The organism is Streptomyces sp. NPDC033229, assembly GCF_055576875.1.
In genome coordinates, this window is sequence record NZ_JBVIQR010000018.1 from 57672 (window position 1) to 113777 (window position 56106).

54 protein-coding genes and 3 pseudogenes (2 of these 57 running past the window's edge) are annotated in these 56106 nt (G+C 72.2%); 33 read left to right on the plus strand and 24 right to left on the minus strand.

The features are described from left to right. Together ACZ53N_RS17935 and ACZ53N_RS17940 are read right to left on the minus strand one after the other, a co-directional pair. A protein-coding gene (locus ACZ53N_RS17935) for a PEP/pyruvate-binding domain-containing protein (protein ID WP_469141783.1) crosses the window boundary here: on the minus strand, positions 1–1870 show its 5' portion. Its footprint begins 140 nt before the window's first position; 1870 of the gene's 2010 nt are visible here — the first part of the coding sequence; the start codon lies at positions 1868–1870; its stop codon lies off the left edge, out of view. Then, positions 1867–3231, minus strand: a complete 1365-nt coding sequence (locus ACZ53N_RS17940; RefSeq protein WP_469141784.1) for an ATP-grasp domain-containing protein — start codon at positions 3229–3231, stop codon at positions 1867–1869. The genes ACZ53N_RS17935 and ACZ53N_RS17940 overlap by 4 nt, the downstream gene beginning before the upstream one ends. Before the next feature lie 328 nt (positions 3232–3559). On the opposite strand from ACZ53N_RS17940, the gene ACZ53N_RS17945 reads away from it, so the two are divergent. The 4 genes from ACZ53N_RS17945 to ACZ53N_RS17960 all read left to right on the plus strand — a co-directional run bounded on the left by ACZ53N_RS17945 (position 3560) and on the right by ACZ53N_RS17960 (position 7461). Next, positions 3560–4855 carry a PAS domain-containing protein gene (locus ACZ53N_RS17945; RefSeq protein WP_469141785.1) on the plus strand — a complete coding sequence of 432 codons (1296 nt, stop codon included), beginning with the start codon at positions 3560–3562 and terminating at the stop codon, positions 4853–4855. A gap of 28 nt (positions 4856–4883) precedes the next feature. Further along, on the plus strand, positions 4884–5315 hold the full coding sequence (locus ACZ53N_RS17950; protein ID WP_469141786.1) for an aldehyde dehydrogenase family protein: 432 nt from the start codon (positions 4884–4886) through the stop codon (positions 5313–5315). A 171-nt stretch (positions 5316–5486) separates the two neighbouring features. Then, on the plus strand, positions 5487–6773 hold the full coding sequence (locus ACZ53N_RS17955) for a low temperature requirement protein A (protein ID WP_469141787.1): 1287 nt from the start codon (positions 5487–5489) through the stop codon (positions 6771–6773). Positions 6774–6930: 157 nt separating this feature from the next. Next, complete coding sequence (locus ACZ53N_RS17960) at positions 6931–7461, plus strand: ferredoxin (RefSeq protein ID WP_469141788.1); 531 nt, start codon at positions 6931–6933, stop codon at positions 7459–7461. Between the two features lie 287 nt (positions 7462–7748). Here the strand turns inward: ACZ53N_RS17960 and ACZ53N_RS17965 are convergent, their stop codons facing one another. After that, positions 7749–8837, minus strand: a complete 1089-nt coding sequence (locus ACZ53N_RS17965) for a polyprenyl synthetase family protein (protein ID WP_469141789.1) — start codon at positions 8835–8837, stop codon at positions 7749–7751. 216 nt (positions 8838–9053) lie between these two features. Between ACZ53N_RS17965 and ACZ53N_RS17970 the strand changes: the two genes are divergently transcribed. From ACZ53N_RS17970 to ACZ53N_RS17980, 3 genes are all read left to right on the plus strand, one after another. Further along, positions 9054–9332, plus strand: a complete 279-nt coding sequence (locus ACZ53N_RS17970) for a polyprenyl synthetase (RefSeq protein WP_469141790.1) — start codon at positions 9054–9056, stop codon at positions 9330–9332. After that, positions 9322–10377 carry a polyprenyl synthetase family protein gene (locus ACZ53N_RS17975; RefSeq protein ID WP_469141791.1) on the plus strand — a complete coding sequence of 352 codons (1056 nt, stop codon included), beginning with the start codon at positions 9322–9324 and terminating at the stop codon, positions 10375–10377. Before ACZ53N_RS17970 ends, ACZ53N_RS17975 begins: the two co-directional genes overlap by 11 nt. Before the next feature lie 93 nt (positions 10378–10470). Next, a complete protein-coding gene (locus ACZ53N_RS17980; protein ID WP_469141792.1) occupies positions 10471–11628 on the plus strand; it encodes an oxygenase MpaB family protein in 1158 nt (385 codons plus the stop codon). Positions 11629–11676: 48 nt separating this feature from the next. Here the strand turns inward: ACZ53N_RS17980 and ACZ53N_RS17985 are convergent, their stop codons facing one another. From ACZ53N_RS17985 to ACZ53N_RS17995, 3 genes are all read right to left on the minus strand, one after another. Then, positions 11677–11805, minus strand: coding sequence for a hypothetical protein (locus ACZ53N_RS17985; RefSeq protein ID WP_469141793.1), 129 nt, complete (start codon positions 11803–11805; stop codon positions 11677–11679). 137 nt (positions 11806–11942) lie between these two features. Further along, on the minus strand, positions 11943–13466 hold the full coding sequence (gene exaC, locus ACZ53N_RS17990; RefSeq protein ID WP_469141794.1) for an acetaldehyde dehydrogenase ExaC: 1524 nt from the start codon (positions 13464–13466) through the stop codon (positions 11943–11945). Positions 13467–13525: 59 nt separating this feature from the next. Further along, a complete protein-coding gene (locus ACZ53N_RS17995) occupies positions 13526–14809 on the minus strand; it encodes a GAF domain-containing protein (RefSeq protein WP_469141795.1) in 1284 nt (427 codons plus the stop codon). A 228-nt stretch (positions 14810–15037) separates the two neighbouring features. Here ACZ53N_RS17995 and ACZ53N_RS18000 point away from each other — a divergent pair, with 228 nt between their 5' ends. Both ACZ53N_RS18000 and ACZ53N_RS18005 read left to right on the plus strand, forming a co-directional pair. Then, positions 15038–15277 (plus strand): holin, encoded by a 240-nt coding sequence (locus ACZ53N_RS18000; protein ID WP_130876787.1) that lies wholly within the window; start codon positions 15038–15040, stop codon positions 15275–15277. 363 nt (positions 15278–15640) lie between these two features. Beyond that, complete coding sequence (locus ACZ53N_RS18005) at positions 15641–16366, plus strand: hypothetical protein (protein WP_469141796.1); 726 nt, start codon at positions 15641–15643, stop codon at positions 16364–16366. A gap of 174 nt (positions 16367–16540) precedes the next feature. Here ACZ53N_RS18005 and ACZ53N_RS18010 read toward each other — a convergent pair whose 3' ends face one another. Further along, positions 16541–16717 (minus strand): zf-HC2 domain-containing protein, encoded by a 177-nt coding sequence (locus tag ACZ53N_RS18010; RefSeq protein WP_365208018.1) that lies wholly within the window; start codon positions 16715–16717, stop codon positions 16541–16543. Between the two features lie 61 nt (positions 16718–16778). On the opposite strand from ACZ53N_RS18010, the gene ACZ53N_RS18015 reads away from it, so the two are divergent. Then, entirely contained in the window at positions 16779–17372 is a 594-nt protein-coding gene (locus tag ACZ53N_RS18015; RefSeq protein ID WP_469141797.1) for a sigma-70 family RNA polymerase sigma factor, read from the plus strand. 100 nt (positions 17373–17472) lie between these two features. Here ACZ53N_RS18015 and ACZ53N_RS18020 read toward each other — a convergent pair whose 3' ends face one another. From ACZ53N_RS18020 to ACZ53N_RS18030, 3 genes are all read right to left on the minus strand, one after another. Continuing rightward, entirely contained in the window at positions 17473–17979 is a 507-nt protein-coding gene (locus tag ACZ53N_RS18020; RefSeq protein WP_469141798.1) for a copper chaperone PCu(A)C, read from the minus strand. Next, positions 17979–20573 (minus strand): heavy metal translocating P-type ATPase, encoded by a 2595-nt coding sequence (locus ACZ53N_RS18025; RefSeq protein WP_469141863.1) that lies wholly within the window; start codon positions 20571–20573, stop codon positions 17979–17981. Before ACZ53N_RS18025 ends, ACZ53N_RS18020 begins: the two co-directional genes overlap by 1 nt. 89 nt (positions 20574–20662) lie before the next feature. Further along, positions 20663–20923: a hypothetical protein gene (locus ACZ53N_RS18030; protein ID WP_469141799.1), complete on the minus strand. Its 261-nt coding sequence runs from the start codon at positions 20921–20923 to the stop codon at positions 20663–20665. A gap of 239 nt (positions 20924–21162) precedes the next feature. On the opposite strand from ACZ53N_RS18030, the gene ACZ53N_RS18035 reads away from it, so the two are divergent. Then, complete coding sequence (locus ACZ53N_RS18035; RefSeq protein ID WP_469141800.1) at positions 21163–22416, plus strand: cytochrome P450 family protein; 1254 nt, start codon at positions 21163–21165, stop codon at positions 22414–22416. An 8-nt stretch (positions 22417–22424) separates the two neighbouring features. Next, a complete protein-coding gene (locus ACZ53N_RS18040) occupies positions 22425–23351 on the plus strand; it encodes an L-tyrosine/L-tryptophan isonitrile synthase family protein (RefSeq protein ID WP_469141801.1) in 927 nt (308 codons plus the stop codon). Positions 23352–23417: 66 nt separating this feature from the next. On the opposite strand, the gene ACZ53N_RS18045 is transcribed toward ACZ53N_RS18040, so the two are convergent. The 3 genes from ACZ53N_RS18045 to ACZ53N_RS18055 are packed head-to-tail and all read right to left on the minus strand — an operon-like array spanning position 23418 to position 26427. Beyond that, on the minus strand, positions 23418–24257 hold the full coding sequence (locus ACZ53N_RS18045; protein ID WP_469141802.1) for an ABC transporter ATP-binding protein: 840 nt from the start codon (positions 24255–24257) through the stop codon (positions 23418–23420). A 28-nt stretch (positions 24258–24285) separates the two neighbouring features. Then, the gene (locus tag ACZ53N_RS18050) at positions 24286–25368 is read right to left on the minus strand and encodes a FecCD family ABC transporter permease (protein WP_469141803.1); all 1083 of its coding nucleotides are present in this window, start codon (positions 25366–25368) and stop codon (positions 24286–24288) included. Continuing rightward, the gene (locus ACZ53N_RS18055; RefSeq protein ID WP_469141804.1) at positions 25369–26427 is read right to left on the minus strand and encodes an ABC transporter substrate-binding protein; all 1059 of its coding nucleotides are present in this window, start codon (positions 26425–26427) and stop codon (positions 25369–25371) included. It lies immediately after the preceding gene. A gap of 234 nt (positions 26428–26661) precedes the next feature. Between ACZ53N_RS18055 and ACZ53N_RS18060 the strand changes: the two genes are divergently transcribed. Then, a complete protein-coding gene (locus ACZ53N_RS18060) occupies positions 26662–27396 on the plus strand; it encodes a PIG-L deacetylase family protein (RefSeq protein ID WP_469141805.1) in 735 nt (244 codons plus the stop codon). Positions 27397–27413: 17 nt separating this feature from the next. Here ACZ53N_RS18060 and ACZ53N_RS18065 read toward each other — a convergent pair whose 3' ends face one another. From ACZ53N_RS18065 to ACZ53N_RS18075, 3 genes and pseudogenes are all read right to left on the minus strand, one after another. Further along, positions 27414–27809: a PTS-dependent dihydroxyacetone kinase phosphotransferase subunit DhaM gene (locus ACZ53N_RS18065; RefSeq protein ID WP_469141864.1), complete on the minus strand. Its 396-nt coding sequence runs from the start codon at positions 27807–27809 to the stop codon at positions 27414–27416. Between the two features lie 81 nt (positions 27810–27890). Beyond that, a pseudogene (dhaL, locus tag ACZ53N_RS18070) lies at positions 27891–28529 on the minus strand (dihydroxyacetone kinase subunit DhaL); the annotation flags it as partial. A gap of 244 nt (positions 28530–28773) precedes the next feature. Then, entirely contained in the window at positions 28774–30066 is a 1293-nt protein-coding gene (locus tag ACZ53N_RS18075) for a glycoside hydrolase family 18 protein (protein ID WP_469141806.1), read from the minus strand. A 318-nt stretch (positions 30067–30384) separates the two neighbouring features. Here ACZ53N_RS18075 and ACZ53N_RS18080 point away from each other — a divergent pair, with 318 nt between their 5' ends. Next, positions 30385–31557, plus strand: coding sequence for an acyl-CoA dehydrogenase family protein (locus tag ACZ53N_RS18080; RefSeq protein ID WP_469141807.1), 1173 nt, complete (start codon positions 30385–30387; stop codon positions 31555–31557). A gap of 19 nt (positions 31558–31576) precedes the next feature. Here the strand turns inward: ACZ53N_RS18080 and ACZ53N_RS18085 are convergent, their stop codons facing one another. Together ACZ53N_RS18085 and ACZ53N_RS18090 are read right to left on the minus strand one after the other, a co-directional pair. Then, entirely contained in the window at positions 31577–32758 is a 1182-nt protein-coding gene (locus ACZ53N_RS18085; protein ID WP_469141808.1) for a threonine synthase, read from the minus strand. Between the two features lie 157 nt (positions 32759–32915). Then, complete coding sequence (locus ACZ53N_RS18090) at positions 32916–33278, minus strand: hypothetical protein (RefSeq protein WP_365374958.1); 363 nt, start codon at positions 33276–33278, stop codon at positions 32916–32918. A 197-nt stretch (positions 33279–33475) separates the two neighbouring features. Here ACZ53N_RS18090 and ACZ53N_RS18095 point away from each other — a divergent pair, with 197 nt between their 5' ends. From ACZ53N_RS18095 to fxsA, 5 genes are all read left to right on the plus strand, one after another. Continuing rightward, positions 33476–33919 (plus strand): Lrp/AsnC family transcriptional regulator, encoded by a 444-nt coding sequence (locus ACZ53N_RS18095; protein WP_469141809.1) that lies wholly within the window; start codon positions 33476–33478, stop codon positions 33917–33919. A gap of 70 nt (positions 33920–33989) precedes the next feature. Then, the gene (locus ACZ53N_RS18100; protein WP_469141810.1) at positions 33990–35639 is read left to right on the plus strand and encodes an amidohydrolase; all 1650 of its coding nucleotides are present in this window, start codon (positions 33990–33992) and stop codon (positions 35637–35639) included. A gap of 681 nt (positions 35640–36320) precedes the next feature. Further along, the gene (gene lnt / locus ACZ53N_RS18105) at positions 36321–37973 is read left to right on the plus strand and encodes an apolipoprotein N-acyltransferase (RefSeq protein ID WP_469141865.1); all 1653 of its coding nucleotides are present in this window, start codon (positions 36321–36323) and stop codon (positions 37971–37973) included. After that, complete coding sequence (locus tag ACZ53N_RS18110) at positions 37970–38740, plus strand: polyprenol monophosphomannose synthase (RefSeq protein WP_469141811.1); 771 nt, start codon at positions 37970–37972, stop codon at positions 38738–38740. The genes lnt and ACZ53N_RS18110 overlap by 4 nt, the downstream gene beginning before the upstream one ends. Positions 38741–38807: 67 nt before the next feature. Continuing rightward, on the plus strand, positions 38808–39410 hold the full coding sequence (gene fxsA, locus ACZ53N_RS18115; protein WP_469141812.1) for an FxsA family membrane protein: 603 nt from the start codon (positions 38808–38810) through the stop codon (positions 39408–39410). A 259-nt stretch (positions 39411–39669) separates the two neighbouring features. Here the strand turns inward: fxsA and ACZ53N_RS18120 are convergent, their stop codons facing one another. Next, positions 39670–40044: an RNA polymerase-binding protein RbpA gene (locus tag ACZ53N_RS18120; protein WP_087929069.1), complete on the minus strand. Its 375-nt coding sequence runs from the start codon at positions 40042–40044 to the stop codon at positions 39670–39672. 257 nt (positions 40045–40301) lie between these two features. Beyond that, positions 40302–41012, minus strand: coding sequence for a membrane protein YczE (gene yczE / locus ACZ53N_RS18125; protein ID WP_469141813.1), 711 nt, complete (start codon positions 41010–41012; stop codon positions 40302–40304). Between the two features lie 189 nt (positions 41013–41201). Between yczE and ACZ53N_RS18130 the strand changes: the two genes are divergently transcribed. Further along, a complete protein-coding gene (locus ACZ53N_RS18130; RefSeq protein WP_469141814.1) occupies positions 41202–42707 on the plus strand; it encodes an SCO1417 family PLP biosynthesis transcription factor in 1506 nt (501 codons plus the stop codon). Here the strand turns inward: ACZ53N_RS18130 and ACZ53N_RS18135 are convergent. Further along, positions 42695–44596, minus strand: coding sequence for a hypothetical protein (locus ACZ53N_RS18135; RefSeq protein ID WP_469141815.1), 1902 nt, complete (start codon positions 44594–44596; stop codon positions 42695–42697). The genes ACZ53N_RS18130 and ACZ53N_RS18135 overlap by 13 nt on opposite strands. Positions 44597–44637: 41 nt before the next feature. After that, complete coding sequence (locus ACZ53N_RS18140; protein WP_366685189.1) at positions 44638–44832, minus strand: hypothetical protein; 195 nt, start codon at positions 44830–44832, stop codon at positions 44638–44640. A gap of 431 nt (positions 44833–45263) precedes the next feature. Here ACZ53N_RS18140 and ACZ53N_RS18145 point away from each other — a divergent pair, with 431 nt between their 5' ends. The 3 genes from ACZ53N_RS18145 (at position 45264) to ACZ53N_RS18155 (ending at position 46469) form a co-directional block, all read left to right on the plus strand. Continuing rightward, positions 45264–45677 carry an ankyrin repeat domain-containing protein gene (locus ACZ53N_RS18145; protein ID WP_469141816.1) on the plus strand — a complete coding sequence of 138 codons (414 nt, stop codon included), beginning with the start codon at positions 45264–45266 and terminating at the stop codon, positions 45675–45677. Positions 45678–45795: 118 nt separating this feature from the next. Continuing rightward, the gene (locus tag ACZ53N_RS18150) at positions 45796–46059 is read left to right on the plus strand and encodes a CopG family transcriptional regulator (RefSeq protein ID WP_399934187.1); all 264 of its coding nucleotides are present in this window, start codon (positions 45796–45798) and stop codon (positions 46057–46059) included. Further along, complete coding sequence (locus ACZ53N_RS18155; protein ID WP_469141817.1) at positions 46056–46469, plus strand: DNA-binding protein; 414 nt, start codon at positions 46056–46058, stop codon at positions 46467–46469. The genes ACZ53N_RS18150 and ACZ53N_RS18155 overlap by 4 nt, the downstream gene beginning before the upstream one ends. Positions 46470–46485: 16 nt before the next feature. Here ACZ53N_RS18155 and ACZ53N_RS18160 read toward each other — a convergent pair whose 3' ends face one another. Further along, complete coding sequence (locus tag ACZ53N_RS18160; RefSeq protein WP_469141818.1) at positions 46486–47673, minus strand: cytochrome P450; 1188 nt, start codon at positions 47671–47673, stop codon at positions 46486–46488. A gap of 304 nt (positions 47674–47977) precedes the next feature. Between ACZ53N_RS18160 and ACZ53N_RS18165 the strand changes: the two are divergent. The 3 genes and pseudogenes from ACZ53N_RS18165 to ACZ53N_RS18175 form a co-directional block, all read left to right on the plus strand. Next, a pseudogene (locus ACZ53N_RS18165) lies at positions 47978–48085 on the plus strand (ankyrin repeat domain-containing protein); the annotation flags it as partial. 355 nt (positions 48086–48440) lie between these two features. Next, positions 48441–49040 carry a hypothetical protein gene (locus ACZ53N_RS18170; RefSeq protein ID WP_469141819.1) on the plus strand — a complete coding sequence of 200 codons (600 nt, stop codon included), beginning with the start codon at positions 48441–48443 and terminating at the stop codon, positions 49038–49040. A 38-nt stretch (positions 49041–49078) separates the two neighbouring features. Next, positions 49079–49195: pseudogene (locus tag ACZ53N_RS18175) on the plus strand (IS5/IS1182 family transposase); the annotation flags it as partial. A gap of 188 nt (positions 49196–49383) precedes the next feature. Here ACZ53N_RS18175 and ACZ53N_RS18180 read toward each other — a convergent pair. After that, a complete protein-coding gene (locus ACZ53N_RS18180) occupies positions 49384–49944 on the minus strand; it encodes a GNAT family N-acetyltransferase (RefSeq protein WP_469141820.1) in 561 nt (186 codons plus the stop codon). A gap of 434 nt (positions 49945–50378) precedes the next feature. Between ACZ53N_RS18180 and ACZ53N_RS18185 the strand changes: the two genes are divergently transcribed. The 7 genes from ACZ53N_RS18185 to ACZ53N_RS18215 all read left to right on the plus strand — a co-directional run. Next, entirely contained in the window at positions 50379–51614 is a 1236-nt protein-coding gene (locus ACZ53N_RS18185) for a helix-turn-helix domain-containing protein (protein WP_469141821.1), read from the plus strand. Between the two features lie 74 nt (positions 51615–51688). Next, complete coding sequence (locus ACZ53N_RS18190) at positions 51689–51958, plus strand: hypothetical protein (protein WP_469141822.1); 270 nt, start codon at positions 51689–51691, stop codon at positions 51956–51958. 579 nt (positions 51959–52537) lie between these two features. Then, on the plus strand, positions 52538–53083 hold the full coding sequence (locus tag ACZ53N_RS18195) for a hypothetical protein (protein WP_469141823.1): 546 nt from the start codon (positions 52538–52540) through the stop codon (positions 53081–53083). 290 nt (positions 53084–53373) lie between these two features. Further along, complete coding sequence (locus ACZ53N_RS18200; RefSeq protein ID WP_469141824.1) at positions 53374–53688, plus strand: DUF6255 family natural product biosynthesis protein; 315 nt, start codon at positions 53374–53376, stop codon at positions 53686–53688. Between the two features lie 136 nt (positions 53689–53824). After that, positions 53825–54718, plus strand: a complete 894-nt coding sequence (locus ACZ53N_RS18205) for a radical SAM/SPASM domain-containing protein (RefSeq protein ID WP_469141825.1) — start codon at positions 53825–53827, stop codon at positions 54716–54718. Positions 54719–54729: 11 nt separating this feature from the next. Beyond that, positions 54730–55863 (plus strand): methyltransferase domain-containing protein, encoded by a 1134-nt coding sequence (locus tag ACZ53N_RS18210; protein ID WP_469141826.1) that lies wholly within the window; start codon positions 54730–54732, stop codon positions 55861–55863. A gap of 223 nt (positions 55864–56086) precedes the next feature. Further along, positions 56087–56106, plus strand: partial view of a glycoside hydrolase gene (locus tag ACZ53N_RS18215; protein ID WP_469141827.1) — the start only. 1999 nt of this gene lie beyond the right edge of the window; the window shows 20 of its 2019 coding nt (coding positions 1–20); its start codon is at positions 56087–56089; its stop codon lies off the right edge, out of view.

The window sequence follows — 56106 nt, forward strand, 5'->3', positions numbered from 1 at the left end:
GCCGGGAGCGGGTGGCGGCGGAGAGCCCGTCGCCCGAGGAACCCAGGGCGACGGTACGGCCTCCGCCCTCCACGGTGTTGTACAGGTACTGCTGCGGCAGGACCGAGCCCTCGACCACCTGCTCCGGGGAGCCGGGGGAACAGTTGAGGTAGACGTTGCGGAAGTCCTCGCGGCGGGTCGGGTCGCAGGTCACCAGAACGCCGCCGAGCGAGGCGGGGACGTACTCCTGGACGATGACGCCCATGTAGGTGTCGTCCAGGGAAATGCCGACCTGGTGGCGAAGGCGCACGCTGCGTGGCGAGAGCAGCGAGGCCCACACCTGGCGTACGGCGTCCAGGAGTTCGTCGGCTCCGTGGGCGGTGGTGACGGAGTCGTAGACGCCCGCCGCGGAGAACCCCGGAAGGTCCTCTGCGTTGGACGAGGAGCGCACCACCAGGCGGCCGCGCGGGTCGGCGGGGGCGGGAAAGGCCTGGCTGATCTGCCGGGTGACCGACTCGGGGACGGGTGTGTGCCGGATCAGGTGCTGGAGCTGCAGGCAGAGTGAGTCCAGGACGTCGGTGGCGTCGAGTTCGAGAGCCATCTTGAGCTTGCCGATGCCCTGTTGGAGGGCGGGGGAGGAGGCCAGGAAGTGCTGCTGGAGCGCGAAGGGCAGCGCGACGCCTTCGGGGGCGCCGACCGTCGTGGCCACGAAGGCGGCAGCAGCGGCGCGTAATTCGGCAAGGGAGGGCGCGTTCAGGCCGAGGCGGGCCGCGAGATGCCCGTAGAGGTCCTCGCGCGGCGGGCGGGGCCGCCCGTAGAAGGCGGTCAGGTCGGCTGTGCGGCTGTCGAGTACGTGGTGCAGCTCGCCGAGGTTGGCCGCCTTGGTGCCGTAGCGGTCGCGGTCGGCGCTGCGCAGCCGGTGCAGGGCCAGCACGGGAACGTCTTCGAGCAGCGGCGGTTCGAGGCGTATGCGCTGCTGGTGCCAGGCCGGAGCCCGCAGGTCGGGTTCGTGGTCGAGCCGCTCGAGGGATATCTCGTCCTCGCGGACCCGATAGCGGACCCACGCGCCGTCCAGGCCGTCCTTGTCGACGAGCTGTTCCAGGTCGCGCACGATCGCGTTGGGTATGCCCCAGCCGGAGGCGAGGACGTTGGTGTGCGAGAGCGGGGTGATCGGCGCGGTGTTGAGGAATCCGGCGACCCGGGGGACGTCGTCCGGCAGGCACGGCATGGCCACGATGTCCGCCCAGCCGAGCCCGGCCTCCGCCGCCGCGTACTCCTCGCGCGTACGGAAGAAGCGCAGCCGCCCGGTGGCCTCGCCGGGATTGAGCGGGGCGCGGGTCCGGGAACCGAAGAGCTCGTGGCTGAGGATGCGCGGCACGCACAGTTCGCTGATCGCCGCCAGCTCCTCCTCCTGCCCGTGGTTGGCGGGCTTGAGGAACAGCGGCAGCCTGCCGTCGACCCGTGCTCGTACGAACTCGTAGAAGAACGCAAGAAGTTCGCCGTGCATGGTGTCGGCCTCGGTCGTCTCCAGGACGAGGAACGTGCGTTCGCGGCCGTCCGTGTCCTGCTCGGTGTGCAGGGACAGCACACCGAGCAGGAAGCGACGCCCGGGGTCCATGTAGACGGAGGCGTTGAAGGCGTCGAGGTCCGCGTCGAGCGCGGCCAGGTCCATGCCCAGAACGCGGGTGGCGATGTAGTTGACGTGGAAGGGGTGCGCGGCGGTGTCGAGCAGGTGCCAGGTGTTCTCGGCACGGTCGACGACGACCTTGAGGTACGGGTGTCCCGCCAGGACCCCGGAGAGGGTGCGGAAGAGCGGCAGGGAGAGGTTCTCGCCGACGACCGTGCGGTCCGTGACCGGTTCGGCGGCGTCGGTGAGCAGCTGGGCGGTCATGCCGAAACCTCCTCGGGCTGAGCGGCGGGCAGCACCCGGGGCAGGGCGTCCACCAGGGTCTCGAAGTCGCGGAGTACGGTCCGCGCGTCGGCGGCGGAGAGCAGGCACAGGGCCGCCATGGTGTTGGCGCCGGCGGCCGGGTCGTACACGGGCACGACACTGCCGTCGGCGAGCGAACTCTCCCCGACCACCGACAGGCGGCTGCCCCGGCTGAGGGGGATGTCCGCCGAGACGGCGCGGAAGTCCCAGACCTTGCGGTCCGGCCAGGCCCGGCCGCGGCCGTCGACCGCGAGGACGACGAGGGAGCCCGCCGCCCCGCGCGCCTGTGCCGGGGTGAGGACCTGCTCGGGCCACCCGACCGGGCGTCCGAGGAGGTGGTCGACGAGCATGCCCACGAGGTCGAGCCCGAAGACCTCCTCGATCTGCGGCACGGTCATCGCGCCGCCGAACCGGGCGGCCGTCTCGATCAGCCACATGCTGCCGTCGGCGCCGAGCTTGATCTCGGTGTGGGTCCCGCAGTCGCGCAGGCCGAGGGCGTCGACCGCGCGGCGGGCCAGGTCCACGATCCGGTCCTGGGCGTCCCGGGCCAGCAGGGCGGGGGTGATGCTCGCGCGTTCGGTGAACGGCTCGACCGTGGGCATCCGCCCGCTGAGGCACACCGGGTGGAAGGTGCCGTTCGCCACGACGCCCTCGACACTGACGTAGTCGCCCCAGCCGGGCTCGTCGAACCAGTCCGACGCGGTGCCGGTGACGATCTGCTCGACCACGTAGTCCGCGTCGGCCTCGGCCACATGCAGCTCCGCGTAGCCCAGCCGGGCCGATTCGGCCATCACGTCACAGGAGCGCGCCCAGGCGGCCGACACCTCGTGCGGGGAGCGGATGATCTGGTGCGCGGTGGAGCCGGCGCTCCAGGCCGCCTTGAGGAGCAGCGGGCCGGGCAGGGAGCGAGCCGCCGTGTGCAGGTCGGCCTCGGTGCCCACGGGGCGGAACTCGGGCTGCGGCAGCCCGTGTCGCTGCCAGGTGCGGCGCATCAGCCGCTTGTCGCGGGCGAGCGCGGAGGCACTGCCCGCCCCCGCGAGACCGAGTGCCTCGCACGCCTCGGCGACGGCCACGACCGCGTACTCGGAGAAGGTGAGCACCGCGTCCGCGCCCACGGCCTCGGCTCGCGCGACGATCAGGGACACCAGGTCGGAGCGGTGTGCGTCGGCAGGCGTCACGACCGAGGCGCACAGTCTGCGGGCGGAGCCTGCCACGGCGGGAGGAAGAGCGCTGAGCGCCAGCAGGTGCACTTCCGCCTTCGCGGCCGTCCGGGACAGGAGGTGACCGAGCGGCGGACCACCCTTGGCATGCACTAACAGCACCTTGCTCACTGAAGTTCGTCTCCAATCATTCGGGTTTTCGACGGATCGCCGTATGCGGGGGAACGTGCGGTGAGTCCGGTGGCTCTCCGGCCCGCGCGGCGGGGCGTGTTCACCCGCTCACTCCAGGGGACCAGGCCACAACCGCCCGTGACGCCTCCGTGGGCCCCCGGGACTCAGGCATTTGCCTGAGTCCCGGGGAACCTCCGCCTCCGCAGCGGCTTCCGGTGCGACGGCACCCGGCCGGGATCCAGGCATGTGCGGAGCGGGGGCGGGATATCCAACGCCTTATGACTGAGCGTCAGCCAGTCGTATACGGACGGAGAGCGCTGTGGACGATTCCAGTCTCAAGGCACTGCTCGAGCACCTTCCCGTGTTCTGGTGGGAAGCCGACGAGACGTGGCAGGTGCTGGAACAGGGAGGCGGCGCCTTCACCGACACCGGCACGGCGCGGCGCTTTCTGGACCGGCTGCGCCGGGAACTCCCCGACCCGGGGCACTCGCCGCGGGAGGGCCGCCGACGGATCCGGTTCGACGGCCGCGCCTTCGACGTCAGCCGACTCCCGAGCGAAGGCCGGGCCCACGGCCGTGCGCGCGGCCTCGCGGTGGAGGCCGACACCCGCACCGAGGCCCCGCGCGGACACGCGGCCTTCGCGGACCTGGTGGACCTCGCCCCGGCCGCCGCCTTCATCCGCGACAAGGACGGACGCTACCTGTGGGCCAACCACGCCTACGGGCACCTCTACGGCACGGTCCCGGAACAGATCGTCGGCAAGTACATAGAGGACCTCGACGAGCCCGCCGAGGCCGACCGGTTCCGCACCCTCGACCAGGAGGTCCTCAGCCGGGGTACGCCGGTACGACACACTCTCGGCTACCGGCGCCAGGACGGCAGCGCGGGCCGGGCGGTGGGCCACCGCTTCCCCGTACGGGAGAACGCGCAGACCTGCGTCGCCGGAATCTACGTGGACGTCACGGACCACCTGCGCGCAACGGTCCAGTGGCAGGAGGCCGAGGAGAACCTGGAGGCCCTGCGCGACCACAGCGGCCTGCCCTGCGCGCTGCTCTCGGCGAACGGGCGCGTGGTCGAGGCGAGCGCGGCGGCGGCCGAACTGTTCCGGCTCAGCCCGCACGATCTGGTCGGCCGCCGCGCGCACACCCTGCTCGCCCCGGAACCCGATCTCGACCGGCTGCACCGGCGCTGGAACGGCCTGATAGCGCGCCGCACCAGAAGGGTCGAGACATCCGCGGTGCTCGTGGACGCCCAGGGGCTGCAGCGCCGCGCGCGGCTCCACCTGACGACGACCGGCCACCCCGCCGCCCGGGCCCGGCACGTCTGGGCCGTCGTCACCCACCAGAGCCTCGCCCACGAGGCGCATGCGCCGCTCACCGCCGCGCAGGTCCGCATCCTCTCCCTCCTGGCGGAGGGCAGCAGCAACGGCGACATCGCCACTTCGCTGCAGTTGTCCCGGCAGACGGTCGACTACCACCTCAGCCGCCTGCGGCATCTCCTGGGGGCGGCGACCCGCCCGGCCCTCGTCGCCCGCGCCTACGTCCTCGGCATCCTGGCCCCGTGCGCCTGGCCTCCGCGCTCCGCGACGGCGGCCCATCCACTCAGCGCTGTCTGAGGGGCAGGGCAGCGGCGAGCTTTCCGCGGTGCGAGGTCGCGGGAGGGAGCCGATCGGCGTGTGCGCGATGATCACGCCGTGGAGCTATCCCGCCCTCCGGCCCGCCGGAAAGGTGGCCTCCGCCCTCGCCGCCGGGTGCACCACCGTCCTCGAACCAGCCCAGCTGACCCCGTATTCGGCCGTGCTGCTGGCGGAGCTCCTGGAGGCGGCCGGGGTCCCCGCGGGGGTGTTCAACCTCGTCCTGGCCCGCGGCTCGGTCATTGGGGACACGCTGAACGCGCACCCGCAGATCGACATGATCTCCTTCACCGGCTCCGGACCGGTCGCTGTCGGCGTGGTGGCCGCAGCGGCCACCACGGCCAAAAGAGTCGTCACGGAACTCGGCGGCAAATCGCCGCAGATCGTGCTGCCCGACGCAGACCTGGACACCGCCGTGCACCCACGGCAGTCGCGGGACTGAAAGTCGGCGACCCCCGGGCCGACTTCGGCATCGGCGAATACCTGGAGACCAAGTCCATCGTCGGAGTGGATACCTGACATGCCCCCGTTCCGCCCCAGTCCCGCCTACGCCCCTGCCGGCGCCGCGCGGCGCCGGACCGTCAGCGCTTCCGCTTCGGGCATCATGCGGCGCATGAGTGACTCCGAAGCAACCAGCGCCGCCGGCGGGAGCGGTCTTTCGCACCGTCTGGTACCGATGACCGGCCGTGACCCGGAGGAACACGGCCGGGTCTCCTCACCCCTTGAGCTGCTGTTCGACCTGACGTTCGTGGTCGCCGTCGGCACCGCGGCATCCCAGTTCGCCGAGATGCTCGCCGAAGGTCACGCCACCCACGCGATCACCGCGTTCGTACTGGCGATGTTCGCCATCAGCGTCGCCTGGATCAGCTTCAGCTGGTTCGCCTCCGCCTTCGCCACCGACGACTGGCTCTACCGCGCCCTGACGATGCTCCAGATGATCGGCGTCGTCGTCTTCTCCCTCGGCCTCCCGGCGATGTTCCACTCCCTCGAAGAGGGCGACCACCTCGAACTGCGGGCCATGGTCATCGGCTACGTCGTGATGCGGATCGCGATGGTGGCTCAGTGGTGGCGCGCGGCCCGGGAGTCTCCCCCCTTCCGCAAGGTCGGGATGGCCAACATCCGCTGGACCATGATCGCCCAGGCCGGATGGATCGTCGTCGCTTTCACCGAGCTGCCGCTCGCCGCCGTGCTGGCCGCGTTCGTCGTGCTCGGGGCGCTGGAACTGGTGCTGCCACTCCTCACCCAGGGCCGCGCGGGCGGGACCCCCTGGCACCCCCACCATGTCGCCGAACGCTACGGCCTGTTCGCCATCATCACCCTCGGCGAAGGAGTCGTCGGCACCATCGCCTCGTCGGGCGAACTCCTGGGCGGCGCGGACGGGACGGAGTGGGGCGCGAACGCCGTCGCCGTCGTCGTCGCCGGAGTCGGTCTGACCTTCGGCATGTGGTGGGTGTACTTCACCACGCCCTTCGGCGACATCCTCACCCACCGCCGCAACCGCGGATACCTCTTCGGCTACGGACACATCCCCCTCTACATCGGCATCGCCGGAGCGGGGGCGGGGCTCCACGTGGCGGGGCTGCACCTGGAACACCACGCGAAGATCGGCGACGCCGCCGTCGTCCTGTCCCTGGCCCTCCCCGTCGGCCTCTACCTGCTGATGGTCTACCTCCTGCACACCCTGCTGCTCTCCTCCGCGGACCGCTTCCACCTGCTGCTCATCGGCCTCACGCTCGCCGTGCTCGCCGTGGCGGTACTGCTCTCCGCGGCCGGTGTCGCCATCGCGGTGTGCCTGCTCATCGTCATGCTCGCCCCCTTCGTCACCGTGATCGGCTACGAGACAATCGGACACCGTCACCAGCAGCACATGCTGAACGGCATCGCCGCGCAACACCACTGACTCACCGTCGGAACACCGGGCACCAGCTGCTTCACAGTCGAAATCCGGTTCGTCCCCCACACCCCCTACACCGACGCGGTCGACCAACAGGGCCCCACCAAAGGGCTGTCTTTGTCGCGCGGGCGTTCAGCTCGAACGGATGCCCTAGTCTCGGCGGGTGACGCTCTACTTCGACCCGATGACTACCGTCCGCAGCAGGGACCACGATGCGTTTCGGGGCCGCTGGGAGGACCGGCTGTGGCTCAACGTCCCCGGGCCTTTCTACGGCGGGGAGACCGACACCTGCTGGACCGGACGGCTTGCAGCGCCCGCCCACGTCCTCTACGGGGGTGAATACCTTACCGAGTATGTCTATCGCCAGCCCAGAACGCCTGCGGAGACCGCCGTGCTGGTCGACGCGGCAGGCGACGACCCGTTCGGGGGGTACGGCTGTGACGGCGACTCCCGGTGGACACCGGAAGCCGTCCGGGAGTGGTGGCGTAACCGCGGACAGGTCCTGCAATACCTGTCCGACCAGCGGAGCACATGGGATGAGAGCGATGCCGCACAGGGCCAGGACATCGCTGCTGCCGTCCGCGACTTCGAGTCCTACATCGGCGGCGGCCTGGCATCCGACCTGCGGATCTACCTCTACTGGCTGGAGAAGCGACGATCTCCCGATCCCGGTGACCGGCTGCCCGAGCTGTAGCCGAAGGCATTTCGCGGCAACAAGGCCGCCGATCCGCGAGGAACGCAGCGATCCCAGGGGCTGAGGTGTCACGCGGCGAGTGCGTGGAAATGGTCCGGATCCCGGTCGGTACGCCCGCTACAGGAATGCCGAGCATCCCAGGATCCGGTCATGTTCCGATGCGGTGAGCTCTCCGAGCGGCCGGGAAATGCGGTGGGCTCCCTTGTCCGGCCTCGGGCCGGCCGTGGTACCGCCCCGGCGGGAGAGCCAGGCGGTGGGCGGCGGCGGGTGGGATGGACCGCGGGTGCTCAGAGGGCTCGTTCCGCCGCCCACAGCGGCAGGTGCTCGAAGAACTCCACGGCCTCCGCCCGCCACCACGGCCGCCAGCCGGCGGCCTCGGCGGAGGCCGTCTCGGCGAGTCGGCACAGGTCCGCGCGGACGCGGTCGTCGACGCCGTGGCGGTGGGCGATGTCGCGGACGCGGTCGACGGTCGCGGGCGGGCAGTCCGGGTCGCCCAGGGCCTGTTCGACGACCTCCCGTTCCGGCCCGGTGGCCGCCGCCAGCGTCGCGTTCAGCACGTAACTGCGGCGTCCCGCGCGGAGGTCGGAGCCGGAGGGCTTGCCGACTACCTCCTCGTCTCCGAAGAGGTCCAGGTAGTCGTCGCGGAGCTGTCCGAGGACGCCGACGGGGGCCGCGTAGCGGCGCAGCCGTTCGTCGTGTGCCGGGAGGTTCTCGCCCGCGACGAGCAGGCCCATCCGCAGGGGCGCGAGGATCGAGTAACGCGTGCTCTTGTAGTCGGTGACGGTGTCCAGGAGAGCGCCGGCGCCGGGCCGGGGGAGGAAGTCGCGTTCGAGGTCCATGACCTGGCCGACGACCGTGTCCGCCGCCGCGCGCGTCTGCACGTCCAGCAGTGCCTGCCGCAGTTCCGCCGGAACCGGCGCGTCCAGGAGCACCCGGACGGACAGGAAGGCAGCCAGATCCCCGGCGAGCAGGGCCAGGCCCAGGGCGGTCCGCTCGTGCTCCGGGAAGTCGCGGCGGTAGGCGTAGTACGTGGACGGTCCGCCGCGGCGCGTCGCCGCGTCGTCGATGATGTCGTCGTGGACGAGTCCGTGCGTCTGGAGCAGTTCGATGCTCAACGCCGCCTCCGCCAGTCCCGGAACGTCGTCGTCCGGGGTCACCAGCCGCGCTCCTTCGTGCAACAGTGCCACCCGCAGCCGTTTTCCGCCGCGCAGGGAGAGGTCGCGGAGGAGTTCGAGGGCCCGTGGGGTGAACTGGCTCACCGGCGGCGCCCCGACGTCCGCCGCCAGCGTGTCGAAGTACGCCGCGAAACGGCCGTCGAACCGCTGCTGGTGTGCTGCGAGGCGGGTGAGGGCCGCGGTGGTGAGCTTGTTGTTCATGGCGGTCATTCTTCCTGGTCAGGGGAGCGGTGCCGTCGGCCGATGAGCGGAAGCTCGGCAGGAGCGGCGGCACGGGGTTCGGCATCCGAACCGTATGTCCGGGCGAGGTGGTCATCCGATCGTGCATTGTCCCCTTTCGCGTCCGGTGTGCCGGGATGATGGGAGGAACGGCGTTCAACCGGTGCCGACCGGGTCGGCTTGGGGGCGGGCCATGACATGACGAGAGAATCCGGACGACGCGGGGGCCTGGAGGAGCAGGCGGTCTTACTGGTGGCCGGGCTGGCCGATCTGGCGGTGAGCTCGGTGTGTACGGCTCTGGGGACGGTGCGGGGGCTGCTGCGCCGCTCGGACACGGCGGAGCTGGCGGCGGCTGCCGAACACGATCTGATAGCGCGAGGGCGTCTGGTGCTGGACCGGTACGCGGCCGTGCCTCCGGCGCATCTGGAGATCCTCGCCCGGCACGCGATGGCTCGGCGGGCTGCCCATGACGTCTGACCGGTGGGAGCCGGCCGCGTTCAAGAGCCGCGTCGACGAGGTGCTCCACGCCTTCGTCGCCGAGGAGGCAGAGCGGTTCGCCGCGATCGATCCGGCGCTGGGCCCGGTGGCCGAGCAGCTTCTGGCGGCGGTCCGGGACGGTAAGCGGCTGCGGGCGGCGCTTTGTTACTGGGGCTGGCGCGCGGTGGGCCAGCCGGACAGTGACGCGCTGGTGCGGGCGGCGGCCTCCATGGAGCTCGTGCATGCCGCCGCGGTTGTGCACGACGATCTCATCGACGACAGCGCGCTCCGGCACGGCCGGCCTACCGCGCACATCGCCCTGCGCGGTGCCGTACGCCGTCGTCCGCGGTCCGTCACCGCCGCCAGGTCGCTGGCGATGCTGGTGGGCGACCTGCTGATGGGGCTGGCCGGGCAGCTGTTCACCACCAGCGGCCTGCCCGCCGCCTACCTGGCCCGGGCCCGTCCCTTGTGGGCGGTACTGGCGCGCGAGCTGATCGCGGGTGAGTGCCTGGAGATCCTGCACACCGGATCCGAACCGGATACCGCGGCGTCGCTGAAAGTGATCCGGTACAAGACCGCCAAGTACACCGTCGAGCATCCCCTGCTGATCGGCGGCGCCCTGGCCGGTGCCGGCAAGCGGCTGCGCGAGGGCTATTCCGCTTATGGACTGCCGCTGGGCGAGGCATTCCAGCTACGGGACGACCTGCTCGGCCTGTTCGGGGACCCACACCGTACCGGCAAGGCGAGTGCCGACGACGTACGCGGCCACCGGCCCACGGCACTGCTGGCCGAGACCTGGCGCATCGCCGGAGCAGAGGACCGCGAGCGACTCCGCGCCCTGCTCGGACGACGCGACCCGGAGGGAAACGCCCTGCCCGCGGTGCGCGAAGTGATGCGCAGGCTCAAGACCCCCGACCGCATCGAGGACATGATCACCGTACGGGTCGAGGAAGCCCTCGACGCGCTGCACGAGCTGGACGTACCCGCACACGCCGCCGCTGCCCTGGCCTCGCTGGCCCGCTCGGCGACGGTCCGCACCTCCTGACCGTCACCACCGTCGCACCCAGTCCGCCGTCCCGTACCGTCCTCGGCCCTTCCGGTGCCGTGGACCACCCTGTGAAGGACAAGGACCCAGGCCATGACCTACACCGAGACAGCGATGGACGCACTGCGGCAGTCAGGCGACGAACTCGCCGACGCCACGGTAGCCGCCCTGTTCGAACGTGGCGAGGTGGGCAAGTTCAACACGCTGATGCGCTACGTCTCCACCGCCGGCACTCCTCTGCCCGAGGGGCTGCCCGCCGTCGCCCGGGATTACCTCCAGGCCACGAGTGCCCCGCCGGCCTGGATCGACTGGGGAGAGATGGAGAAGGCGCGGCTGTTCTTCATCGACAACAACGTGCACATCTCCACCGCGCTGTCCTTCGCCTCCATGCCCGCCTGCTACGTCGTCCCGCATGTGGCGAAGCTGCTGTCGGCCGCCCACGGGCTGAAGTACCCCTCCAAACGGATGGCGGAGACCGGCCAGTTCACCGTCTACCTGATGCGGCCCGACGCCTTCGAGGCCGGCAGCCGCTTCATCCCGGCGGCCCAGAAGGTCCGCCTGCTGCACGCCTCCATCCGCCACCACCTTACGCGTGAGAACCGCTGGGACACCGACTCGTACGGGACGCCGATCTGTCAGGAGGACATGATCGGCGGGCAGATGTTCTTCTCCCTGCTCGTCCTGGACAGCCTGCACCGCCTCGGCGTCCACATGTCGCAGGAAGGCGCGGAGGCCTACTACTACGCCTGGCGCGTCGTCGGCGCCATGCTCGGCGTCGACCAGGACGCCGTCCCCAAGTCCCTCGGCGAAGCCCGCTGCTTCCTCGACCTGTACATGATCCGGCACATGGGACCGTCCGAGGAGGGCGAGCACCTGACCCGGCAACTGATCGCTCTCTACGAGGAGGTCGTGCCCGGCACCTTCTTCGACCCGATCGTGTCCGCCCTCATCCGCCACCTCGTCGGCGGCACGTGCGCCGACTGGCTCCGAGTCCCCCGTACGTCCTGGGACACCGTCGTCAAGGCCGTACCCCACCTCCTCGGCGTCCTGGAGACCATCGAGGACCGCTCCCCGCTCGGCGCCTGGGCCCTGGACCGCCTGGGCCACCTCACCACCGTCTTCGAGCTGTCCTCCCTCACTCGCGGACGCGTCATGCACTACGCCATCCCCGAAGAGCTCAGGAAGGACTACGGCGTCTCCAGCGCGGTTCCCCACGCCCGGCGGTGGACTCCGCCTGCCGCGACCGTGTGACGAAGCAGCCGGAACGGCGCGAGGCGGTCAGGCGTGCCGTCGGCCCGTTCAGTGCCGATCGGTGTCCCGCGAGCGCCTCACGCCCACGGCGGCCAGGATCGCGCCGAGTGCGCAGAGCATGCCGGCAACGACCACGGAGGTGTGGACGTGATCCACGACGGTGAATTCTGATGTCATTCGGCGGTTGTTGTGGTGCCGGGTGGGTGCAGCGTGGTGCGCAGGGTGGTGTGCCGGCAATCCCGGCCCTGCTGGATTGACGCTTCAATGGGCGCCTGACGGGTGAAAGCCTAGGTCAGGCGCCCTTTTTGGTGCGTCTAGAAGAATCCGAGCTTCTTCGGCGAGTACGAGACCAGGAGATTCTTAGTCTGCTGGTAGTGGTCCAGCATCATCCGGTGGTTCTCCCGCCCGATGCCCGACTGTTTGTAGCCGCCGAAGGCGGCGTGGGCCGGGTAGGCGTGGTAGCAGTTGGTCCAGACGCGGCCGGCCTGGATGGCTCGGCCCGCTCGGTAGGCCGTGGTGCCGTTGCGGGTCCAGACGCCGGCGCCCAGGCCGTAGAGGGTGTCGTTGGCCGTGGCGATCGCGTCGTCGAAGTCGGTGAAGGGGGCCACCGCCACCACCGGGCCGAAGATCTCTTCCTGGAAGACCCGCATGCGGTTGTCGCCCTCGAAGATGGTGGGCTGGACGTAGTAGCCGCCCTCGAGTTCGCCGCCCAGCTCGGCTCGGGCGCCGCCCGTGAGGGTGCGGGCGCCTTCCTGGCGGCCTGTGTCGAGGTAGGACAGGATCTTCTCCAACTGGTCGTTGGAGGCCTGGGCGCCGATCATCGTGTCGGTGTCCAGGGGGTGGCCCGGGAGGATCTGCTCGGTGCGGGCCGTGGCCGCTTCCAGGAAGGCGGCGTAGTGGCCTCGCTGGATCAGGGCGCGGGAGGGGCAGGTGCAGACCTCGCCCTGGTTGAGGGCGAACATCGTGAAGCCCTCGAGGGCCTTGTCGAGGAAGTCGTCGTCGGCGGCCGAGACGTCGTCGAAGAAGATGTTAGGGCTCTTGCCGCCCAGTTCGAGGGTCACCGGAATGATGTTCTCCGACGCGTACTGCATGATCAGGCGGCCCGTCGTCGTCTCGCCGGTGAAGGAGATCTTCGCGACGCGGGGGCTGGAGGCGAGTGGTTTGCCGGCCTCGACGCCGAAGCCGTTGACGATGTTCACCACGCCCGGCGGCAGCAGGTCGGCCACCAGGTCCAGCCAGACGTGGATCGACGCCGGGGTCTGCTCCGCGGGCTTCAGGACGACGGCGTTGCCCGTGGCCAGGGCCGGGGCCAGCTTCCACGCGGCCATCAGGATGGGGAAGTTCCAGGGGATGATCTGGGCAACCACGCCGAGCGGCTCGTGGAAGTGGTAGGCGACCGTGTCCTCGTCGATCTCGGAGAGGCCGCCCTCCTGGGCGCGGATCGCGCCCGCGAAGTAGCGGAAGTGGTCGATGGCGAGCGGGATGTCGGCGGCGAGGGTCTCGCGGACCGGTTTGCCGTTCTCCCAGGACTCCGCGACCGCGAGGAGTTCGAGGTTGCTCTCCATACGGTCGGCTATGCGGTTCAGGAGGAGGGCGCGTTCGGCGGGGGAGGTGCGGCCCCAGGCGGGGGCGGCCGCGTGGGCCGCGTCCAGGGCCCGCTCGACGTCCTCGGCCGTACCGCGCGCGATCTCGGTGAACGGCTGTCCGTTGACCGGGGTCGGGTTCTCGAAGTACCGGCCCTGCTTGGGCGGTACGTACTCGCCGCCGATCCAGTGGTCGTACCGGGGGCGGTAGGAGACGATCGCCTCGGGGGATCCGGGGTTGGCGTAGCGGGTCATGGGGCGGCCTTCCGGTTCGCTGCCGCCCGCTCCCGACGCGGGCGGCGACCGGCAGGAAGCTAGTGCCGGGGAGGTTGCCCGAACGTTGCCTCCGCGCCGGGGGTGTACGCCTCGCGCAGCCGGCGTGCCCGCGTCGCCACCGCACCCCGCTGCGGCGCGCTCACCGGCAGCGCGGCCAACAGCCGCTCCCACACCTCCAGGTCCTCCTCGCCCCACGGGCTGTCGGCCCACAACTGGAGCGCGGCCGCGTCCCCGCCGCCCAGGACCGCGCGCCGCAGCCGGTCCTCCAACAGGCGTCGCATCCGACGGATCCCCGGAGCCTCCGACGCCGGCAGCAGAGGGCCGTCGTACGCGCGGACGGCCGCGCGGAGGTCACCCGCCGCCAGCTCGCGCTCGACCCGCGCGGCATCCGTCTCCACCGGCCCGTACAGACGGTACGGGCGGGAGGCGAGCAGCGGGCCCACCAGCCGCCGCAACCGCGACAGCTCCGCCCGCAGGGTCACCGTCGGCACCGGGCGCTCGCCGTACAGCGCGACCGACAGCTGGTCGCCCGTCAGACCGTCGGGGTGGCCGGCCAGCAGGACCAGGATCTCGCTGTGCCGTCGGCCCAGCCGTGACCGGCGCCCGTCCGCCACCAGCAGGGCCTCGTCCCGGCCCAGTGCCGACAGGGCGAGCCCGGGCGCGGGGGTCGGCGCCGCCAGCTGCGCCTCGGCGGCCCGTGCCGTCGCCTGGACCAGCGCCAGGCTGTGCGGGGCCGCCAGGTGGTCGCCGCCGGTGATGTCGATCGCCCCGAGCAGCCGTCCGGTGCGCGGGTCGTGCACCGGGGCGGCGGCGCAGGTCCACGGCTGGACGAGCCGGTTGTAGTGCTCGGTGGCGAAGATCTGCACCGCGTGGTCCAGGGCGAGGGCCGTGCCCGGCGCGTTCGTGCCCGCGTGCCGCTCGTCCCAGCGGGCCCCGGGGACGAAGTTCATGGCCTCGGCCCGGTCCCGGACGCCCCGGTGACCCTCCACCCACAGCATCCGGCCCGACGCGTCGCAGACCGCGAGCAGATGCCGCCCGTCATCGGCGATCGAACCGAGCAGCTCGCGGACGAGCGGCATCGCGAGCGCCAGCGGATGCGCCCCGCGGTATCCCGCCAGCTCGGCGTCCGTCATCTCCACCGGTGTGACGAACTCCGGTCCGGGCAGCACCGCGGCGGAGCGCCGCCAGGAGTCGGCGACCACCCGGCGGACCCGGTCGTTCAGCGAACCCCCGGCCGTGAAGTCCTCGTGCGCGCTCCTGACCAGCGCGCACCGCTCGACGGGATCCGCACCCGACGCCAACGCCAGCCATGGGTTGACCACGTGGACCCTCCTGCCCCGGCCGCCCACCCGGAGGTCGGCGCCGACCATACCGCCGTAAGCCGCCTTCCCCGGTTTCCCGGCGGCCCGGAACGGCGAGAACAAGCCCAGGAGGTGTTTCGCACCTCACCCCCCGAAGAATCTCCTCCGGAAACGCCGGAGGCGCCGAAAACTCCGGCCACTCCGGCCACTCCGGCCCCCAGAACCCCCACCAGAAACGGGAGCACGCCCATGCGCAAATTAATCGCCGACATCGCCGAACGCACCCTCGCGGCCTACGTGACCACCTTCCTCGGCCTCCTCCTGGCCGACGGGTTCGACCTCACGGACATATCGGCCCTCAAGGCCGCCGCCATCGCCTCGATACCCGCCGCCCTCTCCGTGATCAAGGGAGCCATCGGGGGCCGCTTCGGTGACAGGTCCAGCGCCGCCTGGCTGCCGGCCGGCGACGGCGCGCCCGGCAGACGCTGACCCCCGGCAGACGTGACGCCCGACAGGCGCTGACCGCCTGGTAGACCATGACGCCTGGCAGACGCTGACGCCGAAAGTCGAGCGGAACGCGGCCGTTCACACGGGGTGTGCGTGACGCACCCACGCCCACCCCCCACACACGCTCCCGCGCCCGGCCCGGACACGGTTGACTCATTGCTGCGAGTCCCAATGGAGCGACGGGACGGGGCTGCCGGTCGTCCCCCCGAGCCGGCGGCCCACCGCCCCGTACCGCCGGGCGGACGGTACGGGGCGGAGCCGTGCGCCCGAGCGGGCGGCTCTCCGGGGCGTCATGACGCACCCCGCCGTCGCGCCGCGCGCGACGGGTGCAACGATGTGCACGTCATGAGTGCAGGGCAGTCCGGTCAGGTACCGCGGACGCTGCGAGCCGCCGTGTTCGCAGCGGTCTGTGTGCTGCTCGCTGCCCTGGGGCACGCGGTCATGTCCGGGACGCACGTCCCTTGGTGGGCCGTGGCCGTCGCGCTGTGCGGTACGGGCAGCGGGGCGTGGTTCCTGGCGGGGCGCGAGCGGGGTCCGGTGCTGATCACCCTCGCCACCGTGGGCGCGCAGACGGGGCTGCACTCGTTCTTCACGCTCGCCCAGAACGTCGCGCGCAATGTCGCCCTCGACGCGGCCGCCCGCGCGGGCGGTGACGGCATGCCCGGCATGTCGGGGCCCGGCACGTCCATGTCCATGGGCGGTCATGCGATGCCCATGCCCGCCGGCCACTCGATGGATTCCATGGGCGGGTCCATGGGCGGGATGCCGATGGACGGGATGGCCATGCACGCCGGCCACGGCGCCCTCGGCATGTGGTCCGCGCACGTCCTCGTCGCCATCGTCTGCGGCATCTGGCTGTCCGGCGGTGAGCAGGCCGCGTTCCGGCTCGGCCGTACCCTCGGCGCCCGGCTCTTCGCGCCGCTCCTCGTCCTCTTCCGAGACGTACCGCCGTGCTCCCGGCCGCCGCGCATCCGCGCCGATCGTACGCGCGCGGCGCAGCGCCTGCGGCAACTGCTGTACGCCCATGTCCTGGCCACACGTGGTCCACCGGCCGGTGTCGCCGTCAGCTGACGGCGACAACCCGAGGCCGAACCACGTCACCGGGCGCCCCGCCGACGCGTAGCCGTCGCGCGCCCGGATTCCCAGGAAGGACCCAGGGCGATGACCCCTGCCCGCACACCGGACGTGCCACGACGGCACATCCCCCCTTCGCTCCCCTCAGTACACGCAGGACACGCCGTTTCCTCAGCCGAGGTCGAAAGCCGCCGTCAGCAGCTTGAGCCGGCGCGCCCGCTCCTCCCAGTGGCAGCACTCGGCACACCCCCGCAGATGCGAGTCGAGCGTGGCGTCGCAGATGCCCGCAGGCAGCTCCTCGCCGTCCACCCGGGCGGATACAGCGGTACGAAACTCAACGCAATGCACCCCGCCATCGTCCCCGGCGGCGCCGGCGCCCGGCGCACCACCCCCCGTGCGGGGGGCCGCTGTGCGTGACGACGAGACGGTGACCGCGTGGGCGCTGGCCGCGCGCGGTGGTGACGCCGACGCGGTGGAGCGCTTCATCCGCGCCACCCAGAGCGATGTCCGGCGGTACGTGGCCCGGCTGAGCAACGACCCGCAGGGCGCGGACGACCTCGTCCAGGAGACGTATCTGCGGGCCCTGCGCGGACTGCCGCGTTTTGAAGGCCGCTCCTCGGCCCGCACCTGGCTGCTGTCCATCGCCCGCCGCACGGTCGCGGACCGGCTCCGCTTCAACGCGGCCCGCCCCCGGCTGTCGGACACCGACGACTGGCAGAGCGCCGCCGAGCGCACCCAGTCCGCGGAGCTGCCCGGCTTCGACGAGGGGGTGGCGCTCTCGCAGCTCCTCGACCGGCTGCCGTACGAGCGTCGCGAGGCGTTCGTCCTGACCCAGTTGCTGGGGCTGCCGTACGCCGAGGCCGCGGCCGTGGCCGGCTGCCCGGTCGGTACGGTGCGCTCGCGCGTGGCGCGGGCGCGCGAGGCGCTGATCGGCCAGTTGGAGACGGCCGAGCGGGACGCGGCGCGCATACCTGCGGCGCGCGTCCCGGCACTGGCCGGGTAGCGGCACTCGGCGCGCACCGCGCCGTACCACCGACACCGCGCGGGCCGCGGGTCGCCGGGGTAATGCCCCCGCGACCTGCGGCCCGCGCGGTCCGTCCGGCTCAGTTTCCCGTCCCCGGGCGGACGACCACGGCCTCCGCCCGTACGGTGCCGCTCTGGCGGAACCGCAGGACGAACGGGACGCGGTCGCCGACGCGCAAGCCCCGCGGCGGGGCGCTCACCATGACGTCCAGATCGTGCGGGGACATCTCCAGCGTGCCCCGCGCCGGAACGGTCGCGGCCTCGACCATCCCCATCGAGCCCGCGCCGTTCCTGACCACGGTCCGGCTCAGCATCGCGCGACCGCCCGCCGTCGGCGCCTCGACGCCGATCAGTTCGTCGTCCAGGTCACCGTCGTTGCGCACCCGGAAGAACGCGGCGGTGTCGTCCGTGCCGAAGGGGAGCAGCACGCGCCCCTCCTCGACGGTCACGCCCGCCGGCCGGCCCGCCTCGCCGGACGCGGTCCACGCGACCAGCCCGCCGAGGGTCACCGCGCAGGCGACCACGGGGACGAGCGCGGTGAACGCGGTCTCGACGAGCCGGGGGAGGAGAGGGGAAGGGGTCTTCATCACGCGTCACCTCGTGGGCTCGTAGCGGTGGCGGATCCGTCCGTACGGTCCGAGCCGTCGGACGGGGACGGCAGGTCCGCGCCCGTGCGGCGGGCGTCGTCCGGGGTGGTGGCACGGCTCGCGCCGTCCGCGTCGTGACGACCACCCTCCGGTGCACGACCTTCGCCCCGGATACCGTTCGGATCGCTGGTCCGGGGGCGTCCGGCACCGTCCGGCCCGACGCGTCGCTGCGTCGGCGCACCCGCCCGTGCCCCCGCCCGGCCACCCGGCCGTACGGGCCCCCGCCCCCGGCCCGCCGACGTCCGCCCCGCCGACGTCCGTCCGGGCGCCGGCTGCCAGCCGCGCAGCCGCAGGCTGTTGCCCACGACCAGGAGCGAGCTGACGGACATCGCCGCCGCCGCGACCATGGGGCTCAGCAGCCCGACGACCGCGAGCGGCACGGTGACGAGGTTGTAGCCGAAGGCCCAGACGAGATTGGCCCGTACGGTCACCGAGGTGCGCCGGGCCAGCCGGACCGCGTCCGCCAGCGCGCCCATGTCCTCGCGCACCAGCGTCACATCGGCCGCGCCGATGGCCGCGTCCGTGCCGCTGCCCATCGCGATGCCCAGGTCCGCGCCGGCCAGCGCGGCGGTGTCGTTGACACCGTCACCGATGACCGCGACACGGTGGCCCCGGGCGCGCAGCGTCCGGACGAGCTCGGCCTTGTCCTCGGGGGTGGCCCGGGCGTGGACCTCGGTGATGCCGAGCTCGCCCGCGACGGCGTGCGCGGCGGCCGCGCTGTCGCCCGTGGCCAGCACGGGCCGCAGCCCCAGCCGCCTCAGGTGATCGACCGCGCGATAGCTGCCGGGCCGCACGGTGTCGCCGAGGGCGATCACCGCTTCGGGTGTGCCGTCCACCCGCACCAGCACGACGGTCCGGCCGTCCTTCTCGGCGGCGCGCACGGCCGCGGCGAGGGCGTCCGGCAGGTCCGCTTCCGACGGTTGGGCGGGCCGTTTCGCCCCCCGCTTCCCCGGCCGCGCCGAGTCCGGCCGGACCACCTCCACCCGGTGTCCCTCGACGCGACCCGCCACACCCACTCCGGCCGTGGCGCTGAAGTCCGCCACGGGCGGCAGCGGTACGGCCCGTTCACCGGCCGGAGTCCGCAGCGCGTACGCGTGGATCGCGCGGCCCACCGGGTGCTCCGAGCCGCTCTCGGCCGCCGCAGCGAGCCGGAGAGCCGCCTCGGCACCGATGCCGTCGGCGCGGGCCGTCACCTCGGTCACCGCCATCGAACCGGTCGTGAGCGTGCCCGTCTTGTCCAGGACGACGGTGTCCACGCGGCGCAGCCCCTCCAGCGCCTGCGGTCCGCTGACGAGAATGCCGAGGCCCGCGCCGCGGCCCGTGGCGGCGAGCAGGGCGGTCGGGGTCGCGAGCCCCAGCGCGCAGGGGCAGGCCACCACGAGCACAGCCACCGCGGACGTGATCGCCGCCTGCGGGTCCGCGCCCGCGCCGAGCCAGAAGCCGAGGACGGTGACGGCGACAGCCAGGACCGCCGGGACGAACACGCCCGCGACCGCGTCGGCGAGTCGCTGCACCCGGGCCTTGCCCGCCTGGGCGTCCTCCACCAGCCGGGCGATGCGGGCGAGTTGGGTATCCGCCCCCACGGCCGTGGCCCGCACCTCCAGCAGACCGCCGGAATTGACGGCACCGCCCACCACGGCGGCGCCCGGCCCCGCCTCGACCGGTGCGCTCTCACCCGTGACCAGCGACAGGTCGAGCGCGGAGCTGCCCGTCACGACGACGCCGTCGGTCGCGACACGCTCACCGGGCCGGACAACGAAGCGGTCACCGACCCGCAGCTCCGCGATCGGCACCCGCCGCTCGGCTCCGTCGGCCCCCCGGACGACGACGTCCTTCGCCGCGAGCGACGCGAGCGCCCGCAGCGCGGACCCCGTACCGCGCCGCGCCCGTGCCTCCAGCGTGCGACCGGCCAGCACGAACAGCGGTACGGCGACCACCGCCTCCAGATACACGTCCGCCGTACCGTTCATCCCCGAGCCCGAGGGCAGCAGGGTGAACGGCATCCGCATCCCCGGCTCCCCGGCACCGCCGAGGAACAGGGCGTATGTCGACCAGGAGTACGAGGCGAGCACCCCGAGGGAGACCAGGGTGTCCATCGTGGCGGCGGCGTGCCGCAATCCGCGCAGCGCCTTGTCGTGGAACGGCCACGCGCCCCACACCGCGACCGGGGTGGCCAGGGCGAAGCACAGCCACTGCCAGTTGCGGAACTGCAGGGCCGGTGCCATGGACAGCACCAGCACCGGCACGGACAGCAGCGCCGTGATCAGCAGCCGGTTCCGGGCGGCCGTCTCCGCCCGGTCCGGGGCATCCGCCTCGGGGGCCGCTCCCGCCGGGGTGTCCTCCTGTGCGGCGGGCGGTTGCGGCAGCCGGGCGGTGAAGCCCAGGCCTTCGACCACCGCCACGAGTTCCGCGGGTGTCACCGCCGCCGGGTGGCTGACCCGGGCCTTGCCCGTGGCGAGATTGACGCTCGCACTCACCCCCTCCAGGCGGCCGAGCTTCTTCTCCACCCGCCCCACGCACGCCGCGCAGGTCATCCCGCCGACGATCAGCTCGGTGGTCTCGCAGGCAGCCGGAGCCGGACCGAGCGGCCACGTGGCGGACCCGGTCTCCCGGGCCGCACCGCTCATCGGGTCACCCGCACGGCCGGAGCGCCCATGTCGTGCATGCCGCCCATGCCGCCGGAGTGGCCCGAGCCGCCGCCCGAACCACCGGTGGAGCCACCGGAATCGCCGGAGCCGCCCGGGCCGTCGCCGGTGCGGTGCATGCCGGGGGCCACGGGCCCGGCCGCCGACCCGGTCGCGTACGCGACACCGAAGAGGGCGGCCAGCAGCAGGACGAAGCCGATCAGGGTTCCGTACGGACTGAGGAGGTGACGTGCTGTCATCGCGGCATCGTGACACGTCGCGCACCGCGTTCGGCCCCGCGCGGGCCGCCCCCGGCGCGTGAGGATTATCCCTTTCGCACCCGGGAACCAGCGGCCCCCGGCAACCGACTACCCAAGGATCGCGCGCCCTTGCCCCGCCCGCCGGAAAACCCGTTCCCGCACCGGTGCGAAGACGCGGGAACTCACCCCCTCCGCCGTACGACTTCTTTGGGGTCCACGACTTCGCGAGGAGACTCCCCGTGCCGCTGCCCGACCCGTTCCCCCTCTACGGACCCGCGTACAAGCGTGACCCTTACCCGCTCTACGAGCGGATGCGGGCCGCCGGGCCCATCCACCGGGTGCTCTTCCCGAGCGGGGTCACCGCCTGGCTCGTCACCGGGCACGCCGCCGCGCAGCGGACCCTCGCCGACCCCCGGCTCGGCAAGAACCACGCCCTCGGCAACGATCGCTGGCGCGAACACGCCTCGATCATGCCCGAGCCACAGCACTCCGAACTCCAGGTGCACCTGCTGCACCAGGACCCGCCGAAGCACACCGCCATGCGCCGCTTCGTGACGGACGCCTTCGCACCGCGCCGCGTCGAGGAACTGCGCCCCCGCTTCCAGGAGATGGCGGACGCGCTCGTCGACGCGATGACCGCTGACACCGACACCGACACCGTCGACCTCGTCCGCTGCTTCGCCGCCCGGTTCCCCTTCCAGGTCCTCGCCGAGGTCATCGGCCTGCCCCCGCACCTCGCCGCCCGTTTCCGGCGCGGGTGGGGCAAGGTCGTGGCACCCGTCGGGCCCCAGGACCCCGGCCGCCCCGCGTACGAGGCGCTGCTGCGCGGTCTGCAGGGCTACATCGCCGAGGTCGTCGCGGAGAAGCGTGCCGAGCCCGGGGACGACCTCCTCAGCCGGCTGGTCGCCGCCCGCGACGAGGGCGAGCTGACACGGGAGGAGCTGGACTCCATGGTCTTCCAGCTGCTCGTCGCCGGGCAGGAGCCCGTCACCAACCAGATCACCACCGCCCTGGTGGCCCTGACCCGCCACCCTCAAGCGCTGGAGCGGCTGCGCGCCGAGCCGGAACTGATGCCGAACGCCGTCGAGGAACTGCTGCGTCTCGACAGTGCCTTCGAGCTGACCACCTGGCGGTTCCTGGCCGAGGACGCCGATCTGCACGGCACCCGGGTCCCCGCGGGCGACTCCGTGATCGTCTCCCTCTGTGCCGCCAACCGTGACCCCGAGCGGTTCCCCGACCCCGACACCCTCGACCTCGACCGCGCCCAGGGCCCGCACCTGGCCTTCGGCCACGGCATCCACTTCTGCCCCGGCGCGGCCCTCGCCCGCATCGAACTCCAGGTCGCCCTCGGCACCCTGATACACCGGCTGCCGGGCCTGCGCCTCGCGGTCCCCGACGAGGACCTCGCCTGGATCCCCGCCGTCCTCGGCCGGGGCGTGGGTGAACTGCCTGTCGCCTTCGACCGGCCCGTGTGCCCTCGCCCCCGGGGATGACGCGCCACATGCCGAACAGCACCCTCACCCGCACCTCGGTCGAGACCCGCATCCTGGATCTCCTCCTGCCGTACCACCGCACGACGCAGCCGGGCCCCCCGGACCCGGCCGCCCACCCCGAACAGCTCGACCAGATAAGCCGGTTCACCGCGGCGGGCGAGCCGGTTCTCTTCACCCTCCCCGGCTTCCCGTGCAAGTCCCCGAACCCCGCCAAGGTCCTCGGCCACCTCCCCGACGAGGGCGAACGGCTCTCGCTCGGCTTTCTGGACCGGCTGTGCGCCCGGATCGGCGAGATCTACGCGCCGGGCGCCCGCATGCTCATCTGCTCCGACGGCCATATCTTCGGCGACCTCATCAACGTCCCCGACGCGCACATCGACGCCTACGGGGACGAGCTGCGGGCCCTCATTAGCCGGGAGCGGCTGAGCCACCTCGACACCTTCGACCTGCGCCATGTGCACGGGGAGCTGGACTACGACACCAAGCGCGCCCTCGTCACCGACGCCTACGCGCCCGACCTGGAGACGCTGCGCGCCCAGGCCCGTACCGACGAGGAGACCGCCCGCCTCTACCGGGGCATCACCCGCTTCCTCGTCGAGGACACCGCGGGCTTCACCGGCACCCGTTCCGCGCTGCAACGCGAGTGCCGGGCCCGCGCGTACGGCGTCATCGCCCGCAGCCGCGCCTGGGGCGACCTCATCGCGGACTGCCACCCGCGGTCCGTACGGCTGTCCATCCACCCGCAGCGGCCGGGCGCCGCGAAGTTCGGGATCCGGCTGCTCGACGCCGCCGACGCGTGGGCCACCCCGTGGCACACCACCGTGCTGCGGGAGACCGGGGGAGCGGCGCGGCTGCTGCACCGCGCGGACGCGGAGCGGCTCGGACGCCTGGTCCTGCGGGACGGGCGGCCGAGCCACTACATCGCGGTGGCCTGAGGGTGTTCCGGGGCTCCGCCCCGGACCCCGGTCCGGGGTCGCCGGACGGGCTTGATGTGGCTGAGCTCAGCCGCCGAGCCCGTCCGGCGTTTGAGGGCACAGCACAGCAGCGCGTCCGGCGATTGAGGACGCGCCCGCCGGCGCCCGGTGGTCGAAGGCGATCAGCGGGTCGCCGGTCAGCGGGTGCTCCACCACGGCCGCCCGGACGCCGAACACCTCCGCCAGCAGCTCCGGCGTCAGCACCTCGCGCGGCGTGCCCGAGGCCACCACCGACCCGTCGTGCAGGACGTGCAGCCGGTCGCACACCGACGCCGCCGCGTTGAGGTCGTGCAGCGCCAGCAGCGTCGTACGGCGCTGGGCGCGCAACAGGGTCAGCAGCTCCACCTGGTGGCGCACGTCCAGATGGTTCGTCGGCTCGTCCAGCACCAGCACCTTCGGGTCCTGGGCGAGCGCCCGCGCCAGCAGCACCCGCTGGCGCTCGCCGCCGGACAGCGCGGAGAATCGCCGCCGCCCGGCCCCGGCCATGCCGACCTGCGCCAGCGCCGCCGAGACCTTCTCGGCGTCGGTGCGGTCCTCGCTCGCGAACGCCCGCTTGTAGGGCGTGCGGCCCATCGCGACGATCTCCCGGACCGACAGCTCGAAGTCGCTGCCCCGCTCCTGCGGCAGCGCCGCCACCTGACGGGCCGACTCCACGGCCGTCAGCGACCGGATGTCGGCGTGGCCCAGCAGCACCCGCCCGGCGTGCGGCCGCAGATGCCGGTAGACGGTGCGCAGCACGGTCGACTTGCCGCTGCCGTTCGGCCCGACGAGCCCCGCGATCTCACCGTCCTCGGCGACCAGCCCCACCCCGGAGACCACGGTCCTCCCGGACAGGGCCACGTCCAGATCCTCGATGGCGATCCTCATGGTTCTCCCCGTCCCCTCATGTTCCCCCTCATGCCTTCTCCAGGCGCTGGTCCAGCAGATACAGCAGGGTGGGCGCCCCGATCAGCGCGGTGACCACACCCACCGGCAGCTCCTGGTCGGGCAGCGCGGTCCGGGCCACCAGATCGACGACGACCAGGAGGACGGCACCGAACAGCGCGGCCACCGGCAGCAGCCGGCGGTGGTCGCCGCCCACCACCATCCGGCACGCGTGCGGCACCATCAACCCGACGAAGCCGATCGCCCCGGACACCGACACCAGCACGCCCGTGAGCACGCTCGTGACCACGAACAGCTCACGGCGCAGCCGGGTCACCTCCACGCCCAGGCTGGCGGCGGTCTCGTCGCCCATCAGCAGCGCGTTGAGCGCCCGGGCCCGGGCCAGCAGCGCCGCCAGAGCGAGCAGCACCGCCGCCGCGGGCAGCGCGAGCCCGCTCCACTGCGCGCCGCCGAGGGAGCCCATCAGCCAGAACAGCACCCCGTGCGTCTGCTGGTCGTCCCCGGCCTGCAACACCAGGTAGTGGGTGAAGCCGGACAGGAACTGCCCGATGCCCACCCCCGCCAGCACCAGCCGCAGCGGCGAGAACCCGCCCCCGCGCCGGGCCATCGCCCACACCAGGGCGAACGACGCGAGCGCCCCGGCGAACGCCGCCGAGGACAGCCCCAGCCCGAGCAGACCGCCCGCACCGGCCCCCAGCACGATCGCCGCGACCGCGCCCAGCGAGGCCCCGCTGGAGATCCCCAGCAGATACGGGTCCGCGAGCGGATTGCGGACCAGGGCCTGGACGGCCGTGCCCACCATGCCCAGGCCCGCGCCCACCACCGCGGCCAGCAGGGCGCGCGGCACCCGCAGCTGCCACACGATCAGATCCTGGGTGCCCGGCACCGGATCCCCGCCGCTCACCCCACGGGCCACCGCCGACCACACCTCGCCGAGCGGCACCTGCGACGAGCCCAGGCACACGGACGCGGTCAGGGCGAGCAGCAGGGCGGGGGCCAGCACCGCGCAGGCCCACCGGGCCGCCGCCGCGCCGTGCTCCCGCTCCCGTACGGGCTCTTCCGCTTCCTTCCCGACCGCGGCGGTCGCCGTCATCTACTTCACCCGGTCCGGGTGGACGGTGTGTGCGATCTCCCGCACGGTGTCCGCGCTGCGCACCCCGCCGATCGTGGTCCGCTCGGAGCCGATGCGCAGGAAGTGCCCCTCCTTCACGGCCTTCAGGTCCTTGGTCGCCGGGAAGGTGCGCAGGAAGTCCGCGGCCTCGTCGAAGGCCTTGCGGTTCGCCTCCTCGCTGCCGCGGTTGCGGACACCGAGCTGGATCCAGTCGGGGTTCTTGGCGACGACGCTCTCCCAGTCCACCGGCTTGAAGTCACCGGCGCAGTCCGCGAAGACGTTCCGGGCCCCGGCCTGGGTGATCACCGCGTTGGCGACCTGCCGGTTGCACACCGCCATCGGCTGCTTGGTGCCGGCGTCGTAGTCGAAGAAGAAGTACGACGGCCGCTTCGCGTCGGGCAGGTCCTTCAACGCGTCACGCACCGCGCCCGTCTTCTTCCGCATACCGGCGACCAGCTCACCGGCGCGCGCCGAGGTGCCGGTCACCTTGCCCAGCTCCTCGATGTCGGCCTCGACCCCCGACAGATCCGTCCGCGCGGCCTTGCTCATCGACGCGCACGCCGTCGACTTCAGATAGACGTGGCTGATCCCGGCGGCCTTGAACTCCTCGGCGGTCGGGGCCATGCCCATCCCGCCCATGTTCTTCATCGAGGAGAAGGAGTCGACGTACAGATCGGCGCCCGACCCCAGCAGCTTCTCCTTCGGAATCACCTTCTTGCCCAGTACCGGCACCTTCGCCGCCTGGTCGGCGAACTGCCGCGGCACCGTGCCCTTGCCGGGCGGGAAGCCCGTCCCGGCCACCTTGTCGCCCGCGCCGAGCCACATCAGGAGCTCCAGGGCGGCGGCGTTGCTGGTGACGATCCGCTGGGGCGCGGCCTCGAAGGTCGTCTTCGTCCCGGCGCAGTCGGAGACGCTCACGGGGAAGCCGGCCTTGGCGTTCGCCGCGGCACCCGCGTCGTCGGACTTCGACCCACCGCCCCCGCAAGCCGTCGCCGACAGGGCCACCGCGGCCAGCACACCGCACCACGCACGAGGGCGCATCAGAAAACTCCAGGAACTCGACGTACAGACGTACACGCGAACGCTCGCGCGGGGCCACGCCGGTGCGGGCCCGGTCCAGGTAGTCGGCCCGCACACCCGCCCGGTTCCCGCGTGTCGCGAAGAAGCCCGCCGCGCGCCGCGCGCCCGTCATACGCTGCCCGGGAAACCACCGCGGACCGCGGCGCGCGACGCGGTCCCGGGAGCCGCCGCAGCAGCCGACTCAAGGAGACCGGGATGACGGACCAATTCGCTGAGATGCCCACCGACTGGCACCGCGCCCTCGCCATCGTCGCCCACCCCGACGACCTCGAATACGGCGCCTCCGCCGCCGTCGCCACCTGGATCGACGGCGGCCGCTCTTGCGTCTATCTGCTGGCCAGCGTCGGCGAGGCGGGCATCGACACCATGCCCCCGGCCGAGGCCGGGCCGCTGCGCGAGCGCGAGCAGTGGGCCAGCGCCGCGGCCGTCGGCGTGACGACCGTGGAGTTCCTCGGCCACCGCGACGGCGTCATCGAGTACGGGACCGGGCTGCGCCGCGACTTCGCCGCCGCGATCCGCCGGCACCGCCCCGAACTCGTCCTCACCCTGAACCACCACGACACGTGGGCCGGCGGCGCCTTCTGGAACACCCCCGACCACCGGGCCGTCGGCCGGGCCGTCCTCGACGCCGTCGCCGACGCCGGCAACCGCTGGATCTTCCCCGAACTCGTCGAGGACGGGCTGCTGCCCTGGGACGGCGTGCGCTACGTCGCGGTCGCCGGCTCCCCGCACGCCACCCACGCCGTCGACGCGAGCGACGGTCTGGACCGGGCTGTGAAGTCCCTCCTCGCCCATCGCACGTACATCGAGGCGCTGACCAAGGAGGACCCGGAGACCTACTGCCGCAATTTCCTGGAGGGCAACATGGCGGCCGTCGCCGAGCGGTTCGGGGGCCGGCCGGGGGTGTCGTTCGAGCTGTTCAGGCGGTGAGCCCCCGGGCCGGCCGCTCAGAGCTTGCGATAGGTGCGGGCGTCGTCCGTCGCCGCGAGGACCGCGGCCATGTCGCCGCCCGCCGACGCCGTCACCAGCGCGGTCACCGCGCCCTCGACGAAGGGCGCGTCCGCGATCCGCACCTCGGATCCGGCGGGGAAACCGCCCTCCCGGTCGGCGAGGAGTGCCTTGACGGTGAGGACCGCGCTGCCCATGTCGCACAGCACCACCACCCCGCTGCCCCGGTCCACGTCCTTGACCGCCCGGCGGACCAGCTCCGCGCTGGTGCCCACGCCCCCGTCGGGCAGCCCGCCGGCGGCGGCGACCGGGGCCGGGTCGCCCGTACCCACCAGGGCCTCGGCGAGCGCCGCCGTGGAGGCGGCCACCTCGCGGCTGTGCGAGACCAGCACCACGCCGACACGGCCCGCCGGCTGCGACTGCGGCTCCGGGGCGGCGGTCTCCTCGGTCTCCCCCTCCGGCGCGACCTCGCACAACGCCGGATCGGTCGCCTCGTACAGCGCGGTGACCAGCATCGCGGAGGACGTGGCGCCCGGGTCCTGGTGCCCGACGCTGCGCTCGCCCAGATAGCTGGCGCGCCCCCGCCGGGCCCGCATCGGCACGGTGGCCGCCGCCCCGTCCCGGGCGGCCCGCGCCGCCGCGTCCAGCGCGGCCACCACGTCGGAGCCGCCCGCCAGGGCCTCGGCGTAGGCGTCGGCGGCCGGTTGCAGGGCGTCGACCATGGTCTTGTCGCCGGGGGCGGAGTCACCGAGCCGTCGTACGCTCGCGACGGCCGCGGCCAGCGCCCGCCCCAGCGTCTCGGGCGCGACCACGGCGTCTTCCCCCAGCAGCTTGCCCATGCGCCGCAGCACCGTGCCGAACAACGGCCCCGAAGCACCGCCGACGGTGTTGGTCAGATGGACGCCCACAGCGGTGAGCAGCGCTCCGGGCGTGGCCTGCGGCTCGGCGGCCGTGACCTCGGCGGCCGAGGTGAAGCCGCGCTTGAGGTTGGCGCCGTGGTCGGCGTCGCCGATGGCGGCGTCCAGATCGGTCAGATACGCGGCCCGCGCCACGACGACCCGTGTGGTGCGGTCGAGGAAGCGGCGGAAGAAGTCCGTGTCGAGCGTGACGGTCATGGCGGGCGGCTCCTCGTCGCTGTGCCCGGCGGGCGCGCTCGCGCTGCGCGGCTACCGGTAGGGTCTCGGCCTGGTCAGCCTAGGCTCTGTCCGGCGCGACGTCGGCTGCGGGCCGTCCTGCCGCCTGCGGCGGAGGCGCCCTGCGGGCGCGTCCTCAATCGCCGGACGGGCTTGATGTGGCTGGGCTCAGCCAGCCAGCCCGTCCGGCGCTTGAGGACAGAACACAGCAGCCCGTTCGGCCGCCCTACTTGATGGCCTTGATCAGCTCACCGCCCGACGTGTCGCCGCTCAGCTCCCAGAAGAAGGTGCCGCCGAGGCCCTGCTGTTGCTTGTAGGCCATCTTCCCGGCGATCGTCGAAGGAGTGTCGTAGCTCCACCATTCGTTGCCGCACTTGGCGTAGGCCGTGCCGGCGACCGTGCCGTTCGCGGGGCACTTGGACTTGAGGACCTTGTAGTCGTCGATGCCCTGCTCGTACGTCCCGGCGGCGGGGCCGGTGGCGGTGCCGCCCGGGGCGGACTGGGTGACGCCCGTCCAGCCGCGGCCGTAGAAGCCGATGCCCAGCAGGAGCTTCGAGGACGGGACGCCGAGGCTCTTGAGCTTCTGGATCGCGGCGTCGGTGTGGAACCCGGCCTTGGGGATGCCGTTGTAGGAGGTCAGCGGCGAGTGCGGGGCGGTCGGGCCCTTGGCGTCCCAGGCGCCGAAGAAGTCGTACGTCATCGGGTTGTACCAGTCGACGTATCGCGCCGCGCCCGCGTAGTCGGCCGCGTCGATCTTGCCGCCGTTGGTGCCGTCGGCCGTGATGGCGGCGGTGAGCAGGTTCTTCTGGCCGAATTTCGCGCGCAGCGCCGCCATCAGGTTCCGGAAGGCGTCCCGGCCGCTGGTGTCGCAGGTCAGGCCGCAGGCGTTCGGGTACTCCCAGTCGATGTCGATGCCGTCGAAGACATCGGCCCAGCGCGGGTCCTCCACGAGCTTGTAACAGGACTCGGCGAACGCGGCGGGGTTCTTCGCGGCCTCGCCGAAGCCGCCCGACCAGGTCCAACCACCGAAGGACCAGACGACCTTGAGGTTCGGGTGCAGCTTCTTGAGCTTGCGCAGCTGGTTGAAGTTGCCGCGCAGGGCGCCGTTGTCCCAGGTGTCGGCCTTGCCGTCGACGCTGCCGGCCGCGTCGTAGGCCTTGTCGTAGTCGGCGTAGGCGTCGCCGATGGCGCACTTGCCGCCGGTGACGTTGCCGAAGGCGTAGTTGATGTGGGTGAGCTTGGCGGCGGAGCCGGACGTCTCGATGTTCTTGACGTGGTAATTGCGGCCGTAGACACCCCAGTTGGTGAAGTAGCCGACGACCTTGGAACCGGGCGCGGTGTCGTCGTCGGCGGGTCCGGCGGTGGTCTTCGCCGACGGCGCCGCGGTGACTGCGCCCGCTGTGCCGGCCGCGGCGGTGCCCGCGAAGAGGGTGGTGGCGAGCATCGCGGTGCCCGCGGCGAAGGCCGCGAGAAGCGTGCGGGGCCGGCGGAGGGGGTGATGTCCGTGCGGTCTGGGCATGGTTCTCCTCGGTGGGGTGGGGAGAGCGGGGGGTGCGTGACCTGCGTCCATGTTTGACATGGACGCGTTGAACAGTGGGGAAACGGTAGAAGGACTAGACCAGTGCGGTCAATGGTTCGGACCAACTGGACCGAAGGCCTCATGATCACCGGACCCGTGACGGGAGGCAGCCGATCGGGCATACTCCAATCCGCCACAGCCGCAGGTCACCCCGTACCGAGACCCGGCAGGGGACCATCGGCTGAGGCATCCCGGACGGCGGCGCCACACCCTTGCGCGCCCGCCGCCGCAGCGCCCGACAGGGAGGAGAGCCGCGCCATGACCGACCACGGCCCGCAGCCGGTGGAGCGTCAGCTGCCCACCGAGGAGGCCCGCGACCTGATCTCGCTCGTCCGCGAGATGGTCCAACGGGAGATCGAGCCGAACGCGTCGAGCGAGGAGGACGCCGGGCACTTCCCCCGCGAGGTCTTCGCCCTGCTCTCCGCGTCCGGACTGCTCGCCCTGCCCTACGCCGAGGAGTTCGGCGGCGGCGACCAGCCGTACGAGGTCTACCTCCAGGTCCTGGAGGAACTCGCCGCGGCCCGCCTGACGGTGGGGCTCGGCGTCAGCGTCCACACCCTCGCCTGCCACGCGCTCGCCGGCTACGGCACCAAGGAGCAGCGGGCCGAGCACCTGCCCGCCATGCTCGGCGGCGGCCTGCTCGGCGCGTACTGCCTCTCCGAGCCCGCCTCGGGCTCCGACGCGGCCTCCCTGCGCACCCGCGCCACGCGCCACGGCGACACCTGGCGCATCGAGGGCACCAAGGCGTGGATCACCCACGGCGGCGTCGCGGACTTCTACACCGTCCTGGCCCGGACCGGCGGCGAGGGCGCCCACGGGATCACGGCCTTCCTCGTCCCCGGCGACGCCCCCGGCCTCTCCGCCGCCGCACCCGAGCGCAAGATGGGGATGAAGGGCTCACCGACCGCCCAGCTGCACTTCGACGGGGTCGAGGTCTCCGACGCCCGCCGCGTCGGCGAGGAGGGCCAGGGCTTCGCCATCGCCCTCTCCGCCCTCGACTCAGGCCGCCTCGGCATCGCCGCCTGCGCGATCGGTGTCGCCCAGGCCGCGCTCGACGAATCCCTCTCCTACGTCGCCGAGCGCCGCCAGTTCGGCCGCCCGCTCGCCGACTTCCAGGGGCTGCGCTTCATGCTCGCGGACATGGCCACCCAGATCGAGGCGGGCCGCTCCCTCTACCTCACCGCGGCCCGGCTGCGGGACGCCGGCCTGCCGTTCTCCAAGCAGGCCGCCATGGCCAAGCTCTTCTGCACCGACGCCGCGATGACTGTCACCACCGACGCCGTCCAACTGCTCGGCGGCTACGGCTACACCGTGGACTTCCCCGTCGAGCGCTACATGCGCGAGGCGAAGGTCCTGCAGATCGTCGAGGGCACCAACCAGATCCAGCGCATGGTCGTCGCCCGCCACCTCGCGGGCCCCGAGTCCCGCTGACCGCCGCGCCCGTCAGGGGTCACGGCGTCAGCCGCGACAACTCCGGGATCGTCTCCGGCCCCGCGCCGCGCACGCCCGCGGTGGCCTTCAGGCCCGTCGCGGTACCGACCGCGATCACCAGCCCGCCGTGCTCACGGACCCAGCGGCGGGCAACGGCGACGCCCACCGCCGAGGACGGCTCCAGGAACAGCCCCTGCGCGCCCAACGTCCGGTGCTCGGCCATGAACACCTCGGTCGGGACGGCGACCGCCGAGCCGTCCGACCGGCGGAGCGCGTCGAGCCCCTGCCACGTGGGGCGCTCCTCACCGAGGGAGAAGGCGGGGGAGGGGCGATAGGGCACGGACGTCCGCTCCTGCTCCGCCGGCGCGCTGTGGGCCAGCGCCGCCGTGAAGGGCGCCGCCGCGTCCGGCTCGGCCGCCACCGGACGGGGGACCCGGGCCAGCAGCCCGGCGGTGCGCAGCTCGCGGAAGCCGCGCTCGATGCCGGACAGCAGATCGGCGCGGCTGGTGGGAACCACCACCGCCGCGACCCGGTCCCCGAAGTCCCGGGCGATCTCGTACGCCACGGACTTGTAGCCCTCGTTGGCGTAGGCGTTGCCGCCGGGGGAGGGCGAGGCGAAGCTGGTCAGCGGATACCAGCCGAACCGCTCCACGGCCTCGCCCATCGCCGCGTTCCGCGCGGAGCTGTCCTTGCGCACCACCCGGACCGCGCCCAGCGCGTCGATCTGCGCCCGCAGCGGTTCGGGCACCTCGTCCGTGGTGAAGACCACGCACCGCAGCCCGGCGCGCGCCGCGTACGCCGCGGCGGCCGCGCCCGCGTTGCCGGACGAGGCCGCGACCACGGTGTCCGCCCCGGCGGCGACCGCGGCCGCGACGCCCACGGCCATCGCCCGGTCCTTGTGCGAGCCCGTCGGATTGGCGCCCTCGTACTTCACCCACAGCTCGCCGTCGGTCCCGTGATCCACGGGGATGCGCACGTTGGGCGTGCCGCCCTCGCCGAGCGTCACCGGCGGTCCGGTCACCGGCAGGGCGGAGGGCCAACCCCACGGACCGCCCGGGTACGCCCGGAGCGAGAGACCGGACAGATCGGCGAGGGGCGGCACCGGGTTCGCGCCGATGCCCTCCGCACGGCACGCGCCGCACCCCGAGAGGTCCTCGGCTCCGGTTCCGCAGCGGGGACAGCGCAGGGGTGTCGAAGGCATGCGAACTCCTCATGGGGAGAGGGCTGATGATCCTTCGAAGGTAACAGTCGCGGCGCCTCGGGGACCCGTACATCCCGGGCCCCGTGCATCCCGGCCCGTACAGCTCGGCCCCGTACAGCTCCCGTTCCCGTCGCTGTCCTGGACGGGCGCCGTCCGCTCAGCGGTGGCGGCGCATCTCCGGGATCCGCACCGGGCGGGAGCCGGGGCCGCCGATGTGGGAGAACGGCTGACGCCGCCAGTCCAGGCTCTCCGGCAGATTGAGCAGCAGGGCCGCGTCGCACTCCTGGGTCTCCAGCGACTCGTCCGCGGGCGCGGCCTCCTCGACGCCGCGGCCCGTGCCCGGGCAGACCGTGAGCCCGAAGGGGTTCCACGGCGACGGGCACAGCGCGTGCTCGGGGAGCACGTCCTCGTCGGCGAGCAGCGCGATCGGCCGCGCGCAGTCCGGGCACGTCACCCGGAACATCTCGTAGATCTCGTACAGGCTGCCGTCGCCGTCATTGAGGCGTTCCAGGCTGGGCATAGTGCTTCTCCCCCTCGGATGGGCCGGCCAGGCACCTCGGCCTCGGCCACAGCAAGCACTTCCCTGGTGGAGGGTCAGATAACCGCCCGTTCCGGCGCAGGACACGGGCGCACGAGTGTGTCGTTCATCACACGCCTTGTGCGGCTATGCGCCCGTTCGGCTGTGCCGGGCGGCCCGGGACCCAGTAGGTTGACCGCGTGGAGGAGTTGGACAGAGAAATCGTGGAACTGCTCGTCAAGGACGGGCGGATGAGCTACACCGACCTGGGGAAGGCCACGGGCCTGTCCACCTCGGCGGTGCACCAGCGCGTGCGCCGGCTCGAACAGCGCGGTGTCATCCGGGGGTACGTGGCGGTGGTCGACCCGGAGGCCGTCGGGCTGCCGCTCACCGCGTTCATCTCGGTGACGCCCTTCGACCCGAGCGCCCCCGACGACATCGCCGACCGGCTCGCCGAGATCCCCGAGATCGAGGCCTGCCACAGCGTCGCCGGTGGCGAGAACTACATCCTCAAGGTCCGCGTCGCCACGCCCCTGGAGCTGGAGCACCTCCTGGCCCGGATCCGCTCGTTGGCGGGGGTCTCGACGCGCACGACGATCGTGCTGTCGACCCCGTACGAGGCCAGGCCGCCGCGGGTGGGCTGAACAGCCCCCCGGGGCCGGCGACCGGAGCCCCGGTTAGGGGAAGGGGCGGGGCTGGGGGAGGATTCGCTGTATGAGCGACCGCCCCACCCCTCAGGACGAGCCCCGTACCGTGCTGCTGCGCGGCGGCGAGGTGCACAGCCCCGCCGACCCCTTCGCCACGGCCATGGTGGTCGAGCGCGGCCATGTCGCCTGGGTCGGCTCCGAAGGCGCGGCGGACTCCTTCGCCGACGGCGTGGACGAGGTCGTCGACCTCGAAGGCGCGCTCGTCACCCCCGCGTTCACCGACGCCCATGTGCACACCACCTCCACCGGCCTCGCGCTCACCGGCCTCGACCTCACCGACGCCCGCACGCTCCCCGAGGCCCTCGAGCGCATCCGCGCCCACGCCGCCGCCCGGCCCGCCGACCGGGTGCTCCTCGGCCACGGCTGGGACGCCAGCCGCTGGCCCGAGCACCGGCCCCCGTCGCGCCGGGAGCTGGACGAGGCCACCGGCGGCCGGCCGCTGTACCTCACCCGGGCCGACGTCCACTCCGCCGTCGTCACCACGGCCCTGCTCGACCTCGTCCCGCACGCCGCGGGGCTGCCCGGCGGCAGCCCGGACGCGCCGCTGACCGGCGACGCCCACCACGCCGTGCGCGCCGCCGCGTACGCGAGCATCACCCCCGCCCAGCGCGCCGACGCGCAGACCGCGGCGCTGGAGCGGGCCGCCTCGCTCGGCATCGGCTCCCTGCACGAGTGCGCCGGGCCGCGGATCTCCAGCGCCGATGACCTCACCGGCCTGCTGAGCCTGGCCGCCGAGCGCCCCGGCCCGCGCGTCGTCGGCTACTGGGCCGAGGCGCTCACCAGCGCCGCCGACGCGAGCCGCGTCCTCGAACTCGGCGCGCTCGGCGCGGCCGGTGACCTCTTCGTCGACGGTTCCCTCGGCTCGCACACCGCGTGCCTCCACGAGCCCTACGCCGACGGCCCGCACGCCGGCCATACGGGTGCCGCGCACCTGGACGCCGCCGCCATCGCCGCCCACGTCACCGCCTGCACCGAGGCGGGCATCCAGGCCGGCTTCCACGCCATCGGCGACGCCGCGCTCACCGCCGTGGTGGAGGGCGTCCGGGCCGCCGCCGACCGGCTCGGCCTCGCCCGCGTCCGCGCCGCCCGGCACCGTGTCGAGCACGCCGAGATGCTCACCCCCGACCACATCGCCGCCTTCGCCGAACTCGCCCTCACCGCCTCCGTCCAGCCGGCCTTCGACGCCGCCTGGGGCGGCGACGACGCGATGTACGCCGAACGGCTGGGTGTGGAGCGGGCCCGCACCCTCAACCCGTACGCGGCCCTGCTGCGGGCCGGTGTCCCGCTCGCCCTCGGTTCGGACAGCCCCGTCACCCCCCTCGACCCGTGGGGCACCGTCCGCGCCGCCGCCTTCCACCGCACCCCCGAGCACCGCGTCTCCGTCCGGGCCGCCTTCACCGCGCACACCCGGGGCGGCTGGCGGGCCGTCGGCCGTGACGACGCGGGCGTCCTGGTGCCGGGCGCGCCCGCCGACTACGCCGTCTGGAGGACCGGCGAACTCATCGTGCAGGTGCCCGACGACCGGGTCGCCAGCTGGTCCACCGACCCCCGCTCGGGCACGCCCGGCCTGCCCGATCTCACCCCCGGCGCCCCCCTCCCGGTCTGTCTGCGCACGGTGGTCGGCGGGCACACCGTCTTCACGCGTCCGAACGAGTGACGCGCACGGCGTCGCGTACCGCCGAACGACGTGCCGTGAGCCGGCCCCTCCGACGCCCCACTCGCCGTACTGACCTGCTGATTTGAGGCAGCCACGCAGGTCATGAGGGTGTTGACAGGGTGCGGGCGGCGGCGGGTAGGTTCGGCGGAGTCCACCACAGGACGTCCGACCGGTGAATCTCCACACAGTCGTCGAGCGCCGCTGGGCCATGGGCGGTGAGCCGGAGCGCTCACCGCCACTGGGAGCCAGGTCCAGCGCACGGGGGCGAGGGACGGTTCCGCCGGGCCGGCAGGTGCGACCCGGGTGGGGCCCGGACGTTCAGTAGACAACGGCATTCGGTCGACTCGCAGCCAGCGGATCCCAGGCCGGCCCGAAGGACGCCGGGCCCCCATTCGACCGGGGCGGCAGGCCCCGCTGCCCGCACCCGGGAGCCGGTGGACCCCCCGGGCGTTGTACGGTCGGCTCACCACCGCACAGCAGCAGGAAGGCGCGACCGTGCCCCCGGGTCCCGAAACCACCGCCGACGCCGCCGACGGCGACACCGTCGGCCGGCCGGGCGGGCCGACTTCCCGCTCCCCGCGCCCGCCCGCGCGGTCCGACGCCGAGGGCGCCGCCGACCGGCCGGAGCCCGACGAGGCCGCCGACGCGGCAAAAGCATCCGTACCGCCCGCGGGGGCGGACATCTCCGACGGCGGGCAGGGCCCGGACGCGGTCTCCGCCGCCGGTGACACGGCACCCCGGCCCGGCGGCCCCACGCGGCTCACCCGCCTCGTCCGGCTGGCCCGCCGCGAGGCGCGGCGCAGCGCGCTCGCCGCCGTCGCCGGACTGGCCCTCACCGCGTCCTTCCCGCCGTACGACCTGTGGCCGCTGTCCTTCGTGGCCGTCGCCGCCCTGGCGCTGCTGACCCGGGGCCGCACCGCCCGGCAGGGCGCGTGGACGGGCTTCGCCTTCGCGCTGCCGTTCTTCTTCTTCCTGCTGCGCTGGCTGCACGTGGTCGGCTACGACGCCGTGTTCGGCCTCTCCGTCATCGAGGCGCTGTTCATCGCCCTGCTCGGCGCGGGCCTGGCCGTGACCTCCCGGCTGCCCGCCTGGCCGCTGTGGGGCGCCTGTCTGTGGGTCGCGCAGGAGTGGGCCCGTGACCGGGCGCCGTTCGGCGGCTTCCCGTGGGGGCGGCTCGCCTTCGCCAACACCGGCTCGCCCTTCACCCCGCTCGCCGCGCTCGGCGGCGCCCCGCTGGTCACCTTCGCCGTGGCGCTCACCGGTGGGCTGCTGGCCTGCGCGGTGGTCGCCGCCTGGCGCCTGCGGGGAGCCGCGGGCGACCGCGTACGGGCCGTACGCGCCGCCCTGCCCGCCGTCGAGGCCGCCGCGCTGGCCGCGGCCGTCGTCCTCGCCGGGTACGCCGTGCCGGTGCCCACCAAGGCGATCGACACGGTCGACATCGCCATCGTCCAGGGCAACGTGCAGAGCCCGGGGATGAACTTCCTCGGCCGCCCGATGATGATCCTCAACAACCACGTCGACGCCACCCTCGCTCTGGCGAAGGACATCAAGGCCGGCCGAGCGAAGAAGCCCGACCTGGTCATCTGGCCGGAGAACTCCTCCGACCTCGACCCCTTCCAGTACGCGCAGGCCTACGACCGGATCGAGGAGGCCGTGCGGGCGGTCGGCGTGCCCGTCCTCGTCGGCGCCCTCGTCGACCACCCGGGCAAGCCGGGCTACGTCGACAACCAGGGCATCGTCTGGGACCCCGTGAAGGGCCCCGGCGCCTCGTACACCAAGCAGCACCCGGTCCCGTTCGGCGAGTACGTGCCCTTCCGGCAGCAACTGAGCAAGGTCATCAGCCGCCTCCAGCGCGTGCCCCGCGACTTCTACCCCGGCGACCACACCGGGGTGCTCCGGATCGGCCCCGCGCGGCTCGGCGATGTCATCTGCTTCGAGGTGGCCTACGACGAGATCGTCCACGACACCGTCATGGCCGGTGCCCGCGCCCTCGTCGTGCAGACCAACAACGCCACCTACGGCCGCACCGGGCAGCCCGAGCAGCAGCTGGCCATGTCCCGGCTGCGGGCGGTCGAGCACGGCCGGGCCGTGGTCACCGCCGCGACGAGCGGCATCAGCGCGGTCGTCGCCCCCGACGGCAAGGTGCTCCACCGCAGCGCGGAATTCACCCGTGACGTCATCAGCACCTCCATCCCCCTGCGGGACGAGATCACCGTGGCGGACCGCGCCGGTGCGGCGCCCGAATGGGCGCTCGCTATGGTGGGCCTTCTGTCCTGCGCGGCCGCGATCATGATCGGCCGTCGAGGACGTCCGGACGAGAAGGGGCAGCAGTGAACGACGGTGGTCAGCGGAGATACGGTCCGCTCGGCACGACCTTGGTGATCATCCCGACCTATAACGAGGCGGAGAACATCAAGCTCATCGTCGGCCGGGTGCGGTCGGCCGTGCCGGAGGCGCACGTCCTCGTCGCCGACGACAACAGCCCTGACGGCACCGGCAAGCTCGCCGACGAGCTGGCGGCCGACGACGACCACGTCAAGGTGCTGCACCGCAAGGGCAAGGAAGGCCTGGGCGCCGCCTATCTGGCCGGCTTCCACTGGGGCCTGGACAACGGCTACGGCGTCCTGGTGGAGATGGACGCCGACGGCTCCCACCAGCCCGAGGAACTGCCCCGGCTGCTCACCGCCCTCAAGGGCGCCGACCTGGTGCTCGGCTCCCGCTGGGTCCCCGGCGGCCGGGTCGTGAACTGGCCGAAGTCCCGCGAGATCCTCTCCCGCGGCGGCTCCACCTACTCCCGCCTCCTCCTCGACGTCCCGCTCCGCGACGTCACCGGCGGTTACCGGGCCTTCCGCCGGGAGACCCTGGAGGGACTGGGCATGGACGAGGTCGCCTCCCAGGGCTACTGCTTCCAGGTCGACCTGGCCTGGCGGGCCGTGAAGGCCGGCTTCCACGTCGTCGAGGTTCCCATCACCTTCGTCGAGCGCGAGCTGGGCGACAGCAAGATGAGCCGCGACATCGTCGCGGAGGCCCTGTGGCGGGTCACGTCCTGGGGCGTCGGCTCCCGGGTCGGCAAGGCCCTGGGCCGGGGCGAGAAGCACTGACCCGGCCCCCGGCGGACGCCCCCACCCGGGGCGTTCCGTACGGGAGCCGCCCAGGCACACTTGAGGCATGACGTTCGGAGCACAGCAGACGATGGACGGCCGGCCGCCGAAACGGGGCCGTGCCCGCAGGCTCATCCCCCTGGCCGTGGCGGTCTGGGCAGTGCTGGAGATCTGGCTGCTCATGATGGTGGCCGACGCGGCGGGCGGGCTCGCCGTCCTCGCCCTGCTGGCCGGGGGAGTGCTGCTCGGCGGATATGTGATCAAGCGGGCCGGCCGCCGCGCCTGGAAGCGGCTGACGGAGTCCCTCCAGCCGCCCAAGGCCCCGGAGGACGGACAGGGGCCCGGCGACGACCGGACCCCGGGCGCCACCGGGAGCGCGGGCGGCAACGGTCTGACGATGCTGGGCGGGCTGCTGCTCATGGTGCCGGGCCTGCTCTCCGACGCGGCCGGGCTGCTGTGTCTCTTCCCGCCGACCCGCGCGCTGCTGCGCAAGGGCCTGGAGCGCGGCGTGGACCGCCGGGCGGCGGCCTTCGGCGGCCCCGGCCCCCTCGGCGACGCCTTCCAGCAGGCTCGGATGCGTCAGCCCGACGGCAAGGTCGTCCAGGGCGAGGTCATCCGCGACGACGAACCGCCCGCGCCGCGCCAGGACGGGCCGCGGCTGCCGCGCTAGCCCGTCCGGCGGAGCTTCGGGGCCGCAGGTGCCGGGCCTTCGGCCGCAGGCCGTCCGTGCCGCCTGCGGCGACGGGCGCCCTGCGGGCGCGTCCTCAAGCGCCGGACGGGCTTCGATCCCGGGCTCAGGACACAGCGCAGCGACCCGGTCGGCGCCTGCGGTCGGTGAACGTGGACAAGGGCCCGGGCCACTGCTTAAGCGCAGTGGCCCGGGCCCTTGACGGATCCGATGGATCAATCCCTATGCCGCCCCGAGAAACTCAGGCGGACTTGCGGTTGTCCCGCGGATGCACGGCGATGTTCATGGCACCGGAGCGCAGGACGGCCAGCCTCTCGGCCAGCACCTCCTCGAGCTCCTCGCGGGTACGCCGCTCCATGAGCATGTCCCAGTGCGTACGCGCGGGCTTGCCCTTCTTCTCCTCAGGACCATCGCCGTCTACCAGGAGTGCTACGGCGCCGCACGCCTTGCACTCCCACTCCGGCGGAATCTCCGCCTCTACCGAGAACGGCATCTCAAATCGATGTCCGTTCGGGCATGCGTACTCCACCGCCTGGCGCGGGGCCAGATCGATGCCGCGGTCGGTCTCGTAGCTGGTAACCACAAGTCGCGTGCCGCGGAGAGCTCGCTCACTCATGAATCGTGCCTCCCGGGCTTTGTCGCCCACAGGACAGGTGTCGCTGTCGTCGTCATCCGGTCAACGTCCGGTCGGCGGTGAAGATTCCCCGTTGAGGGACATGCGTCGCCCGTCGTGCCGCCCCTTGTTGTACCCACCAGCGCCCGGTTTGTCACATCTGACAACAGATGTCACCCTGTGTTTCTGCCTATTCAGCGCGCAGTAACGGTCCGTCCGGTGGGTCAAAGGCGTACACTACCGGCCCGCCGGTCCGTGGCCTAAACCAGGTCCGGAACTTCGCGTGCCGTGACCGCCGCGGGGGCCACCGGAACGGCCGTGTCGCGCGGGTCGCGGGGGGCTTCCGGGCCCTCGGGCCGATGCCGCTCCGGGCGCTCCGGCAGGGCGAAGACGCGCAGGAAGAACTGCGACAGCGGCCCGATGCCCACCGCGTACAGCACCGTCCCCGCGCCCACCGAGCCGCCGAGCGCGAACCCGGTCACCAGCACGACCACCTCGATGCAGGTGCGCACCAGCCGCACCGAGCGCCCGGTTCTGCGGTGCAGGCCGGTCATCAGCCCGTCACGCGGCCCCGGGCCGAAGCGCGGGGTGATGTAGAGCCCGGTCGCCACCGCGCCCAGCGCGATCGAGAGGACCAGCAGCGGAATCCGCACCCACAGCGACCCGGGGGCCGGGGCCACGGTCAGCGTCGCGTCCAGCGCCAGGCCGATCACCAGCACGTTCGAGACCGTGCCCAGACCGGGCCGCTGGCGCAGCGGCACCCACAGGAGCAGCACGAGCGCCCCGATGAGGATGGACACCGTCCCGATCGACAGGCCCGTACGCCCCGCGACCCCCTGGCTCAGGACGTCCCACGGCGCCAGCCCGAGCCCCGCCCGCAGCTGCAGCCCCGCGCTCACCCCGTACAGCACCAGCCCGCCGTACAGCTGGACCAGACGGCGGGTGAGAGACGGCCCCCCTGACGCGGACAATGGTTCCTCCTGCTGAGTCGCACTTCGTCGTTCGGAGCCGGGCTGTGCCGGACCGGACCGGGCCGAATGAATTCGGCCTCAAGCCATTTTCGGCGACCGCCGGTGGTACCGGTGGCCTGCCGCGTGCCAGTCTGTGGACTGGTAGAGGATGTACTCCATGGCCAATTCCCGAAAGGTGGACCGCACGAGATGAGTCAGTGGACCTCTTCGGTGGGGGCGCCGCAGTTGGCGCGTCTCCTCGGTTCGCAGCACGCGCGCGACACCGTGACCCCGATCGGCGGCCGTCGTTCACCCGCGTACCGCTCCCTCGCGGACGGCATCCGGCTGCTCGTCCTCGAAGGCCGCGTCCCGGTCGCCGCCCGGCTGCCCGCCGAGCGGGAACTCGCCGCGGCGCTCTCCGTCAGCCGCACCACCGTCGCGGCCGCCTACGAGGCCCTGCGCGGCGAGGGCTTCCTCGAATCCCGGCGCGGCGCCGGCAGCTGGACCGCCGTGCCCGCCGGCAACCCGCTGCCCACCCGCGGGCTCGACCCCCTCCCGCCGGAGGCCGTCGGCTCCGTGATCGACCTGGGCTGCGCCGCCCTCACCGCGCCCGAGCCGTGGCTCACCCGCGCCTTCCAGGGCGCCCTCGAGGAGCTGCCGCCGTACGCCCACACCCACGGCGACTACCCCGCCGGGCTGCCCGCCCTGCGCCAGGCTCTCGCCGACCGCTACACGGCCCGCGGCATCCCGACCATGCCCGAACAGATCATGGTGACCACCGGTGCCATGGGCGCCGTCGCCGCGATCTGCCGGCTGTTCGCCGGGCGTGGCGAGCGGGTCGCCGTCGAGTCCCCCTCGTACGCCAACGTCCTGCAGCTCATGCGCGAGGCGGGCACCCGGCTCGTGCCCGTCGCGATGGCCGACCGTCTGGCCGGCTGGGACCTGCCCGCCTGGCGGCAGGTGTTGCGCGACGCCGCGCCCCGCCTCGCCTACGTCATCGCCGACTTCCACAACCCGACCGGGGCGCTGGCCCCCGAGGAGCAGCGCCGGGAACTCGTCGAGGCCGCCCGGGCGGCCGGGACCGTCCTCATCGCCGACGAGACCATGTCCGACCTGTGCCTCGAACCGGACGTCGGGCTGCCGCGGCCCGTGTGCGCCTTCGACCCGGCGGGCAGCGCGGTGATCACCGTCGGCTCGGCCAGCAAGACGTTCTGGGCCGGGCTGCGGATCGGCTGGGTGCGCGCCGCCCCGGACGTCATCCGCAGTCTCGTCGCCGCCCGCGCCTACGCCGACCTCGGCACGCCCGTGTTCGAACAGCTCGCCGTCACCTGGCTGCTCAGCACCGAGGGCTGGGACGCCTCCATCGACATACGACGCACCCAGACGCGGGAGAACCGCGACGCCCTCGTCGATTCCCTCGGCCGCCATCTGCCCGACTGGGAGTTCACCGTCCCGAAGGGCGGGCTCACCTTGTGGGTGCGCACCGGCGGTCTCTCCGGATCGCGCATCGCCGAGGCGGGGGAGCGGCTCGGGGTGCGGGTGCCCTCCGGTCCGCGCTTCGGTGTCGACGGGGCCTTCGAGGGCTTCGTGCGGCTCCCGTTCACCGTCACCGGGGCGGTCGCCGAGGAGGCCGCCACCCGGCTCGCGGAGGCCGCCCGCCTGGTGGCGAGCGGCGCGACGGCAGCGGTCGAGGCCCCGCGGACCTACGTGGCCTGAAGCGGTTTCGGGTCCGTGCCGGGGTGGTGTGGCCCGGCACGGTCACCGGTGTCCGTTCCGGCCGGCCCGTGCCCCGGCCGGCCCTCACCGGCCTCCGCCAGTTCGGCACCGGCCCACGCCAACCCGGGTCCGGCCTGCGTCGAATCCACACTGAGCCACACCGGGTCGGTGCCCGCCCATGTGGGGTCCGCGCCGCCGTCCGCCGGGACGGCGGTCGCCCACGCCGCGCCCACGCCGCCCTCCGTCGAATCCGGGTCGGGGTCATCGGCGGAGGCAGCGGCATAGGCGGAGATGGGGACGGAGGCGGAGACAGGGGCAGGGGCGGAGGCAGCGGTCGGGGCGGGGTCCGGATACGGCCACGCGTCCTCCGCGCCACCCGGCCCGGGAGCGGTCTCGGGCAACAGGGACAGCACCGCCTCGCGCTGCGCGTCGGTCGTCTCCTCGTCGTACGGGTTCGGGGTGTGCGGCACCTGGACCCGGTGCACCGGACCCGAGCCCAGCCGGGCGTAGCCACGGCCCGCCGGAACGTCCCGCGCCGGTGTGGTGTGCGGTGGCGCGCCGAGCGCGGTGCACACCTGATCGGGGGTCACGGCGCCGAGGACCAGCCGGGCGCGGGTGTGGGTCCGCACCGGCTCGGTCAGCTGCTCGTAGCCGTCGAGCTGTTCGGCCACCGCGACGGTGACATTGCCGACCCGGCCGTGCCGCAGCGGCACTTGGAGCAGCTCCTGCGGATCGCGACGCCCCTCGCCCCGGGCGAGATGGCTCAGCACCGTGGGCCGGTCGACGATGACCCACAGCGGGCGACGGATGTCCTCGGGCGTCGGACGCCCCTGCTGGCGGGCGTGGTTGGCGGTCAGCAGCCGGCGCTCGGTCTCGTGCGCGGCCCACTCCAGGGTCGCGAGGGCGCCGGGCAGGGAGGATTCGACGGCCAGCACCCCGTCCCGGCCGCGCAGGAAGGCGTACTCGCCCGCGCCGCTGCCGTCGACCACCACGACGTCGCCGTGATGGAGGACCTGCAGGGTGATCGACCGCAGCAGCGTCGTGGTGCCGCTCGACGGCTGGCCGAGGGCCAGCAGGTGCGGTTCGGTGGACCGCTGGCCCGTGCGCCACACGACGGGCGGCGCGTCACGGGTCTCGTCGCCCGCGGTCACCGGCAGGGTCCGCTGGACGTCCGAGGCGTCGGTGAAGCCGAGCACGGCCTCGCCGGGCGCGGTGACGAACCGCTGGGCGAAGACATCGGTGTCGAGCGCGGGCAGCGCGTGCAGGGCGAGGCGATTGCCCGCCTCGTCCCAGTCGAAGCGGTACTCCCGGCCCCGGCCGGCCTTGAGGTGCAGCAACTGCTCGATCCTGGTCCGGGATTCCGCGTCGCCGTCGGTGAAGTAGGCGGGGTAGCGCAGCCGGAGGGCGGTCAGCCGCCCCCGGTCGTCGAAGGCGTGCCCCTCGAACGCCGCGTTCCAGCTGCCCCCGTGCGCGTAGAGCGGCGCGGGGTCCCCGGGGGCCGCGAAGTACGGCACCAGGGCCTCGTACAGCGCCTGGAGCCGTCCGGTGTCCGCCTCGTCCACCTCCGCCACCGGCTGGGGCGCGTTCCGGCGCCCCGCCCAGGCGGCCGCCGCCATCAGCCCGATCGTGGCGAGCACCGGCCCGTACGGGACGAGGGCCACGATGAACACACACGAGCCCACCAGGACCACCGTCGGCCCCCGCCGTTCCTTCGGCGTCTCGGCCCACTTGCGCCGCCCGGAGGCGGCCAGGGAACGCAGCCCACGCGAGACGACGATCAGCGGGTGGAGCACATCAGCGGCATTGTCGGCGACGGTGCGCGAGAACTCCCGAACACGGGTGACGGTCGGGTTCTCGGACAGAAAGCGGGGGAGCGTACGCCGGCCCACGTCGGTCTCCTGTTGTCGGTGCGTGCGGGGTGCGGGAGGCGTCAGAACTTGAGCCCGCCCAGCAGGCTCGCGAGGCTCGCCCCGCCCGCCCTGATGCTGGGCGCGATCGCCGTACCCGCGAGGTAGAAGCCGAAGAGGCAGCAGACGAGCGCGTGCGATGCCTTCAGGCCGTCCTTCCTGAAGAACAGGAACACGACGACACCGAGGAGCACGACGCCGGAGATGGTCAGGATCATGGGGTTCTCCTGTTGGTGGGGGACGGTCACCATGAGTCCCTCCAGCCTCACAGAAAGTGTTAATACGGCAAAAGCGGCAAAGGGGCTATTGATCGTTCGATTCACTCGATCGGGAGGGCGCGTGATCATGTCGCCGTGGGAGGCGAACCCCGCAATCACGGCCCGAAACCGGCCCCCCGGTGATCACCGAGTCCTTCGCCGCGCCGCTGCTGCCTGTTGGTGAGGGTCCGCAGTGATTCACCCGGATGGACGCGCCCGAATCCCCTCGGGGTCCGCCCGCCGGCTCACCGGCGGCCCGACCGGGGCCGGTTGGCCGAAGCGGCGCGCGCCGCACGGCACTGCCGGTTCCCCCGCGCGCGGCCGTACGTAGGGTGGAACGGCACCCAAGTCGGGGTGCCGTTCCAGGCGCCGAACCCGGAGGACCGCAGACCATGACCGAGTCGACCCCCGAGACCGAGCCCGCACACGACCCCGAGATGCTCCAGCTCGCGTCCAAGGTCTTCGACCTGGCACGACACGGGGACACCGACACCCTCGCCGCCTACGTGGACGCGGGTGTACCGGCCAACCTCACCAACGACAGGGGTGACTCCCTCATCATGCTGGCCGCCTACCACGGCCACCTCGACGCGGTGAACGCCCTGCTCCAGCGCGGCGCCGACCCCAACCGCCCCAACGACCGCGGCCAGACGCCGCTGGGCGGCGCCGTCTTCAAGGGCGAGGACGAGGTCGTCCGCGTCCTCCTCGCCCACGGCGCGGACCCGGAGGCGGGCACCCCCTCGGCGATCGAGGCGGCGGCGGTCTTCGGCCGCCAGGATCTGGTGGAGCTGTTCCGGGGGGAGTGAGCGGGGTGGTGGGTGGGTGCCGGGCTTTCGGGCGCCCACTCCGGGCCTCGGTCCCGGGCAGGGGCAAAGGGCGGCCACTGCCCGCCGACGAGGGAGGATCGTAGGTAGGATTGGTGGTATGAGCGAGCCTACTGGCAAGTACTCGATCACCATGCCGCGTGACATCGCGGAGGCCGCCCGCCTCCGCAGTGGCCCGTCCGGACTGTCCGCGTATGTCGCCGCCGCCGTGGCCCGCCAGATCGAACGCGACAACCTCAACGAGCTCATCGCGGTCGCCGAGGCCGAGCACGGCCCCATCGCCGATGAGGAGATCCAGGCCCTGCGCGACGCACTCCATCGCGCCCGTCGGGAGCAGACACGCGGTGAGGCGGACGTCGCGTGACTCGTTCCCCCGCCGTGCCGGGGGGCACGCTGGTTCTCGACAGTGAGGGGCTGGCCAAGGCCGTACTGCGCAATCGCGCCGTCACCGGCTGGCTCGCCCTCGCCCGGGCCGACGACATGCGGGTGATCACCAGTGCGGCCACCCTCGTGGAAGTGATCCACCCCAGGATCAACCGCCCGGCCCTGGAGTGGACCCTGGCCCGCGTCGTCGTCGAACCGGTCAGCGAGCCCATCGCCCGCCACGCTGCGGCACTCCTCGCCGATGCCGGCCTGCACGGCCACAAGTACGCCATCGATGCCATGCTCGGCGCCACCGCCCTCGCCGCCCCCGGCCCCGTCACGGTGCTCACCTCCGACCCCGAGGACCTCTCCGCGCTGTGCGGCGGACGTGTGACCGTCATCAAGGTCTGACGGGCGCCGGCTGCCGTCACCAGCGGACGGGAAGTTCCCGCAGCCCTCCTCCGGGGAAGCGGTCCGTGTGCCAGGCGAGCGTCTCCAAGGGAACGGCCGGCCGGAGGGCGGGAAAGCGGCGCACCAGCGTGGCGACGGCCACCTCGACCATGGTGGTGGCCAGCGCCGCCCCCAGACAGGCATGCCGGCCATGGCCGAAGACGAAGTCCGCCACGCCTGCCCCGGCGCGCCGGATGTCCAGGACGTCACCGGACGGGAATCGTCCGGGATCCCGTTGGGCGGCCCAGGTCAGCGGCATCACTCCGTCACCGCGCTTGATGGTCACCCCTGCGAGAGCGAAGTCCCGGCGCGCCCGCAGGACGCGGTAGTAGGGCGTGGCCAGTTGCGTGCGCATGAGTTCCCGCACGGCGTTCGGGGCCAGTTCTGGCGAGGCTCGCAGGGCCTCCAGTTGTTCGGGGTGGCGCAGCAGGCCGTAGACGCAGGCGCCGATGGCGGCGGCCGTGGATTCGTAGCCCGCGAAGAGGACGCTGAAGGCGAGTTGCACGATCTCGTTGTCGGTGAGCCTGTCGTCTTCTTCCTGCGCTGCCAGCCAGGCGCTGAGGAGGTCCTGACCGGGCCGCGTGCGTTTCTCTTCGAGGCGCTCGGTCAGGTAGGTGAACATCGTGTGGAGGGCGGTGAGTGTCTCATCCCGGGTCGCCGCGTCGATCGCGGTCATCCGGTCTGCCCATTGGCGGAACACGGCGCCGTCACGCTCGGGCACGCCCAGGAGTGCGCACAGCACGGCGAGGGGCAGGGGGAACGCCAGGCGGCCCAGCAGGTCTTCCGGGGGGCCGGCTTCCGCCATGTCGTCGAGGAGCCCGTCGGCCAGCCGCCGGATGTCGGGGCGCAGTTCGGCCACGCGTACCGGTGTCAGAGGTCTTCCCGCCAAGCGGCGCAGTTGGGCGTGGGGCGGCCCGTCGAGGAGGAGCGTACGGTCGCGCAGAGCTCCGGCCATCGCCGCTTCGGCGCCCATGTGGGGGTCGTCCGTCGTCAGATCGCGTCCCAGAAGAGGGTGGTTGAGCGCCGTGCGCACCTCGTCGTACCCGGTGATCACCCACACCGGGTCACCACCGGGCAGCCGGGCCCGGAAGGCCGGCCCTGGCGGCAGCGGAGGGGGCTCGCCCGAGAACGGGCACGCCGGGTACGAGGGGATCTGCTCGCTCACAACGCCACCTCGGGGCTCTCGCTTCGATCGGTGAGGGACCGCCCAGCTTGTCCGGCGCGCGTTCAACGCTCGGTAAGGCAGGGGTTGTACGCGAGTGTGTACCGGGCCGGCACGGTCGCGCCACGGCTCTGAGAGGGGAGTGGTCCGCCATGCATGGGTGACAGAGGGGCCGGATCGTTCGGTTCCCCGCGATCCCCCGTCGCACCTCTCGCGCTCACCCGCCAGGAGCCGCGCTCCCGTCGGGGCGACATCGAAGCCGCCATCGACGGCCGTCGAGCACGGGCGTCCCACGCGCCACCGTAGGCTGGCCGCCTACCACGGCCACCTCGACGCGGTGAATGCCCCGCTCCAACGTGGCGCCGATCCCAACCGCCCCAACGACCGCGGCCAGACGTCGCTGGGCGGCGCCGTCAACGGCACCGGAGCCTTGTGCGTTGCGTCCCTCACCTCGACCTCATCGGCCTCACCCGATCGGTAGCCACGCTGAAAACGCTCAGTGAGTGCGCTCATGGCGATCGTCTCGGTCGATGTCACCGCAGTTCAGCATGCCGAACGGTCCACCGCCCCTCGTTCACCCGTACGAGTGCCGCAGCAGCATCCGGAACCTGACGCTCCCTCATATCAGCCCGACGAGCCGAGGTTTGGCATTTACGCACAGTGACGCGCTTCTCACAATCGCGACCGTACGGGGTGACTTTTATTGCGCCATCCGGTGTTCTTGACCGTCGACAGACCTGAAGTGATCATGTCGATAGGACTGGTGTGAATTGGACAGATATTTCGGTCACCTGTGGAGCGGTAAGACGCTGGCTGCCGTCCGGAGCCGCCTCGCCGCCGTCGTGGGCACCGTCGCACTGATCGCGGCCGCCCTCACCGGCGCCGCCACCGGCACGGCCACCGCCGCGACCACCGGGGCGGCGAAGGCCGGCGGCTGGTCCTGCTCCGGGGCGCCCGTCCCGGACGGGTACGTCATCACCAACTACAGCCGCGGCGGCTGCAACGGCGCCGGCGCCTGGTACCAGGAGCCCGTGCGCGACGGTATCTGGACCTGCGGCGGCTCGCCGATCGTGACCGGCTATGTGATCACCAACTACAACCGCATCGGTTGCAACGGCGTCGGCGGCTGGTACCACGAGCTCGCCCGTGACGGTCGCTGGACCTGCGGGGGCTCGCCCGTCCCGCCCGGCTACGTCATCACGGGCTACAACCGCACCGGCTGCAACGGCGTCGGCGCCTGGTACCACCAGCTCGTCCGCAACGGCATCTGGACCTGCTCCGGCTCCCCGATCCCGCCCGGCTACCGCAGCATCAACTTCATGGCGGGCGGCTGCAACGGCATCGGCGCCTGGTGGACGGTGCGCGCCTGACCTCACGGTCGCGTCGAACGAAGGGCCCGCCCCCACCGCCTGCCCGGCGGGGGCGGGCCCTTCGTTGGACGCAGATCTTCCGCAGATCCCGCATCAGCCCCAACCACATGACCGTCATCAGCAAAGCCGTCCTCACCCTGGAGCGGCAACGCTGAATACGCTCAGTGATGTGGCGTGCAGACGAGCTGGAGCTGATCGCTTGGCGGCCTCGATGCCCCGGGCCTGCCGGATACGTGGTGGGAGGCGTTGAACGCGGGCATGGCACCGCGTGGCTTGGACGCCGTGATGTCGCTGTTCTTCCTGTCGAAGATCGTCGGACCGCACGCCTGCGAGAAGGACCCCGCTACTGGCGCCGGCCCGGAAGGAAGCCGAACGCCTGGTGGCCGAGCTTCAGCTCCTCGTCTGGGCCGGTGAGGGGTTCGGCGCGGCGCGCCATGAGGTAGAAGCGGCGGTGGGTGCGTTGGACTTCGTGGACCAGCGTGAACCCCTGGCTCTCGTTGTAGGTGACGAGTTCGGGGAAGTTGCAGGCGCGGCGGACCCAGGTCTTGCCTTCGGCCGCGGCGTGGTCCACTGCCCACAGGGCCATGGTCGTCCCTGGCTTGTACTCGCGGTAGGCGGGGTCGGTGACGCTGGAGTACAGGTAGTGAGACGGCTCAGCCAGTTCCTCGTCCGTCCAGCCCCACGGAGGCGTCTGGTCCTGAATCGTGGTGCATCCGACGATCCGGCCGTTGTCGTCGGCCAGGACCCATACGTCGCCGTCGGGGTTCTCCGCCTGGCCGGCGAGGTCGGCGGCGTTCTCCCGCCAGCTCGGCAGGCCACGGTCCTCCAGCCATGCGGAGCGGGCGAGGACCAGAGCTTCGACGGCGGGGATGTCGGCGGCCGTGGCCGGTCGCATGGCGAACATGTGGTCTCCTCGGTCCGTTGGGTGGGTCAGAGGAATGCTTGATTCCCGGCCCCAACCCGAACAGGACACCGGCCAAAGCTGCTCAGTCCGGCCGCGAGGTGGGGCGGGCACCATACCGGCTGCCGCCGAACGGATGCGAGGTCAGGACCCCCGGCGAGCTCGCCCCCTCCGAAGACGACCGACAACCGTTTCGCACAGTGGTGCGTAATCGGACGGGCGCACCGTCGAAATCACCCGAGGACGGGCTGGTCGAACTCGTCCCGTACTCCAAGGGCGCCTTCGTGCGTCGCACCCAAAACGAAGGTGGCCCCCGTCGGCAGGCGACGGGGGCCGGTGAGTGCTCCCCGAAGGGACCGCTCTCATTATGACGCACCAGCGCGCAACCGGCAGTCGTACTCTGGGTGTTGAGTGCTCTCACCCATCAAGGGGAACCCATGATCAATCCAGAGGGTATGACAACCGGCGGGCGGGTTAAGTATTACCGCAACCGTGCGCGTAACGGGGCAGGGCTGTCGCAGGCGGCGCTCGGCGGTCTTGTCGGCCGCTCCGAGGACTGGGTGTCGAAGGTAGAGCGGGGCGTCATCCACATCGACTCTCTGTCCATGTTCATCCGGATCGCTCGCGAGCTGGACCTCGCCAATGTGGCTGACCTCGTTGGGCCGTCCATCGATCTCAGCCTCGTCGCCGCGCCCGAGCATGCTTCGGTCCCGAACATCCGACGCGCGATCTACACCCCACCGTCGTTGCTCGGTATCGGCCTGCCCGGCGACGTGCTCACAGCGGCACAGCTCGACGACCGTGTCGTCGAAGCGTGGGACATCTACGAGACCCATACCAAGCGGTACGGGCCCGTCGGCGAGATGTTGCCCGGCCTGCTGGCCGAGGCATACGCCACTCTGCGGCAGGTCACCGGCGAGGATGAGCTCGCGGCGACTCGCACCCTCGTCTCCCTCTTCCACCTGCATCAGGTCTTCCTGCGTCGGGTCGGCGAGCGCAAGCTGTCACGGATCGCCGCCGACCGCGCCATGCAAATCGCCGATGAGACCGGCGATCCGGCGCTGATCGCCGCCGCTGCGTGGAACTGCTGTGCGGTCCTGACCAGCTCATGCGATGTCGCCGACTCGCTTGACCTCGCCCGGAGCATGATCGACCACTGCCGACCAGGGGACGAGGCGACGCCCGAACACCTCTCAGCATTCGGGGCTCTTCACCTCGCCGGAGTGATCGCCGCGGTGAGGGACAGCAAGGCGCCGACAGCGTGGGCCCTCCTGGAAGCCGCCGACCGGGTTGCCGGGCGGCTCGGTGGGGATGCGAACCACTTCCACACGAGTTTCGGTCCGACGAATGTGCGCATGCACGGCGTACACCTCGCGGCCGAAGAAGGCGACTCACACGAAGCACTGCGACTCGCTGACGACGTCACCGACAACCCGGCGTTGCCGCTGGAACGGCGAACCCGGTACCTCGTCGAGGTGATGCACTCGCACCGTCGCACCGGGGACGACTTCGGAACCCTCTACGCGCTGCGCCAGATCATGGATGCGTCACCGGAAGAGATCAAGTACTTCCCCTTGGTGAAAGAGGCAGTGCAGGAACTGATGAAGCGGCCCCGCCCGCTCATGCGCCGTGAACTTCACAGCATCGCTGAACACGTCGGCGTACTGGCGTAGACGCACCCGGAACCAGGAGTGTCCCGGAACCCTGTTCCGGGACGCTCCGCCAATTCGCTTCTACCGTCCACGACATGACAAGGAACCGTCGGCGGCGTGGGGCGACCCATACGACCGCGAACCCCGCGCAGGGCGTACGGATCGAGATGACCGGGGCCTTGCGGCTCACTGGGGCAGGCCGCCTCGCGATGCCCCTATCGGTCGGCAACAACGGCGAGCACCTCGGTAAGGGCGACCTCGTCTTGACCTACGACGTCGCGGCCGACCTGCACGCCCAACTCGGCTGCCTTCTCGCCGAGTCCATTCCCTCGGCCGGTTCCGAGCCCGAGCGGAGTCTGTTGTGACCGGGCCTGCGGCGCTCCCGCCGCTGCCGCCCCGCTCCCCGTCCGACCGTGCACGTCGAGCCGCCCTCAACAACGCCGCGAATGGGCTCGAAGACTGGTTCCTCCGCCTCGACTGGTTCCTGAACAATGGTGGCAACGCGGACGAGGCGGTACTGGCGTGGGCGCTGGGGCAACTCGCTCTTCTCCCCGCAGGGCAGGCGTGGGACGTCGTCAGGCTCCCGGCGCATGACGGATGGCGGGCTGTGACGGGCCTCCCGGGCCGTCACAAGCGACTCGGCCCCGTGCTGCACACCGGGATCAACGTCGAGGTCTTCTTACCTGTCCACTCGGCGGATGGCTGGAATCTCCCAGGTGTATCCGTGCTTAAGTCCGGCGATCTCGTCGGTGTTCCCCACCCGTCTTTCCGTAGTCCTCGGACTCAGCAGGCGAAGACTTGGGTCGTCACCCCGAGCGCCGAGAGGGTGCTGACCGACGCGGATGATCTGCTTCTGTCCTACGCCGCAGAAGTCGCGAATGGCGGGTACGTAAAGACATCGCCGTGCTACGCGCTGTCGCGTCCACCCGCAGAGGGTGTCTGAGATGGAAGAGAAGAAGCCACTGCCGCGCCGTTCGCCATTGATCGCCGCCCCCGGCCGCCCCTATCGAGGCTGTCGCGATGATCCACCGGGCGGTTTCCTCGACTTCCGTCCGCTGCTCTGGATCAGGGGCAGCGGCGCAAGCACAAGTGAGGTCTTGTCCGCATGGGGCGAGGGTGAGCTCGCCGACATCCCCGTCGGGCGGGCGTGGGACGTGGTCCGATTCCCGCAGTCGGAGGGGTGGCGGACCGTGCAACACCTCGGGCGTATCCGTGTTCCGGTCGGGCCCGTGCTGCACACGGGATACGGAGTCGACGTCTTGGTGCCGCTCCGTTCGGCGGACGGGTGGGACCTTCCGGGGGCGGGTGTACTCCCTGCCGGCGATCGCATCGCTGTGCCTCCTCCCGAAGTCGTCGCCCCGAACACGCGCAAGTCGAGGACGTGGATCGTTGCCCCCACCGATGGGCGCGCGCTGACGGACGCGGCCGACCTCTACGGCGCTTACGCCGCGACGATGTTGAGCGGCATCAGACCGGGAGTGGTCGAGTGACCGCGCTCTTCACCGCGCCACCGGCGCCGACCCCTGGATTACTCGCGTCGCTCAAGCCTCGCTTATGGCTCGACCACACTGAGCAAGGCCAGCTCTTCGCGTCGCTGATGCTCACGCCCCCCCGCAACGCCTCGGTCCGGACACGCTCAAGGTGATCGAGCATCGCATGCGCGGGGCCGCTGATTCCCTCCGCGCGGTGCCTCCCGGACCGATGCTGCCGGACATCGGGAAGCGCGTCTTCATCCACCAGCGGGGTTTGGCCGGGCGATCCGCTACCCGTTCGAAAGGCCATGCATGATCACGCGACCCGTCTGGGAAGTCGTCGGCGTACCGCCGGCGAGGATCCCGATACCCTCGCCCGCACCGGAGCCCGCTCCCCGTTCAGCCGCACCGCAGCCGGGTGTCGGCACCTCGTCGGCTGGGTGTGCGACAGGGACGGCGCTGAACGGTGCCTGACCTGCCCCGTCCGACACTTCACCGAGTACCGCGCGGTGTGGGTGGCGCCGGACTACTCCAGTACCGTCCCCCGCCCCGTACGGCCCTCGATGACGCGTCCCGCCACATGGCGCCGGTCGCAGCGGAAGGCGGTGGTTCATTCCCCATGAACGACCGCTACCGCATGTAGGCCCCATAGGCTCCCGTGCGGCTGCTTGGCGACCTCAGCAGTCGGACGGGGTACCGCACGACGGCGCGGGGACGGACTCCGCGTCGGCACAGTGGGCACCAGGAAGGCAGCGATCCATGGCAGTCGTCACAGAGAAGCCGATCACTCCGGTACAACTGCGGTCAATCACGCTCGAACTCACGGGTGCGTGCTCCCTTCGGTGCACGCACTGTTTCGCGGACTCCGGTCCGCAGGGCACACACGGCTCCATGACGCGCGAAAACTGGCTCGCGCTGATCACCGACGCGACCGCACTGGGCATCCCACAGATTCAGCTCATGGGCGGCGAGCCCACCCTGCACCCGCATTGGGTCGACCTCACCGAGCACGCTCTGACCCTCGGGCGCCGGGTAGAGATCTACTCCAACCTGTTCACCGTTCACCGGCGTTGGTGGGACGTCTTCGCCCGTGAAGGCGTGAGCCTCGCGACCAGTTACTACAGCGACGAATCGGCCGAACATGACCGGATCACGGAACGCCCCGGCAGCCACCGGCGCACACGTGCCAACATCCGGGAAGCGGTCCGGCGCGGCATCCCCCTGCGCGCCGGCATCGTCAAGGTGGCGCCCGGACAGCGTGTCGAACAGGCTCGCCAGGAGCTCGCCGACATGGGAGTGACCAAGGTGCGTCTCGACCATGAGCGCTCCATCGGACGCGCTACGACCAGGACGACGCCGGACCCGTCCGAGCTGTGTGGACGCTGTGGGAACGGACGCGTGGCCGTGCTTCCCAATGGGACCGTGGCCCCGTGCGTGATGAGTCGCTTCATGCCGTGCGGAAACGTCAAAACACGTCCGTTGGCCGAGATCCTGGGTAGTCCCCAATGGCGGGCAGCCGTCGAACGAGTCCCGGCTCGTGCCGGGAATCCATGTGATCCGGACTGCAACCCGGCGCAGGACGGCGCCGACTGCTCGCCCGCCGAACAGGAAGCCTGCGACCCCGCGTACGAGGACATTCCCCCCAAGAAATGAGGTGGTGGCCCGTGGACTGGAAACCGCACGCCGCGGATCTTGCCGAGCGCGTCGCCGATCCCGTCTCGCGCTGGCGTCCGCTGCTCGCCGCAACACCCCGCCATGAACTCGTGCCCCGGTGGTGGGCCCGAGCCGACAGCGGCGAGTGGGTCCTGCACGAAGGGCTTGCTGATACGGACGCGTGGATGCGCTCGGCCTACTCCGATCGGACACTCGTCACCCGGGTCGGGCCGCTGCACGCCGACCACGCCACGCCGGGCCAGTCTGTGACCGGCCACGCTACGTCGTCGTCGACCCTCCCCGGTCTCATTGTCCAGATGTGCCGGCACGGGCGGATCGCCGAAGGCGTCGACCTGCTCTACGTAGGTACGGGTCCCGGCTACGGCACGTTGCTCGCTTCCCGCCTCCTGGGGGACCGCCACGTCACGGCCATCGATGTCGACCCCTACCTGACGGACGCGGCCCGCGAGCGGCTCGATCGTCTCGGGCGGCACCCGGAGCTCATCACCTGCGACGCGGTCGGCCCCCTGCCCGGCGACTACGACCGGATCGTGTCCATGGTGTCCGTCTGGCCCGTACCGGCCTCATGGCTGGCCGTTCTCCGGCCGGGCGGGCGGCTCGTCACCACCCTCGCCAACACCTCCATGATCCTCACAGCGTGGAAGACGAAGGACGGCGGGGCCGTCGGGAAGATCGAACGGGACTGGGCCGGCTTCATGAGCACCCGCCATGGCGACGACTACCCGCCCGGCCTGAAAGACCGACTCGACGCCATCGGGGACAGAGAAGGGGAACACGTCGGCAAGGGCAAGTATCCCGTCCTGAACCTCAGCGACGCGTGGGAACTGCGGTCAATGCTCGAACTCGCCGCGCCGGGCGTGGAGACCCACTATCAGCAGAAGGGCGGGCAGCGCACAGCATGGCTGCTCCACCCCGACGGGTCATGGGCGCGGGCGGCAGCCACGGGCCTTGCCTCGCCCGACGTCCACCAGGGCGGCCCGCGTCCGCTCTGGGACATCCTCGAACGGATCCGGTACCGGCAGAGCGCCGAGGGCGCGCTGCCGGTCTACGGAAGCCGCGCGGTGATCACGCCGGACGGCGCCGTTCGTCTCTCCCGGGGGAAGTGGACGGCCACCATCGGATAGTGGACGCTCGGGGCAGGCCGTCGACGGCGGTCTGCCCCGAGATCGATCCAGAAGGATTCGGGTGCGGGGAGCAGAGGCACCTCCAACGACACCGATGGGACTGGCGCGCGGGTTGACGACCGGTCACCCCCAGCAGGGGCGCACGACGGGATAGTCGGCGTGCTTCCCGCTGCCAACCGCCCCGTCTTAGAACCCTCTTAATCCCGTTCGTTATCAACTCCTCATGCACTTCATCACCTCCCG

Bases quoted from the DNA above. Each gene is read 5' to 3' on its own strand.
- ACZ53N_RS18025 (WP_469141863.1), bottom strand. From the start codon at position 20,573: ATGACCTGCGCGGCGTGCGTGGGGCGGGTGGAGAAGAAGCTCGGCCGC.
- ACZ53N_RS17970 (WP_469141790.1), top strand. From the start codon at position 9,054: ATGACGAGAGAATCCGGACGACGCGGGGGCCTGGAGGAGCAGGCGGTC.
- ACZ53N_RS18060 (WP_469141805.1), top strand. From the start codon at position 26,662: ATGACGGACCAATTCGCTGAGATGCCCACCGACTGGCACCGCGCCCTC.
- ACZ53N_RS18050 (WP_469141803.1), bottom strand. From the start codon at position 25,368: ATGACGGCGACCGCCGCGGTCGGGAAGGAAGCGGAAGAGCCCGTACGG.
- exaC (WP_469141794.1), bottom strand. From the start codon at position 13,466: ATGACCCGCTACGCCAACCCCGGATCCCCCGAGGCGATCGTCTCCTAC.
- ACZ53N_RS18205 (WP_469141825.1), top strand. From the start codon at position 53,825: ATGGCAGTCGTCACAGAGAAGCCGATCACTCCGGTACAACTGCGGTCA.
- ACZ53N_RS18080 (WP_469141807.1), top strand. From the start codon at position 30,385: ATGACCGACCACGGCCCGCAGCCGGTGGAGCGTCAGCTGCCCACCGAG.
- ACZ53N_RS18040 (WP_469141801.1), top strand. From the start codon at position 22,425: ATGCCGAACAGCACCCTCACCCGCACCTCGGTCGAGACCCGCATCCTG.
- ACZ53N_RS18030 (WP_469141799.1), bottom strand. From the start codon at position 20,923: ATGACAGCACGTCACCTCCTCAGTCCGTACGGAACCCTGATCGGCTTC.
- ACZ53N_RS18190 (WP_469141822.1), top strand. From the start codon at position 51,689: ATGACAAGGAACCGTCGGCGGCGTGGGGCGACCCATACGACCGCGAAC.
- ACZ53N_RS18090 (WP_365374958.1), bottom strand. From the start codon at position 33,278: ATGCCCAGCCTGGAACGCCTCAATGACGGCGACGGCAGCCTGTACGAG.
- ACZ53N_RS18145 (WP_469141816.1), top strand. From the start codon at position 45,264: ATGACCGAGTCGACCCCCGAGACCGAGCCCGCACACGACCCCGAGATG.
- ACZ53N_RS18005 (WP_469141796.1), top strand. From the start codon at position 15,641: ATGAGTGCAGGGCAGTCCGGTCAGGTACCGCGGACGCTGCGAGCCGCC.
- ACZ53N_RS18100 (WP_469141810.1), top strand. From the start codon at position 33,990: ATGAGCGACCGCCCCACCCCTCAGGACGAGCCCCGTACCGTGCTGCTG.
- fxsA (WP_469141812.1), top strand. From the start codon at position 38,808: ATGACGTTCGGAGCACAGCAGACGATGGACGGCCGGCCGCCGAAACGG.
- ACZ53N_RS18185 (WP_469141821.1), top strand. From the start codon at position 50,379: ATGATCAATCCAGAGGGTATGACAACCGGCGGGCGGGTTAAGTATTAC.
- ACZ53N_RS18075 (WP_469141806.1), bottom strand. From the start codon at position 30,066: ATGCCCAGACCGCACGGACATCACCCCCTCCGCCGGCCCCGCACGCTT.
- ACZ53N_RS18150 (WP_399934187.1), top strand. From the start codon at position 45,796: ATGAGCGAGCCTACTGGCAAGTACTCGATCACCATGCCGCGTGACATC.
- ACZ53N_RS18200 (WP_469141824.1), top strand. From the start codon at position 53,374: ATGCATGATCACGCGACCCGTCTGGGAAGTCGTCGGCGTACCGCCGGC.
- ACZ53N_RS18020 (WP_469141798.1), bottom strand. From the start codon at position 17,979: ATGAAGACCCCTTCCCCTCTCCTCCCCCGGCTCGTCGAGACCGCGTTC.
- ACZ53N_RS18045 (WP_469141802.1), bottom strand. From the start codon at position 24,257: ATGAGGATCGCCATCGAGGATCTGGACGTGGCCCTGTCCGGGAGGACC.
- ACZ53N_RS17975 (WP_469141791.1), top strand. From the start codon at position 9,322: ATGACGTCTGACCGGTGGGAGCCGGCCGCGTTCAAGAGCCGCGTCGAC.
- ACZ53N_RS18085 (WP_469141808.1), bottom strand. From the start codon at position 32,758: ATGCCTTCGACACCCCTGCGCTGTCCCCGCTGCGGAACCGGAGCCGAG.
- ACZ53N_RS18195 (WP_469141823.1), top strand. From the start codon at position 52,538: ATGGAAGAGAAGAAGCCACTGCCGCGCCGTTCGCCATTGATCGCCGCC.
- ACZ53N_RS17965 (WP_469141789.1), bottom strand. From the start codon at position 8,837: ATGAACAACAAGCTCACCACCGCGGCCCTCACCCGCCTCGCAGCACAC.
- ACZ53N_RS17985 (WP_469141793.1), bottom strand. From the start codon at position 11,805: ATGACATCAGAATTCACCGTCGTGGATCACGTCCACACCTCCGTGGTC.
- ACZ53N_RS18180 (WP_469141820.1), bottom strand. From the start codon at position 49,944: ATGTTCGCCATGCGACCGGCCACGGCCGCCGACATCCCCGCCGTCGAA.
- ACZ53N_RS17955 (WP_469141787.1), top strand. From the start codon at position 5,487: ATGAGTGACTCCGAAGCAACCAGCGCCGCCGGCGGGAGCGGTCTTTCG.
- ACZ53N_RS18140 (WP_366685189.1), bottom strand. From the start codon at position 44,832: ATGATCCTGACCATCTCCGGCGTCGTGCTCCTCGGTGTCGTCGTGTTC.
- ACZ53N_RS18130 (WP_469141814.1), top strand. From the start codon at position 41,202: ATGAGTCAGTGGACCTCTTCGGTGGGGGCGCCGCAGTTGGCGCGTCTC.
- ACZ53N_RS17980 (WP_469141792.1), top strand. From the start codon at position 10,471: ATGACCTACACCGAGACAGCGATGGACGCACTGCGGCAGTCAGGCGAC.
- ACZ53N_RS18055 (WP_469141804.1), bottom strand. From the start codon at position 26,427: ATGCGCCCTCGTGCGTGGTGCGGTGTGCTGGCCGCGGTGGCCCTGTCG.
- ACZ53N_RS18120 (WP_087929069.1), bottom strand. From the start codon at position 40,044: ATGAGTGAGCGAGCTCTCCGCGGCACGCGACTTGTGGTTACCAGCTAC.
- ACZ53N_RS18000 (WP_130876787.1), top strand. From the start codon at position 15,038: ATGCGCAAATTAATCGCCGACATCGCCGAACGCACCCTCGCGGCCTAC.